This is a genomic window from Agromyces sp. S2-1-8 (assembly GCF_021129215.1).
In the GTDB taxonomy this organism is placed as follows: domain Bacteria; phylum Actinomycetota; class Actinomycetes; order Actinomycetales; family Microbacteriaceae; genus Agromyces; species Agromyces chromiiresistens.
Genome location: NZ_JAJOLP010000001.1, coordinates 2,849,766 through 2,905,249, shown reverse-complemented (window position 1 = coordinate 2,905,249; position 55,484 = coordinate 2,849,766). Strand labels below are relative to the sequence as shown.

Here is a 55,484-nt window from a genome sequence, read left to right as displayed (position 1 = left end):
CGTCTCCGGCGACCGCTGTGAGGCGTCGACCTGCACGGCGCTGCCTCGAGATCCGCGTGACGAGGGCTGGTCGACCGCTGACATGAGGATGCCTCGGCGGGATCGACATCCCACCGAGGCATCCGCTCGTCTCGCGCCGCTCAGAAGCGGCGGTCGCGCCGATCTTCGCGGCGGTCCTGTCGTCGGTCCTGTCGCCGGTCGATGCCGTTCGAGACGACCTTCGCCGTGCCGACCACTGCCGCGGTGCGCGCGACGGGGCGACCGATCATGCCGACGCGTCCGACGCGTCCGATTCCGATGGGCATCTTCTACTCTCCTTCTTTCGCCATCGAGGCGATCAGCGCCTGCGTGGGGATGCGGCCCGACGCGATGAGCTGGCCGCCAGTCTTGCGCAGGGCCACCGCGAACGGGGCGGCCCACGTGTTCTCCCAGACGAGCACGGCCGCGGCGCTGCCGGGCTCCATCGCCGCCGAGATGTCGATGAGGTCGGCCTCGGCGAGCACGTCGGCGAGCGACGCCTCGATGACGCCGAGCGGGCCGAGGTCCTCGAAGTCCTCGAATTCGTCGACGTCGATCGATCCGTCCTCGCGCTTGTGCACGACGACGAGGTCGAGCACCCGGATCGTCTCGGACGCGACGAGCGCTGCGAGCTCGGCGGCGGCCTCGCCCGTCAATCGGGTCGCCCCCGCCGGGAACTCGACGACGATGTAGTCGATCGGCCCCAGTTCTTCCTCGGTGAGGTCGAGGTCCTCAGTGGTCTGTTCCGACACGTGCCGGCTCCCTTCGTCGGTCGCACCGCCTCGTCGAGGGGTGCGAGTCCATCAAAGGGCGCGCGCTCGCCGTGCGGCATCACGTGAACTGCGTGAATCGCGGGCGCAGGTCTCGGCGGCCTCGGCGATGTGCGCCGATGTCGGCACGGGTGCGCGGCGGATGCATCGGGAGCGGGTGGCGTCGGTGCGATACTCGCCGAGGGCCGCAGGCCCGGGCCTCGCCGGCATGCGAATGGCGGGACCCCGTCCCGCCACGTCCAGTCTATCCGGGGGAGGGGGGCTTGCGGCAAGGGCCCCCGTCGGGGTCATGATGGACGCTTTCCGCCGATCTGGAGCGCGCATTTGACCCTCTCGTCCACCGACGTCTTCGCCCTGCCCGACCGCCTCGCCGCCAAGGCGGCGCCCGAATCGATCGCCGTCGACGTGCGGCACTTCGCGCGCATCGCCGAGCGCCTCGACGCGCAGGTCGCAGAGGCCGAGTCCCGGCTCGCCGAACTGCGCGCCGCACCCGCCCGGGGCGGGCAGGCCGGACTCGATCGGGACCTCGAGATCCATCGCCTGAGCGGCCGGCTGCGACTGCTGCGGCGCTTCGGTCTCGACCTGTGCCTCGGCCGAATGGTCGGAACAGACGGCCGCGAGCCCGTCTACGTCGGACGAGCGGGGCTGAGCGCCGACGACGGCGAACCGCTGCTCATCGACTGGCGGGCCCCCGCCGCCGAACCGTTCTTCGGGGCGACGCACGGCGACCCGATGGGGCTCTCGAGCCGACGGCGATACCGCTGGACCCGAGGCCGCATCACCGACTACTGGGACGAGGTGTTCACGCCCGGCGAGCACGCGGGCGGGCTCGCGCCCGACGACCAGTCCGCGTTCATCGCGAGCCTCGGAGCGAGCCGTTCGCCCCGCATGCGCGACGTCCTCGGCACCATCCAGGCCGACCAGGACGCGATCATCCGCGCGGGGTCGCGCGGTGCGCTCGTCGTCGACGGGGGGCCCGGGACCGGCAAGACCGTCGTCGCGCTGCACCGTGCCGCCTACCTTCTCTACTCCGACCCGCGGCTCGACGCCCGGCGCGGCGGGGTGCTGTTCGTCGGCCCGAGTCACGCATACATGTCGTACGTCGACGATGTGCTGCCGAGCCTCGGCGAGGAGGGCGTGCAGATGGCGACGCTGCGGGACCTCGTCGACGAGGGCGCGGGCGCGGTACCCGAGAGCGACCCCGAGACGGCGCGCCTGAAGGCGACGGGTGAACTCGTCGGTGCGATCGAGTCGGCCGTCAGGGCCTACGAGCGACCGCCCGCCGACGAGCTCGTCGTCGAGACCCCGTGGGCGGAACCGATCCTGACCGCCGCCGACTGGTCGGAGGCGTTCCACGCTCCCGAGGCCGGCACGCCGCACAACGACGGCCGGGCCGAGGTGTGGGAGGCGCTCGTCGAGATCCTCGTCGACCAGGTCGGCGACGACGAGGTGCCGGCGGCCCTCGTCCGGCGGGCGGTCGAGCAGGACGAGGAGCTCGTGCGCGTGTTCAACCGCGCCTGGCCGCTGCTCGACCCGGCCGGCGTCGTCGCCGACCTCTGGGCGGTGCCCGCCTATCTCGAGCGCTGCGCACCGTGGCTCACGCCGACGCAGGTGGCGCGCCTGCAGCGTGACGAGCCCCGGGCATGGACCGCGGCCGACCTGCCGCTGCTCGATGCTGCCCGCCGTCGCATCGGCGATCCCGAGGCGACCCGTCGCCGGAGAAGGCAGCGGCTCGCGGCGGCCGCCGAGCTCGAGCAGCGCGAACGGGTGCGCGACGAGCTCATCGCGGCCGACGACTCCGAGATGCTGATCATGTCGATGCTGCGCGGCCAGGACGTCGCGAACACGCTCGCCGACGATGTCGACAGCCGGCCGCGCACCGATCCCGAACTGCTCGCGGGGCCGTTCGCGCACATCGTCGTCGACGAGGCGCAGGAGCTCACCGACGCCGAATGGCAGATGGTGCTCGCCCGTTGTCCGTCGCGCAGCCTCACGATCGTGGGTGACAGGGCGCAGGCCCGGCACGGGTTCACCGAGACCTGGAGCGATCGGCTCGCCCGCCTCGGTCTCACGAACACGCGGCTCGCCTCGCTCGGCATCAACTACCGCACGCCGGAGGAGGTGATGGCGGTTGCGGAGCCGGTCATCCGAGCCGCATTGCCGGATGCGAACGTGCCGACGTCGATCCGGCGCAGCGGCGTGCCGGTCGCGTACGGCTCGATCGGCGAACTCGGCGCGGTGCTCGAACGCGGGCTCGCCGGGCAGCCCGAGGGCACGGCGTGCGTGATCGGGGCGCCCGATTTCGTCGGAACTTCGCGTGTGCGCTCACTCACGCCCGAGCTTTCGAAGGGACTCGAGTTCGACCTCGTCGTCCTCGTCGACCCCGATCGCTTCGGCGACGGTGACGGCGTCGAGGGCGCGGTCGACCGCTACGTCGCGATGACGAGGACGACCAGGCAGCTCGTCGTCCTCACGAGCGGCTGACCGTCAACCGCGTTCGGCGAGGGCCGCACGGATCCGTTCGAACGTCCCGGGATCGCGGGTGACGAGCCGAGCCTCGTCGACGCGGGTCTCCGCCGCCTCGATCGTCTCGACCGCGACCGCGATCGCATCGTCGAGCGGCCAGCCGTAGACGCCGGCGCTGACCAGCGGGAACGCGATCGAGCGGACGCCGAGCTCGTCGGCGACGGAGAGCGAGCGCCGGTAGCACGACTCGAGGAGCGAACGATCGCGCTCGCCGGAGCGGTGGTCGGGGCCGACGGTGTGCACGACCCAGGTCGCCGGGAGCACCCCGGCGGTCGTCCACCCCGCGTCGCCGGTCGCAAGGCCGTACGGGAAACGTGCGATGCAGTCGTCGAGGATCGCCGGGCCGCCGGCGCGGTGGATCGCGCCGTCGACGCCGCCGCCACCGCGCATCGCGTTGTTCGCCGCGTTGACGATCGCGTCGACGTGCTGTTCCGTGATGTCGCCGAGTACGGCGGTGACGACGGCCATGCACCCAGTCTGCACCGGGCGGCCCGTTCGTGCGAGGCCGCCCGGTGCGGGATCAGGCCGGGACGGCGGCCGGGTTCTGCGCCCACAGGTCGGGGCCGAACACCTCGTACTGGATCTGCTCGCTCGGGATGCCGCGGGCCATGAGCGTCTCGCGCATCGCGCGCATGAACGGAAGCGGCCCGCACATGAACACGGTCGATCCGTCGGGCAGCTCGACGTCGCCGAGGTCCATCAGGCCCGGCAGGGCCGGGTGCAGCGTCGGGGCGTCGGCGGCGTCGCGCTCGTACCAGTTCTGAGCGCGGGCGTCGTCCATGGCGAGCACCTGTCGGCGGAGGGACGGATACAGCGCATGCGTGTCGTGCGCGCGATCGGCGTGGAACAGGCGCACCGTGCGGTGCGGCTGCGTGCGCGACAGGTTCTCGAGGATCGCCGCGATCGGCGTGATGCCGATGCCCGCCGAGACGAGCACGAGCGGGGCGTCCGAGTCGTCGAGCACCACATCGCCCGCCGGGTGCGAGACATCGAGGATCGTGCCGGGTCGTGCGTGCTCGTGCAGCCAGCCCGAGACCTGTCCGTCGGGCGCGCCGTCGACCCCGAGCACGCGCTTGATGGTGACCCGCAGCGAGTCCCCGCGAGGGCCGGACGAGATCGTGTACTGCCGCGGCTGTCGCGAGCCGTCGGGCAGGTCGACGGCGATCGCGACGTACTGCCCGGTGCGATGACCGGGCACGACGCCCTCGACGGGTGCCAGTACGAGCGAGAAGACCTCGTCGGACTCCTCGAAGCGCTCGACCACTCGGTAGCTCCGCCACGGGTGTTCGGGGTCGGTTCCCCCGAGCGCGTACAGCTTCGCCTCCTCCGCGATCAGTGAGCAGCCGAACAGCCAGTACACCTCGTCCCATGCCGCGCGCACATCGGGGGTGACCGCGTCGCCGAGCACGGCACCGACCGCATCGAGCAGGTGCTTGCCCACGATCGTGTACTGACGGGCCGTAATGCCCAGCGAGACGTGCTTGTGCGCGATGCGCCGCATCACCGGGGTGAAATCGGGAGCGTCAGGATCGATGAGCTGCACGGCGAACGCGACGACCGAGGCGGCGAGCGCCTTGGGCTGCTCGCCGATCGCCTGGTTCGCGCGATTGAAGACGCGCAGGAGTTCGGGGTGCGCGGCGAACATGGCCGGGTAGAACACCCTGGTGATCTCCTCGGCGTGCTCGGCGACCACGCCGGCGGTCGCGCGGACGATGGCTTCGGACTCGGCAGAGAGCTGCATGACGTACCTTCCAGATTCGACAGAACGCGTCCCTCCGAGTCTCGAACCGTGCCGCGGCGTGCGCTCGCCGTTCCACCGGTTTAATTCGACACGACGTAGAATTGCTGGGTGCCACGTCGAGTCGGAGACTTCCGCGGTCTCACGCAGCCGAGCCGCATCCGCCTGCTCCGAGCCATCCAGCGCGAACCCGGCCGCCGTGCGAGCGAGCTCGCCGAGGAAAGCGGGATCCCGACGAACACGGTGCGCGATCACCTGCAGGTCCTCGAGCGCGAGGGCCTCATCCGCGGCGTGGCCGTGCCGACGCAGTCGCGCGGGCGACCGCCGATCGGCTTCCATCCGGTGCAGGATGCCGCGACGAGCGCGGTCGCGGGGGAGCGCATCGCGGGGGCGCGGCGGCGAGGTGCCCTCCTGCGCGCCACGACGGGCGTGATCGACGGCGACCTCGACGAGGACGCCCGCATGCAACTCGACGTGCTCTACGAGCACCTCGACGACGCGGGGCTCGAGCCCGCGGTCGACGAGGCCGAGCTCTCCTTCGAACTCGCGCCGTGCCGCTACCACGATCTCATCGACGACGACATGGCGCTCGTCTGCTCGGTGCACGCTCGCCTCGTCGGCGACGTGCTCCGCCAGACCGGTGGTCCGCTCGCCCTCAAGGGTCTCCAGCCGTTCGTCACCGATCATCGCTGCAAGGTCGCGCTCGCGCGCCGCGAGGCGGACTGACACCGCCGACCCTGCGCGAGTCCTCGTCGTGTCGAGACCGGAGCGGCCGGAGTCCCCACCGCGGCGGTGTGGAATCGTGGGGGCATGCCGACGACGACCCTGTACCTGATCCGCCACGCCGAGGCCGCCGTCGATGACGAGCGTGCGGATCCGGGCCTGTCGCCCCGCGGCGAGCTTCAGGCCGCCGCACTCGCCCGTCGGCTCTCGGCGATGCGAGTCGATGTCCACGACGACGTCCTGCTCCACAGCTCGCGCCGTCGTGCCGCCGCCGCGGCCGCGATCGTCGCGACGGCGCACGCCGGCTGGGCGAGCCGAGCGAGCGACGACGTCGAGGATCGCACCGCCGTTCCCGAGGACCTCTCGGCGGTGCCCGAGCGGTACCACCGTCTCCTGCGCGACGTGCCCGCCGACGAGCACGACCCCGACGGGCGTCGTCTCGACGCCGCCGTCCGGTCATTGAGCGCGATCGGCGACCAGGATCGCACCGTGGTCGCGATCACCCACGCCTTCGTCGTGGGCTGGTTCGTGCGGTCCGTGCTCGATGCCCCGGCCTGGCGATGGATCAGCCTCCCCGTCTCGAACGCCTCGCTGACCGTGCTGCAGTGGCAGTCCGACCGCGAGCCTCGCGTGCTCTCCTTCAACGACACGGGGCACCTCGCCTGACGCGCGGGACGATGATCGGGAGGCGATACCGACGGCGCATCCCACGAGGCATCCAGCGTTCGCCCGACCGGGCCGCGTACCCTTGAGAGGTGACGAACTCGACCGACCAGACCGCCGCCGCTGCGGTGCGCCCCACGAAACCTCGCCAGGTGCGCCCGGCCACCGAAGGCTGGGAGCAGAAGAAGGGCCCCGACGGGCGGCCGATGCTGCAGTTCGCCTCGCCCAAGCGCGGCAAGCCGCCCGTGCACCTCGCCGACATCGCGCCGGCCGACCGCAAGGCGCACGTCGCCGAGCTCGGCTTCCCGGGCTATCGCGCCGCGCAGCTCGCCACGCACTACTTCGTGCACCACACGAACGACCCGGCCGAGATGAGCGACCTGCCCGCGGCCTCGCGCGACGAGCTCGTCACGACGGTGCTGCCGAAGCTCCTCACCGAGGTCCGCCGGTTCACGACCGACAACGGCGACACGATCAAGTTCCTGTGGAAGCTGCACGACGGCGCCCTCGTGGAGTCCGTGCTCATGCGCTACCCGGGCCGAATCACGCTGTGCGTCTCGAGCCAGGCCGGTTGCGGCATGAACTGCCCGTTCTGCGCGACCGGGCAGGCCGGCCTGACGCGCAACATGTCGGCGGCCGAGATCGTCGAGCAGGTCGTGCTGGCGAACGCCGCCCTCGCACGCGGAGAGCTCGGCGGTCGCAAGAAGGGCGACCACACGCCCGATCGCGTCTCGAACATCGTGTTCATGGGCATGGGGGAGCCGCTCGCGAACTACGCCCGGCTCATGTCGGCGGTGCGCACGATGCTCGCGCCCGCGCCCGAGGGGCTCGGCATGTCGGCACGAGGCGTGACGGTCTCGACCGTCGGTCTCGTGCCGGCCATCAGGAAGCTCGCCGACGAAGACCTCCCCGTGACGTTCGCGCTCAGCCTGCACGCCCCCGACGACCAGTTGCGCGACGAGCTCATCCCCGTGAACTCGCGCTGGAAGGTCGACGAGGCGCTCGACGCCGCCCGTGCCTACTTCGACAAGACCGGTCGTCGCGTCTCGATCGAGTACGCCCTCATCAAGGACATGAACGACCACGGCTGGCGCGCCGATCTGCTCGCGGAGAAGCTCAACGAGCGCGGTCGCGGCTGGGTGCACGTCAACCCGATTCCGCTGAACCCGACGCCGGGCTCCATCTGGACGGCCTCCGACACGGACGTGCAGCAGGAGTTCGTGCGCCGGCTCGAGGCGGCCGGCATCCCGACGACCATCCGCGACACCCGCGGCAAGGAGATCGACGGCGCCTGCGGGCAGCTTGCGGCGGCCGACGCCTAGGCGGCGTGGTTCCGGCGGTGCGGATGCCGCGGACGATCCGGCTGGGTCGGCGGACAGCCGAGGCATCCGACGTAGTATTTCAACTTTAGATGACCTAAAGTTGAAATACTGATCGATCGTCGACGGATGGAGGGCGCCATGAGCCGATTCGTCGAACGCACCTGGCACCCGAGCGACGCCGGGCACCTCAGCCGGCGGGACCGCGAGCCGGGCCGATTCCTCGCCTACGTGCCCGACGAGCTCGGTGAGGGCCTGCCCGAGCCGGGCGGCGCCGCCCGCCGGGCCGCCGAAGACGCGCTCGCCGTGCTCGCGCGCGCCGACGAACGGATCGGCGCGCGGGGCAGGTACCTCAACCACCTGCTCATCCGTTCCGAGAGCATCTCGTCGTCGTGGATCGAGGGCAACCGCATCACGCCGAAGCGGCTCGCGATCGCCGAGCTGCTCGAGGCAGGGCCGAAGGTCGCGCTCGACGTCGTGGCGAACGTGCGCGCGACCGAGCGCGCGATCGACGAGCTCGCCGATCGCGAGCGGGCCGTCACCGCCGCCGACCTCGAACGGCTGCAGCACCTGATCGAGCCGACGCTCGCGCCCGGCCTTCGCACCGAGCAGAACTGGGTGGGCGGCACAGGGTGGAGCCCGCTCCGCGCCGACTTCGTGCCGCCGCCCGAGTCCGAGGTGCCCCGCCTCGTCGACGATCTCGCCCGGTTCGTCACGGCGACCGACGGGAACCCGGTCGTGCGTGCGGCGATCGCCCACGCGCAGTTCGAGACGATCCACCCGTTCATCGACGGCAACGGCCGCACCGGTCGCGCCATCATCCACACGGTGCTGCGGCGGGCCGACGCGGTGCGCAACGTGCTCGTGCCGATCAGCACCGTGTTCGCCGGCGACACGAACGCCTATCTCGCGGGGCTCACCGCCTTCCGCGCCGACCCGCCCGCGCTCGACGACTGGATCATCGGCTTCGCGCACGCGGCCGAGCTCGCCGCCGGCAACGCCGTCCGCCTCGCCGACGAGCTCGACCGCCTCGACGAGGAACTGACCCGGCAGCTCGTCGAGAGCCGCCGAGCGCGCGGCGCCTCGCCGGCCGTCCCGCGCAGCGACGCGGTCGTGCTGAAGGTGCTCGGCGATCTCGCCGCCGAGCCGGTGCAGACGATCGACCACGTCGCGACCCGTCACGGCGTCTCGAAGGCCGCCGCCCAGCGCGCCCTGGCGGAACTCGCCGATGCCGGGGTGCTCGGACGCAACAAGGACCAGAAGGGCCGCCTCATCTGCTGGACGGCAGACCGCCACCTCGCGCTCGTCTCGCTCACCGAGCGCAGCAACCGGGTCGGCGGCGGCGACACCCGCGACCGCGCGCCGCGGCTCGGGCCGCCACGGCCGGCCTGAGCCGCGGTCGGCCGCGACGGTCACCGAGGTCGGGCGTCAGCGGCCCTGCAGTGCGGCGATCAGGGTGCCGATCGCGACGAGCACGATGATGCCGACGAGCCCCCACCGGCGCAGCTGCACGGCGAGCAGCGCCGCCGAGAGGCGCCGGCGTCGCCGGCGCCTCGGCGGACGCGGTGCGGGCGTGCTCAGGCGGCACCCGGCACGATCAGGCCGCTCGTCGCCGAGCGTGCGCGGTCGAAGCGGGCCGCGACGTCGGCCCAGTTCACGATCTCCCAGAAGGCCTTCACGTAGTCGGCGCGGACGTTCTTGTAGTCGAGGTAATAGGCGTGCTCCCACACGTCGAGCTGCAGCAGCGGGGTGACGCCGAGCGGGGCGTTGCCCTGCTGGTCGAAGAGCTGGAACACGACGGGGCGCGCGCCGACCGAGTCCCAGGCGAGCACCGACCAGCCCGAGCCCTGCACGCCGAGCGCCGTCGCCGTGAAGTGCGCGCGGAACGCGTCGAACGAGCCGAACGCGTCGTCGATCGCCGCCGACAGTTCGCCCTCGGGGGAGCCGCCGCCGTCGGGCGACATGTTCTGCCAGAACACGCTGTGGTTGATGTGGCCGCCGAGGTTGAACGCGAGGTCCTTCTCGAGCTTGTTGACGTTCGCGAGCTCCCCCTTCGCGCGCGCCTCCGCGAGCTGCTCGAGGGCGGTGTTGGCGCCCGTCACGTAGGCCTGGTGGTGCTTCGAGTGGTGCAGCTCCATGATCGTCGCCGAGATGTGGGGCGCGAGGGCCGCGTAGTCGTACGGCAGGTCGGGCAGGGTGTACGTCGACATTGCGTGTCTCCTTCTTCGGTGTCGCCGCCTGCGGTCGCCGGCGGCCTGGTTCAGAGTTCGGATGCCTCGTGGTCGAGGCGGTGGAACCGTCGATCGTGGTACACGAGCGGGGGAGCGTCGGAGCCCCCGTGCACCTCGAGCACCTCGGCGAGCACCAGGGTCGAGCTTCCCACGGGCACGAGCTGCAGCGCTCGGCAGCGCAGCGCCGCTCGCGCCTCGGGCAGGACGGGCTCGCCGGTCGGGAGCCGGCTCCAACCCTGCTCCGGCGTGAATCGGGGCGCCCCCGATCTGGCGAAGGCCCGCGCGAGGTCGACCTGGTGGTCGGCGAGCAGGTGCACGACGAAGGAGTCGGCGCCGAGCAGTGCTCCCGCCGAACCGGTCGCCCGGGTCACCGAGAACGACAGCACGGGCGGATCGGCGGCCACGGAGGCGACGCTCGACGCGGTGAGTCCGACCGGGCCGGTCGCGGTCGCCGCCGAGACGAGCGCGACGCCGGCGGGGTGCACGCGGAACGCCGCCTTGAAGGCCTCGGCAGTGACCTCGGAGGGCGTCGGTTCGTCGGTGAGGGCGGTGTGGCGCGCCGCGTTCACTCGTGGCCGCCCTGCGGCGCCAGCGCGGCGACGACCGGGTGGTCGTACGGCAGGACGCCGGTCTTGGCGGCGCCGCCCGGCGATCCGAGCGCGGAGGCGCCGTCGGGGGCGATCTCGAAGAACTCGACGTTGGCCTTGTAGTAGTCGGACCACTCGTCGGGCAGGTCGTCTTCGTAGTAGATCGCCTCGACCGGGCAGACGGGCTCGCAGGCGCCGCAGTCGACGCACTCGTCGGGGTGGATGTAGAGGGATCGTTCGCCCTCGTAGATGCAGTCGACGGGGCACTCGTCGATGCACGCCTTGTCCTTGACGTCGACGCAGGGAAGGGCGATCACGTAGGTCACGCGATCACCCCGCAGATGGAACGCATGGGTCAAGCCTAAAACTTCAAGTACCCTTGAAGTCCAATCGGAGGAGAATCCCATGGCGAAGCACGCGCCCGATGAGCTGCTCACCGTCGGGGAGATGAGCCGCCGAACGGGCGTCGCCCCGTCGGCGCTGCGGTTCTACGAGGAGCTCGGCCTCATCGCATCGCACCGTACCGGCGGCAACCAGCGCAGGTATGCCCGGCACATGCTGCGCCGAGTCTCGCTCATCGTCGTCGCCAAGCGCCTCGGGATCCCGCTCGGCGACGTGCAGACGGCCTTCGAGCACGTGCCGCTCGACACCACGCCGAGTCACGACGACTGGCAGCGTGCCTCGCGCCGCTGGAAGCGGCAGCTCGAGGTGCGTCGACTCGGCATCGAACGGCTCGAGCGCGAGCTCACCGGATGCATCGGCTGCGGGTGCCTCTCGATGAAGGCGTGCGGCCTGCTCAATCCCGACGATGCGCTCGGTGACGACGGTGCGGGCCCGCGCCGACTCGGCCCCGAATCGGGCGAGGAGGAGCTCGACGGAGTCGACTGAGCGCTTCAGGCGCCGACGGTCCGGCGCGAGCGTGATCTCCGTCGGGGATCGAATCGGCACGGTGATGAGGCATCCCATAAATACTGAGTTCGACTCGGTTTCGGATGACTTTCACAGGAAGAAGTGAGGTTCCGTCCAGAACCCCTCGGCAGACTGGCCACTTCGCCCGGGCGCCCCCGCGTCCGAGGAACGTCGATCGAAGGCCGGGCCCGCGCTCTCGCGCGAGCAGGCCGCCCACGTGAAAGTCATGCAGAACCAGCCTTCCTCCCTGAACACCCCTGACAATTCCCCCGAGAACGAACCCGGTCTGAGCCGCCGAGCGCGGCGTGCCCGCCCCGGCTGGCGCCGTGGTCCGGTCATCGCCGCCGGCGCCGTCGTCGCCGTCGGCGCCCTCGTCGGTTCGGGATTCATGCTGCAGTCGGCCGTCGCCGCCCAGAACGAGCGCGTCGCCGCGACGGCCGAGCTCAGCGCGGCCACCGACCTCAAGGTCGAGCAGCTCGGCTCGCACTCGAACATCCTCGAGGCGCGCGCCGTCAAGACGGCGACGGACACCCTGAGCGGGGCGAAGGACACCATCTCCGCCGCGAAGGGCAAGGCCGACGCCGCCGAGCTCGCCTCGTCGGTCGCGGCACTCGACGACTACCGCCTGCTCGCGCCCGAGCGCGTGTTCGAACTCGCCGACGCGACCGCGGCCCACGCGGCCGAGGTCAAGCAGGCCATCGCGAAGGCCGACAAGATCGCGGCCGAGAAGAAGGCCGCAGCCGAGGCCGCTGCCCGTGCCGCTGCCGAAAAGGCCGCCGCGGAAGAGGCCGCCGCGGCCGAGGCGGAGTCGTCGGGCGGTTCGCGGCCCTCCGGCCCGGCGAACCCGAGCGGCGCCCAGGCGATCGCGCGCGACATGCTCGCGGCCCGCGGCTGGGGCGACGACCAGTTCGGATGCCTCGTGGCCCTCTGGGACCGCGAGTCGGGCTGGAACGTCTACGCCTCGAACCCCTCGGGGGCCTACGGCATCCCGCAGGCGCTGCCCGGCTCGAAGATGGGCTCGGCCGGTGCCGACTGGGAGACGAACCCCGCGACCCAGATCGCCTGGGGCCTCGGCTACATCGCCGACCGGTACGGCACCCCGTGCGGCGCCTGGGATCAGTCGGAGTCGGCCGGCTGGTACTGAGCCGACCCCCACTCGAACGCGGAAGGACCGTGGCGGACGTTCGTCCGCCACGGTCCTTGCGTCATTCGGCCGCGCGCGACCCGCTGCTACGCGATCGATCCGGCGCGGGGTGCCTCGGCGTCGCGCTTCGGCAGCTTCCAGCCCGGGCGCACGAAGTGGCACGTGTAGCCGTTCGGGTAGCGCTCGAGGTAGTCCTGGTGCTCGGGCTCAGCCTCCCAGAACGGCCCGGCGGGGGAGACCTCGGTGGTCGCGGGTCCAGGCCACAGCCCCGAGGCGTCCACGTCGGCGATCGTGTCGCGAGCGACACGCTCCTGCTCGGGCGTCGTCGGGAAGATCGCCGAGCGGTAGCTCGTACCGATGTCATTGCCCTGGCGGTTCTTCGTCGACGGATCGTGGATCTGGAAGAAGAACTCGAGCAGGTCGCGGTAAGCCAGCTGCTCGGGATCGAAGACGATCTCGATCGCCTCGGCGTGGCTGCCGTGATTGCGATACGTCGCGTTCGGCACGTCGCCGCCCGTGTAGCCGACCCGGGTCGCGAGCACCCCGGGACGCTTGCGGATGAGATCCTGCACGCCCCAGAAGCAGCCGCCGGCGAGGATCGCGGTCTCGGTTCGTGTGCTCATGGTGTGTCTCTCCTGGTCTCTCGATGGGCGAGGCGTCATACCCGCCCGAATGCCTCAACAACAAGGGGGTGGTTCGTGTTCCGCCGCACTCGATAGCCTGACACGGTGGAGGCACGGCAGGGGGACTCGTTCTGGCAGGCGCTGGTCCGCCGGGGTCAACGCGTGTGGGAGTGGGCGCTCCGGTTCACACTCGTGCAGGCGATCGTCCACTACTTCTCCCGCCACGGCCCGATGCTCGCCGACAGCGTGACGTATCGTGCGCTGTTCTCCGTGTTCGCGGGCGCCTTCCTCGGCTTCGCCGTCGCCGGGGTGTGGCTGGCCGGAAGGCCCGAGGCGATCGACGCCTTGATGAGGGCGATCGACGCCGTGATCCCCGGGCTCGTCGGCGAGGACGGCGTGATCACGCCCGAGCAGCTCGTCCAGCCCGTGACGCTGAGCGTCGCGGGAGTGCTGGCGCTCGTCGGACTCGTCGGCGCGGCGATCGGGGCGATCGGCTCGCTGCGCGTCGCCTTCCGTGATCTCGCCGAGCAGCCCGACGATCCGCGGTTCTTCGGCTGGCTGATGTTCCGCGACTTCGTGTTCGCGATCGGATTCGGTGCCGCGTTCGTCGTCGCGGCGGTCATCATGGTGGCCAGCACCGCAGCCCTGGGCACGGTGTTCGACTGGCTGGGGGTCTCGACGCGGTCGGGATGGTTCGACGGACTCACGCGCACCGTCTCGGTGCTGCTGGCCTTCGCGATCGACACCGCGGCGATCGCCGCCCTCTTCCGATTGCTCTCCGGCATCCGGGTCCGAGCCCGCTCGCTCTGGCGTGGTGCGCTCCTGGGCGGACTGGGCCTGACCGGGCTCCAAGTGCTCTCTGGGCTCTTCGTGGGGGGAGCGATGGTGAACCCCCTGCTCGCGTCGTTCACCGCCCTCATCGCCCTGCTGATCTGGCTGAATCTCTCGAGCCAGGTCATCCTGATCGCGGGCGCCTACATCGTCGCCGACCAAAAGGTCGTCGAGTCCCGCCCGCGGAGCTGAAGCTGCTTCGGGCGGGCGAGCCGGCTCGGTCGCGGCTCAGATCGGGAACTCGCGCCCGGGCGGGACGATGGCGTCGGGTGCGACGATCTCGACGTCGTCGCTCTCCTCGTCGATCTCGACATCGCCCTCGTGCTCATCGGCGTCGATCTCGATCGCCTCGGTGTCGTGCTCGGCGCTCACGGCCTCCGCGTCGTGGTCCCGCAGCGGAGCCGCGCGTGTGGCGTCCTCCGGCAGTTCGGAGTCGGTGTACTCGCCCTCGGCGGGTTCGCGGGGGCGCATCGGGTCGGTCATGACTGCTCCGATCTCTCGTCTCTTCCACGCTAGGTCGTGAGCTGCCCGCAGCAAGGGGGTTGACCTCTGCCGCCCAGCGGGCTCCGCCATCCGGACCGTCTCGACGCCGCAGGAGCCGTCCCCCGTCCTCGACGAGCCGATCGCGGGCCATGCAGAATGGGGCGCATGCCCACCGTCGTCCATCTCATCCGCTCCGTCGTCTCTCCGCTCACGCGCACTCGGTTGTTCCGCTGGGCGGCCCCGCGGGTCCTCCCGCCGATCGAGCGCCTGATCGGCTGGGTGAGCGGCGGGCGAGTGCAGTTGAGCGCACTCCTCGTGCCGTCGCTCGTCCTGCACACCACGGGCGCCCGATCGGGCGAACCGCGCGACACGGCGCTCATGTACACGCCCGACGGCCATGGCCGGGCGATCGTGGCGGGCACGAGCTTCGCGCGCGATCGCCACCCGGCGTGGACCTACAACCTCGTCGCGCACCCGGAGGCGTCGATCACCGTCCGGGGGCGACGGATGCCGGTGCGCGCGAGCCGCATCGACGACGAGGGGCGCGACGCGGCATGGGCGCGCATCGAGGCGCAGTGGCCGGGCTACCGGGCGTACGAGCGCGAATCGGGCCGAGTCGTACGTCTCTTTCTGCTGCAGCCGGTCGCGTACGAGGTGAACCCGAGCGTTCCTCGGCGTTGAGGCGTAGGCTGCACCGCATGTGCAGGAACATCCATCCCCTCCACAACTTCGAGCCGGTCGCCACCGACGACGAGGTGCATGCCGCCGCGCTGCAATTCGTGCGGAAGGTCAGCGGGTCGACGAAGCCGTCGAAGGCGAATGCCGAGGCGTTCGACCGCGCCGTGGCCGAGATCGCGCACATCACGAGGCACCTGCTCGACGAGCTCGTCACCAACGCCCCGCCGAAGAATCGCGACGTCGAGGCGGCGAAGGCGAGGGCGCGCGCTGCACGCAGGTACGAGTCGATTCCCGCCTGATGCCCGCACCGGGGCTGCGCTCCGTCGGTGCGAACCGGTAGCGTCGCAGCCATGGCCCGCGATGCGATCGAGCTCACTGTTCCCGGGCCCCACGGCGAACGCTCCGTGCGGGTCTCCAGTCCCACGCGGCTGATCTGGCCCGAGGCCGGCATCACGAAACGCGAGCTCGCCGAATACCTTGTGGCGGTCGGCGACGCGTTCATCGCGGCGAACGGCGACCGTCCGGTCTCGCTCCAGCGGTTCCCGGGCGGTGTCGACGGCGAGCAGTTCTTCTCGAAGAACCCGCCGAAGGGCGCCCCCGACTGGGTGCGCGCCGTGACGGTCACCTACCCGAGCGGCCGCAAGCACCCGCAGCTCGTGCTCGACGAGCCCGCCGCCGCCGTCTGGGCGGCACAGATGAACACCGTCGTCTTCCACCCGTGGGCGTCTCGCGCTGAGCGCAGCGACTTCCCCGACCAGTTGCGCATCGATCTCGATCCGCAACCCGGCACCGGCTTCGCCGAAGCGGTGCCGGTCGCCGTGGCGCTCCGAGACCTGCTCGGCGAGGTCGGACTGACGGCGTTCGTGAAGAGCTCGGGCAGCCGAGGCATCCACGTCTTCGCACCCATCGAACCCGAGCACGAGTTCCTCGACGTGCGGCACGCGGTGATCGCACTCGGCCGAGAGCTCGAACGGCGCCTGCCCGAACGGGTCACGACGAACTGGTGGAAGGAGGAGCGCGGCGACCGCATCTTCATCGACTACAACCAGGCCAACCGCGACCGCACGATGGCGGGCGCGTACAGCCCGCGCCCGCTGCCGCATGCCCCGGTGTCGTGCCCCCTCGAGTGGACCGAGCTCGAGCGCACGGACCCCGCCGAGCACACGATCCGCACGGTGCCGCGGCGTCTCGCGGAGCGGGGCGATCCCTGGGCGGGCATGCACGATGGGCCGGGTCGCATCGACACGCTGCTCGAATGGTGGCGGCGCGACCTCGACGACGGGCTCGGCGAGCTGCCCTTCCCGCCCGACTTCCCCAAGATGCCGGGCGAGCCGACTCGCGTGCAGCCGAGCCGGGCGAAGAAGGTCGACGACGAGTCATCCGGGTGACGGCCGGCGTACGCCCAGTGCGACCGCGGCCGAGTAGTCGGGGATCGACCGCGCGGTCGTTCCGGGTGGAGCGCCGAGGCGGACGTCGTCGAGCACTGCCGTGATCGCGGCGAGCGATGCTCGGAACAGCAGTGATCCGGTGCTGATGCGGGCGACCCCGAGGGCGGCGAGGTCGCCGATCGCGCGCCCGGGTTGTGCGAGCACGTTGAGGGGCGCGGTGATCCCGGATGCGAGTGTCGCGATCGTGCCGTCGTCGAGGGTTCCCGGCACGAAGACGCCGGTCGCTCCCGCGTCGAGGTAGCGACGGGCCCGTTCGAGCGATGCCGACGTCCGCGCTCCGATGCCGTCGAGCGCGCCGACCCAGAACGCGTCGGTCCGCGCGTTCAAGTACAGCTCGGGCGCCGCAGCGGCGACGGCGGCCAGTTTGCGTGCGAACGCCACGGGCTCGGTCAGTCCCTGGGCCGTCGAGTCCTCGAGGTTGACGCCCACGACGCCCGCCCGGGCGAGTTCCGCGACGACGTCGCCGACGGCGACGGGATCGTCGGAGAACCCCGCTTCGAGGTCGACGGTGACGGCGATGCCGGCGGCCGTGATGCGGTGCGCGAGTTCGATCGTGGGTGCAAGGGTCGCACCCGCGCCATCGGGCTCGCCGGCGGCGACCGCCACGCCGAGGCTCGTCGTCCCGACCACCTCGGCGCCGTGCGCGCTGAGCGTGAGGGCCGACGCGAGGTCCCACGCGTTCGGCAGCAGCAACGGATCACCCGGGCGGTGCAGCTCGCGGAATCGTGCGGGGCTCAGCACTCCTGCTCCCGGAGAACGTCGACGACCGCCGCGGCCACGGCCACGGCGTGATCCCGCGCGGGGCAGCGCCGCGGACCGGCGCCGAAGGCCAGCGTTCGCGGCGGTGCACCCGCGGTGGCCTCGCGATCGGGGCCGCCGAGCCGGAGCTCGACGAGATGCTCGGCCGAGCCATGGCCCGCCGGCGCGAGGCGGCGGGTGGCGGGGACGGGCGGCTCGTCGCGGAGCACCGCTGCGACGACGTGCCCGGTCGGAACGGCCGGCACCGCATCGGCGCGGCGCAGTGCCGCGGCGATGAGCCCGCCGGTCGCGGCGTGCGCCTGCACGAGCAACTGGGCGTCGAGCACCCGATGCCGTCCCGGCGCTGCTGCGCCGAGCAGTCGCTCGGCCGCGGCGCCCACGGCGGCCGCATCGTCGACGACCCCGGTCGCGTAGGGCCCCGCGACGATCGCCGCCGCGTCGGGCAGCGAAGCTGGGTCGGTGTGCCCGAGCGCCGCGGCGAGCGTCTCGACCGGGGCGCGACGGGCGACCTCGGCGCGGTCGACGCCGGCCGCGCGCGCGGCACGGGCGGACGCCGCGGCGGCTCGGGCGAGTCGCTCGGGATCGATCGCCGCCAGGCGGGCGTCGATCAGGGCGCGTCGTTCGTCGTGCGTGCGGCCGTTCGCGAAACGGGACGCCTCGACGCGCAGCCGGGCGAAGGCGGAGTCGCCCGGCCCCGGCTCCGGCACGAGCCAGGCGGGGTCGTCGAGGATGCGGGCGACGTCGGATCGGTCATGGATGACTGGCATGCTCCGACGCTACGACGGCGATCGTTCGTCGTCGGGCGAAGCATCCTCGTCGTATCGTGGGGACATGGATGGCGACGCCGACCTCGCGAGCCCGGCCCGGTTGATGGGCGAACCGGCCCGGGCCGCCATGCTCGTCGCCCTGCTCGACGGGCGCGCGCTGCCCGCAGGCGAGCTCGCGGCGATCGCACGCGTGTCGGCGCCCACGGCGAGCGCGCATCTCGCCCGGCTCGTCGAGGGCGGCCTCGTGCGGGCGCGCGCGCTCGGTCGGCATCGCTACTTCGAGCTCGCTGGGGCCGATGTCGCCGACGCCATCGAGTCGTTGCAGCGGCTGGCGCCGCGGCGACCGGTCACCTCGTACGGCCAGTCCGCGACCGCACGACGGCTCGCCGAGGCCCGGACGTGCTACGACCACCTGGCCGGCCGGATCGCCCTCGGCATCGCGGACGCGCTCGTCGCCGAGGAGGCGATCACGCCGCTCGAGGCCGGGGGATCGGGCATGATCCTCGCGACCGACGGCCCCGTCGCGCGCCGGCTGCGGCTCGAGGCGGCGCCCGCCCCCGGCCGTCGGCCGCCGGTGCGGGGCTGCCTCGACTGGACCGAGCGACGACCGCACCTCGCCGGCGCCCTCGGGGCGCACGTGCTCGAGGTCCTGCTCTCGGCGGGCTGGGTCGCGCGGGTGCCGGGCGACCGTTCGTTGCGCGTGAGCGACGAGCTCCGGGTGGCGTTCGAGTCCTGAGCGGCGGGGCTCGGCGGATCAGACCGCGATGTCGCGGGGCACGTGCGGCAACCGCGGCGCCCCGTGCACCTCGCGGTGCAGGCGCTCCATGCGAGCGTCGAGCTCGGAAGCGGTGTGGGCCGCGTCGGTCAGCCCGTCGAGCAGCTCCTGCGGGACCTGGCGGTCGTACTTGTAGTAGATCTTGTGCTCGAGGCTCGCCCAGAAGTCCATCGCGATCGTGCGGATCTGCACCTCGACCGCGACGGGGTGCGGTCCCGTCGAGAGGAACACGGGCACCTCGACGATGACGTGCAGGCTCTGATAGCCGTTCGGCTTCGGCTCCTTGATGTAGTCCTTCACCTTGATCACCCGGATGTCGCGCTGCGCGGTGAGCAGCTCGAAGATGCGGTACGCGTCGGACACGAAGCTGCAGGTGACGCGGACGCCCGCGATGTCGGTGATCGTCTCGCGGATCGTGTCGAAGTTCGGCTCGATGCCCTTGCGCGCCATCTTCTCGATGACGCTGTCGAGGCTCTTCAACCGGCTCGAGATGTGCTCGATGGGGTTGTAGTCGTGCGTCTGGTTGAACTCCTCGCGCAGGATCGAGAGCTTCGTGATGACCTCGTCCATGCCGAACTTGTAGCGCAGCATGAACCGCTCGGTCTCGTCGCGGAGCGCCCGCATCTCGTCGAGGGTCTGGCCGTCGATGGTCTCGAGCGTGCGCTGGGCACGGGGCGTGAGCATGGCGGGGGCGTCTGGATGCCTCGTGGGACGAGTGCCGTCGAGCGGAGTCACGAGCACCACGCTAGGTGGCGAAGCTCTGGATTCGCTTTGATTCCCGGCCGCGTTCGCCCGCAGCGGAGCGCCGCCCGCCGCCGCGCCGTCGGCTGCCGCCCGGCTGCGGTCGACGCTCAGACGACCGAGTCGAGGTAGGTCCAGCGGCCGTCGAGGCGGGCGAAACGGCTCGTCTCGTGCTGGCTGCCGCGCTCACCGTGGTGGCGGTAGTGGGCGGTGAACTCGACGAGTCCTTCCCGGTCGAACGGGCCGCCGTGCTCGGCGCGCTCGATCTCGAGTCGGAGCCACCGGATCGACGGGTCGAGCTCGAGCGCTGCCGGTCGAGTCGTGGGATGCCAGGTCTCGAGCAGGTAGGACGCGGCGCCGATCACGAAGGCCGTGTAGCGCGAGCGCATGAGCTGTTCGGCGGTCGGCGCATGAGCCTCGCCGTCGATGAGACGTCCGCAGCACTCGCCGAACGGGAGTCCGCTGAGGCAGGGGCAGCGATCCTCCGCGGCGGGGGTGGGGAACTCGGCGTCGTCGGCTGGGAGCATCCTCCGAGTATCGCGCGTTTCGCGGGTGCACCCATGAAGCGCACAGGCAGAACTGAGGATCCGTCCAGAATCGGCAGGCAGGGTGTCTGACTTGTGCCCGTGCTCGGGGCCGCCCCCACGAACGAAAGCCGAATCCGAGCAGCTCAGATACTTATGCGCAACCAGACTTCCCCCAGCCCCGAAACCGAATCCGCAGACCCCACCCTCGACCGCCCGCGCCGTGCCGCCCGTCGTCACCGCGGCTCCCGCCGTCGCCTCATGGCCGTCGGCGCGGTGTTCGGCGTCGCGCTCGTCGTCGGCACCGGCTTCACCGTGCAGGCCGCCGTGAGCGCCCAGGAGCGGATCGATGCGACGACCGCCCTGACCGAGGCGACCGGCGTGCACCGCGACCAGCTCGGCGCCTACAGCGCCATCGCCGCCGCCCGCACCCGCGCGACCGCCGAGGACACCCTCTCGACGGCGAGCGCGACGCTCGCCGCCGTCGACGGCAAGACCGACACGTCGGAGCTCGCCGCCTCGGTCGCCTCGCTCGGCGACTACGAACTGCTGCCGGTGGACGAGCTCGCCGACCTCACCGCCGAAACGCGTGACGAGGTCGCGAAGGCGACCGCGGCCGCAGCCGAGTACGACCGCGTGCAGGCCGAGAAGGCGAAGGCCGCCGCCGAGGCGCTCGCCCGTGCGAACACGCCGGACGGCGCCCGCGCGACGGCCCGCTCGATGGCGTCGAGCACGTACGGCTGGGGCGACGGCGAGTTCCAGTGCCTCGACCAGTTGTGGCAGAAGGAGTCGGGCTGGTCGTACACGGCCATGAACGGCTCGAGCGGTGCCACCGGCATCCCGCAGGCGCTGCCGGGCAGCAAGATGGCCACGATGGGCGCCGACTGGCAGACGAACGCGGCGACGCAGATCGCCTGGGGCCTCGACTACATCTCGCGGTCGTACGGCTCGCCGTGCAGCGCCTGGTCGCACTCGCAGGCCGTCAACTGGTACTGAGTCCGCAGTCGCGCGTGCCGTGACCCGGCTCAGCCGCGCTCGACGAGCGGGGTGAAGGCCGCGAGTTCGGGACCGAGCCCGAGGTCGACGACGTGCAGCTCGCCGGCGAGGTCGGCGCCGGGCTCGATGAGCAGCCCCGCCTTCGCCGCGCCGAACGTGACCGTGACGGTCGCCGGCAGCACGGTCGGGTCGGGCACGCTGCCGTCGTCGGGGTCGATGCCGCTCGGCAGGTCGACGGCGACGACCTCGGGGCCGGGCACCCGGGCGAGCACGGGCAGGATGGCGGCGACGAGCTCGCGGGCCCGCCCGCGCAGCGCGGGGTCGGCGCTCGTCCCGGTCCCCAGTACCCCGTCGACGATCAGGGATGCCTCGCCGGCACGTGCGGCGACGATCGACGCGTCGGCGCCGTCGAGCACCCGGGCGCCCGCCGTGACGGCTGCGGATCGTGCCGCGTCGTGCATGCGCGACCCGGTGGGGACGATCTCGACCGCGACTCCCTCTGCGGCGAGCTCGGCGGCCGCGTAGACGGCATCGCCGCCGTTGTCGCCCGATCCCGCGAGCACGAGCACGAGCGGCGAGCGCTCGGCCCGGCCGGCGAGTCGAGCGCGCAGGACCCCGGCGAGCGCCGCGGCCGCGCGGAGCATGAGCGGCTCGCCTCGTGCGAGGTGCGGCGCCTCTGCGGCGCGGACCTGTGCGGCGCTGTAGCCCGCGACCATCAGCCGAGCCGCGGATCGAGCAGGCCGCGCCGGTCGGGATGCCGGTCGAACCACTCCGAGACGTACCAGCAGCTGGGCACGATGTGCCGGTTCGAGCCCGCCTCGACGTCGTCGACCGCGAACGCGACGACCTCGGAGGCCAGGCCCGAGCCGCGGTACGCCGGATTCGTGAACGTCCGCGTGAAGGCCACGGCGTCGCCGAGCACCCGGTAGTCGAGCACGCTCGCGATCGTGCCGTCGACCCGCAGGACATAGCGACGCGCGTCGGGTTCGTGGGTGAGTTCCTTGTGCACGAGCGACAGGCTACGCCCGGACCCGCGCTCGTGCGGCAGCGGCACCGGCCGTTCGCGCTCCGCGGCGTCGGCGGCCGGTCATCGCCCGCGCAGTCGATCGAGGTCGCGCCGCTCGCGTTTGGTCGGTCGGCCCGCGCCGCGGTCGCGCACGATCGTCGCCGGGAGCTCCGCCCGCGGGGGAGGCGGCGGGGTGCGGTCCTCGGCCGCCTCGGCGGCGAGCGGTGCGGAGACGCGCTTCGCGATCGTGCGGCGCACGATCAGCTGCCGGTCGAATCCCGCGATGCGCACCCGCACCTCGTCGCCGGCGCGTACGGCTTGGGCGGCCTTCACCCGCTCGCCGTTGACGCGCACATGCCCGGCACGGCATGCGGCCGTCGCCGCCGAGCGGGTCTTGTACTGGCGCACCGCCCACAACCATGCGTCGATGCGCACCGGTCGCTGGTCGTCCATCGCTCCAGCCTACGGCCGCCGCGCCTCGCAGACCCGCCGGCATGCGTCATGCTGGAGGGGTGACGGGTTCGAGCGGAGACGCGTGGGTCGAGGGGCCGGGTGGCGTCCGCTACTGGGGGCGATACGGCGCGGCCGGACTGCTCGCCGTGAGTCCCGCGGGCGAGGTGCTGCTCCAGCACCGGGCGGAGTGGAGCCACTTCGGCGGAACCTGGGGCATCCCCGGCGGCGCGCTGCACGCGGACGAGGCAGCCGTCGACGCCGCGATCCGCGAGGCCGGCGAGGAGGCCGGCGTACCGCCCGAGGCGCTCTCGGTGCGCTTCACGAGCATCCTCGACCTCGGATTCTGGTCGTACACGACCGTCGTCGCCGACGCGCTCGTGCGCTTCGAACCGGTCGTGAGCGACCCCGAGAGCATCGAGCTCCGGTGGGTGCCCATCGACGCGGTCGCGAGCCGGCCGCTCCACCCTCGATTCGCCGAAGCGTGGCCCGACCTCGCCGCGCGGCTCTGAAGCGGGACATCCGGCGCCCGATAGGATCGGTGCGTGGCTGGGGAGCGCGGGGGAGCCGTCGGTTCGGAGATCTGGACGATCCCGAACATCCTGAGCATGCTCAGGCTGGCCCTCGTGCCCGTCTTCCTGGTGTGCCTGGTCATCGGCGACAACGTCCTCGCGCTCGTGGTGCTCGTCGTCGCGAGCCTCACCGATCTGGCCGACGGGTATCTCGCCCGGCGCCTCGACCAGGTGACCCGGCTCGGACAGCTGCTCGATCCGGCCGCCGACCGCCTCTACATCTTCGCCGCGCTCATCGGGCTCGCAGCCCAGCAGCTCGTGCCCTGGTGGATCGTCGTGGTGATCGTGGCCCGTGACGTCTTCCTGCTGGTGCTCGGGGTGGTGCTCGCGAACCACGGCTTCGGACCGCTGCCGGTGCACCAGCTCGGCAAGGTCGCGACGTTCGCCCTGTTCTTCGGCCTGCCGGTGATCATGCTCGGGGCGGCATTCCCCGCCGTCGCCCCGGTCAGCGAACCCGTCGGCTGGGCGATCACCCTGTGGGGCGCGTTCCTCTACTGGTGGGCGGGTGTCATCTACGCGATCGAGACCGCACGGGTCATCCGTATTCCACGGGTGGCAGGCGACTCGCGATCCGATACGCTGGAAGAGGGAGGTTAGCCGTGGCGGATACCGACAACACACAGGCCGACGGGGCGGGCGAGGCCGAGTTCGAGCATGCGCACACCTCGTCGCAGCCGGTGGCCGACAACGCCGTCGACTCGACGATGGGGTTCAGCCGTGAAGCGGCGGCCCAGCTCGGCGCGGTCGACGCCGACATCTCGGCTGAGGAGCACGAGGCCATTGCGGCGCTGCCGTCGGGCTCGGCGCTGCTCGTCGTGCGGCGCGGCCCGAACACGGGTGCGAGGTTCCTGCTCGACACCGATGTCACGGTCGTGGGGCGTCATCCCGACGCCGACATCTTCCTCGACGACGTCACGGTGTCGCGCAAGCACGCCGAGTTCGTGCGGCATCGCACCGCGTTCGAAGTCAAGGACCTGAGTTCGCTGAACGGCACCTACTTCGACGGCGTGCGCATCGAGACGGCGCTGCTGTCCGACGGCGCCGAGGTGCAGATCGGCAAGTTCCGCCTCACCTTCTACGCCTCCCGGCGCGACCTGGCTCCGGTCGCGAGCGAGTAGTGGCCGGCACCGCGGCGTCGAGGCACGCGAGCGACCAGGCGCCACTGCTCGGCATCGGCCAGGTGCTCGCGCGACTCCAGCCCGAGTTCCCCGAGCTGACGCCGTCGAAGCTGCGGTTCCTCGAAGAGCAGCGCCTCGTGTCACCGGCGCGAACGGCGGCCGGGTACCGCAAGTTCTCGTCCGCCGACGTCGAGCGCATCACCGTCGTGCTGTCCATGCAGCGCGACCACTATCTCCCGCTCAAGGTCATTCGCGCGCACCTCGAGGCGATCGACGCCGGTGAGACGCCGGCACTCCCCGGTGCCGCGAGCGCTTCCGGATTCCTCGCCGCGAAGCGCATGAACCGGGCCGAGCTGATCACCGCGGCCGGTGCGAGTGCGGCGCTCCTCGACGACGCGGTCTCGGCGTCGGTGCTTCCGGCGGCAGAGCACTACGCCGAGGATTCGCTCGGTGTGCTGCGCGCCCTCGTCGCGCTGCGCGAGGTCGGAATCGAGCCCCGTCACCTGCGCGGCGTGCGTGCCGCGGCCGAGCGCGAGGCGGCGCTCGTCGAGCGTGCGCTCGCGCCGTCCCGCCGGGCCGACGCCGCGGGCAAGGCCCGCGCCGGCGAGCGGGGGCGCGAACTCGCGACCGCGCTCGAGACGGTTCATTCGAGCATCCTGCGGGCGTCGCTCGAACGCCTGTCCAGATGATCGCGCGACACGCCGTGACGATCGGCCCGATATGTTTGGCGCGGACCCCTCGCCTCGGTAGCGTGGAACTCGCGTCGCCGAGGTGGCGGAGCAGAAGTGAGGGGCGAATCGATGAGTGAGACCGTGCGCTCGCGTTACGACCTCGGCCTGCTGTTCACCGACGGGATGCCCGAGTACGAGGACGGCACCGGTTATCGCGGTGCGATCGCCGCCCGGGCCGCCGGAATCAGCTACCGCCAGCTCGACTACTGGGCGCGCACGCAGCTCGTCGAGCCGACCGTACGAGGGGCGGCGGGTTCCGGCTCGCAGCGGCTCTACGGCTTCCGCGACATCCTCGTCCTGAAGCTCGTGAAGCGCCTGCTCGACACGGGCATCTCGCTGCAGCAGATCCGAACCGCGGTCACGCAGTTGCGCGAGGCCGGCGTCGAAGACCTCGCGCAGACGACGCTCATGAGCGACGGCGCGAGCGTCTACCTCTGCACCTCCGACGACGAGGTCATCGATCTCGTGAACCGCGGACAGGGCGTCTTCGGCATCGCCGTCGGCAAGGTGCTCCGCGAGGTCGAGTCGACGCTCGTCGAGCTCGACACGCAGCCGTCCGATCCGATGGACGAGCTCGCGGCGCGCCGCGGCGCGAAGTCGCGCAAGATCTCCTGAGGCCATCGCCCGGCCGGGCGATGTCACACGGCGTCATACTCGGGGCCCGCTCGGCGGGTGCCGCGACAAGTCGTCGAGCGGTCAGATCGCGTGCGACTCGACGGCGAGCTGATCGTCGGCGTCGTCGGCGATCCGGGCCGTGCGCAGCACTCGGTCGAGCAGCTGGTCGAAGTTCGCCGACATCTCCTCCGCGCTTTCGCCCGGCCACATGTGCAGCGGCTTCGCGGCGCCCTGCGCCTGCTGCAGCGAGGTGCGCTCGGGCAGCTGCGGGCTCAGCACGAGCGGGCCGAACATGTCCCGCAGCTCCTTGATGCGGAACTGGTGCTCGAGCGACTGCACGCGAGCGCGGTTGACGATGATGCCGAGCGGCTGCAGCCGGGGGGAGAGACCGCGGCGGATCTCCTCGATGGCGCGCAGCGCACGGTCGGCGGCCGCGACCGAGAAGAGGCCGGGCTCGGTGACGACGGCGACGCGGTCGCTCGCGGCCCAGGCGGTGCGGGTGAGGGCGTTGAGCGAGGGGGCGCAGTCGATGAGCACGAGCTCGTAGTCGGCCTCGACGTTGGCGAGCGCCTCCTCGAGCTTCCAGATGTCGCGGATCGACGGGTGCGGCCCGTCGAAGTTGATCGCAGACGGGCTGCCGATCATGACGTCGATGGTCGATTGGGGGTTCTGACGCGCCCAGCCGCTCGGCGCGATCGCCGAGCGGACGATCTTCTCCTTCGGAGACGCGAGCACGTCGGCGACGTTCAGGTGACCGGCGACTTGGATGTCCATGCCGGTCGAAACATCGGACTGGGGATCGAGGTCGACGACGAGGGTACGGACGCCGCGAGCGAAGGCCGCCGACGCCAGTCCGAGCGTGACAGTGGTCTTGCCGACGCCGCCTTTCAGGGAGCTGACGGAGAGAACGTGCACGAACAGATACGTTACCTTTAGTGCTCGGGCGATACCTAAACGTTCGCTGTGCGGATTCCGTTCGGAAAGGCTTGCATGTTCACGAAGATCCTGGTTGCCAATCGCGGTGAGATCGCCATCCGTGCGTTCCGCGCCGCCGTCGAACTCGGTGCGAAGACGGTCGCGGTGTATCCGTTCGAAGACCGCAACTCGCTGCACCGGCTGAAGGCCGACGAGGCGTACCAGATCGGCGAACCCGGGCACCCGGTTCGCGCCTACCTCGACGTGTCGGAGATCATCCGCGTCGCGAGGGAGTCGGGCGCCGACGCGATCTACCCGGGCTACGGCTTCCTGTCCGAGAACCCCGAGCTCGCCCAGGCCGCGGCCGAGGCCGGCATCGCCTTCATCGGCCCGCCGAAGCACGTGCTCGAGATGGCCGGCAACAAGGTCACGGCGAAGGAGCACGCGATCGCCGCCGGCGTCCCGGTGTTGAAGTCGACGCCGCCCTCGCGCGACATCGAGACGCTCGTCGGCCAGGCCGACGAGATCGGCTTCCCCATCTTCGCGAAGGCCGTCGCGGGCGGTGGCGGTCGCGGTATGCGCCGGGTCGACTCGAAAGACGACCTGCGCGCCGCGCTCGAAGAGGCGATGCGCGAGGCCGACAGCGCCTTCGGCGACCCCACCATGTTCCTCGAGCAGGCCGTGCTTCGTCCCCGTCACATCGAGGTGCAGGTGCTCGCAGACTCGACGGGCGAGACGGTGCACCTCTTCGAGCGCGACTGCTCGGTGCAGCGCCGCCACCAGAAGGTCATCGAGATCGCCCCCGCGCCGAATCTCTCCGACGACGTCCGCCAGTCGCTCTACCGCGACGCGATCGCGTTCGCGAGGTCGATCGGCTATGTCAACGCCGGCACCGTCGAGTTCCTGCTCGACACCGCGGGCGAGCGGGCCGGGCAGCACGTCTTCATCGAGATGAACCCGCGCATCCAGGTCGAGCACACCGTGACCGAGGAGGTCACCGATGTCGACCTCGTCGTCTCGCAGATGCGCATCGCGGCGGGGGAGACCCTCGCCGAGCTGGGCCTCGAGCAGGGAGCGATCAGGCTCCGCGGCGCCGCGCTCCAGTGCCGCATCACCACGGAAGACCCGACGGCCGGCTTCCGCCCCGACACGGGGAAGATCACCACCTACCGCTCGCCCGGCGGCGCCGGCATCCGCCTCGACGGCGGCACCATCAACCCGGGCGCACAGATCAGCCCGCACTTCGACTCGATGCTCGCCAAGCTCACCTGCCGAGGCCGCGACTACACCGCCGCCGTCGCGCGTGCGAAGCGTGCACTGGCCGAGTTCCGCATCCGCGGCGTCTCCACGAACATCCCGTTCCTCCAGGCGGTGCTCGAAGACCCGGCGTTCGTGGCCGGCGACCTCAGCACGTCGTTCATCGACGAGCGCCCCCAGCTGCTGCGCGGGCGCGTCTCGAAGGACCGCGGCACGAAGATCCTCAACTGGCTCGCCGACGTCACGGTCAACCAGCCGAACGGCCCCGCGCCGATCAGCGTGAGCCCGGTCGAGAAGCTCCCCGAGATCGACCTCTCGCAGCCCGCACCCGACGGCTCGCGCCAGCGGCTGCTCGAGCTGGGGCCGGCGGGCTTCGCGGCCGCGCTCCGCGCGCAGACGCCGCTCGCGGTCACCGAGACCACCTTCCGCGACGCCCACCAGTCGCTGCTCGCGACGCGGGTTCGCACGAAGGACCTCGTCGCGGTCGCGCCGTACGTCGCCCGGCTCACCCCCGAGCTGCTGTCGGTCGAGGCCTGGGGCGGCGCGACCTACGACGTCGCCCTCCGCTTCCTCGGCGAGGACCCGTGGGAGCGCCTCGCCGCCCTGCGGGAGGCGCTGCCGAACATCAACATCCAGATGCTGCTCCGCGGTCGCAACACGGTCGGCTACACCCCGTACCCGACCGAGGTCACCGACGCGTTCGTGCGCGAGGCCGCCGCGACCGGTGTCGACATCTTCCGCATCTTCGATGCGCTGAACGACGTCTCGCAGATGCGGCCGGCGATCGACGCCGTCCTCGAGACGGGTCACAGCCTCGCCGAGGTCGCGCTCTGCTACACGGGCGACCTGCTCGACCCGAGCGAAGACCTCTACACGCTCGACTACTACCTCCGGCTCGCCGACGACATCGTCGGCGCGGGTGCGCACGTGCTCGCGATCAAGGACATGGCGGGACTGCTCCGTCCGTCGGCCGCGGCGAAGCTCGTCAGCGCCCTGCGCGAGCGCTTCGACGTCCCCGTGCACCTGCACACGCACGACACCGCCGGCGGCCAGCTCGCGACGCTCCTCGCCGCAAGCGCTGCCGGCGTCGACGCGGTCGACGTGGCCAGCGCGCCGATGGCGGGCACCACGAGCCAGCCCTCCGCCTCGTCGCTCGTCGCGGCACTCGCGCACACCGAGCGCGACACGGGCATCTCGCTCGACGCCGTGAGCGACCTCGAGCCGTACTGGGAGGCGGTCCGCCGCCTGTACAAGCCGTTCGAGTCGGGCCTGCCCGGCCCCACCGGCCGCGTCTACCACCACGAGATCCCGGGCGGCCAGCTGTCGAACCTCCGCCAGCAGGCGATCGCCCTCGGCCTCGCCGATGACTTCGAGCTCATCGAGGACATGTACGCGGCCGCCGACAAGATCCTCGGCCGGGTGCCGAAGGTCACTCCCTCGTCGAAGGTGGTCGGCGATCTCGCGCTGCACCTCGCCGCGGTCAAGGCCGACCCCGCCGACTTCGCCGTGAATCCCGACAAGTACGACGTGCCCGACTCGGTCATCGGCTTCATGGCGGGCGAACTCGGCGACCTGCCCGGCGGCTGGCCCGAGCCGTTCCGCACGAAGGTGCTCGCCGGGCGCGACATCCGCATCGGCGTGACCGAGCTCACGGCCGACCAGCGCGCCGCGCTCGAAGCCGACAGCACCACGCGTCGCGCGACCCTGAACGCCCTGCTCTTCCCGGCGCCGACCCGCCAGTTCGAGCAGATCCGCGAGCTCTTCGGCGACCTCTCGGTCGTCGACACCGCCGACTACCTGTACGGCCTGCGTGCCGGCTCCGAGCACGTGGTCGAGATCGCGAAGGGCGTCCGGCTCTACGCGGGGCTCGAAGCGATCGGCGAGGCCGACGACAAGGGCATGCGCACCGTCATGACGATCCTCAACGGCCAGCTCCGCCCCGTGTTCGTCCGCGACCGCAGCATCACCGTCGAGACGCGAACGGCCGAGAAGGCGGATGCCTCGCAGCCGGGCCAGATCGCCGCGCCGTTCTCCGGCGTGGTGACGCTTCAGGTGGAGCCGGGCGCCGAGATCGCCGCGGGTCAGAGCGTCGCGTCGATCGAGGCCATGAAGATGGAGGCGGCCATCACCTCGCCGATCGCGGGCGTCGTGGAGCGCGTCGCCGTGCCCAAGACCCAGCAGGTGGAGGCGGGTGATCTGCTCGTCGTCGTGCGCGCACGCTAGGCTTGGCGTGGATTGGCACTGATGAGGAGGGGTATCGGTGGCTGACGAGACGCATGATCCGGGTCCGGTTGGCCGACGTGGCGTCGGTGTACGCACCGGCCCCGTCGACCGCATCCCGGTGTCGGGGTCGACCGGTGCGCACGCCGCGCGCCCCGATCTCGACCTGAGGGTCGACCTGCCGCCGGCGCCGGTGCACGAGGTGCCCGAAGACGAGGTCGCGGTGGCGATCGACGACGTGTCGGTGAATCCGGGCGCCATCGCGTCGGCCGACACCGGCACCCGGTCCGTCCCGATCCTCGCGACCGGCCTCCCGGCCGGGCGAGGCGCCGTGCACCGCGAGGCGTCGCCGTACAGCGCGCTGCTCGCCGCCGATGCGACGAAGCGCGCGCGAGACACCGAGCTCGACCACATCGCGCCCGCGAGCGGCGACGTCGCGATGGCCGAGAGTCCCGAGCCGGGCGCGCCGACCGAGGTTCCCGAGACGCCCGACTCGCTGACACCCGATCGCCTGATCGACGTGAACCGCACCACCCGGCCCGCGCCCGAAGGCGGACTCAATCGGTTCCTGTACGAGGCATCCCTGCACCTCGTGAATCTCGGCGACTCCGCCAAGGTCCGCGCGCACAAGGCGATGAACCAGCGCATCCAGAAGCGCTTCGAGGGCGGCGCGCGGTTCGTGCCCGTGCTCACCCGCAAGGGCGGTGTCGGCAAGACGACCATCACCGCGCTCCTCGGCATGGCCCTCGCCGACGCCCGTGACGACCGCGTCATCGCGATCGACGCGAACCCCGACCGCGGCACGCTCGCCGAGCGGGTCGACCGCCAGACCCGCGAGACGGTGCGCGACGTGGTCGCGAAGGCCTCGTCGATCGGTGGGTACACCGACTTCTCGAGATTCGTCTCGCGCGACGAGACCCGTCTCGACATCCTCGCATCGGACACCGATCCGACCCTCTCCGAGGCGTTCGACGACAACGACTACAACGTGGTCGCCGGGCTCGCAGCCCGGTACTACTCGATCGTCCTGACCGACTGCGGCACGGGCATCGTGCACTCGGTGATGCGGGCGACGCTGCAGCGCGCCGACTCGATCGTCATCGTCTCCGGCGGCAGCGTCGACGAGGCGCGGCTCGCCTCCGAGACGCTCACCTGGCTCGAGGCGAACGGCTACGGCGAACTCGTCCGCAACGCGGTCGTCGCGATCAACCTCGCCACGCAGGGCACCCACCTCGTCAAGGTCGACGAGATCGAGGCTCATTTCCAGTCGCGTGTGCGCGAGATCGTGCGCATTCCGTACGACCCCCAGCTCGCGGCCGGCTCGGTCGTGAACTGGCACCAGTTGCGCCCCGTCACCCGCGATGCGGCGCGCGAACTCGCCGCCCTCGTGGTGGAAGGCCTGCCCGCCGACCGCGGGCACTGATCGGAGAACATTGCCAGAGCGTCCCATCCGCCTGTTCGGCGACCCCGTCCTCAAGACCGTCTCAGCCCCCGTCGAACAGGTCGACGATCGCGTGCGCGCGCTCGTCGCCGACCTCGTCGACAGCGTGAAGCTGCCCGGGCGGGCCGGCGTCGCGGCATCCCAGATCGGCGTGAACCTGCGCGCCTTCAGCTACAACGTCGACGGCGAGGTCGGGTACATCCTGAATCCCGAGATCGTCGAGGTGTCGGGTGAGAAGGAGCTCATCGACGAGGGATGCCTCTCGGTGCCCGGACTCTGGCACAAGACGCCTCGCCACCCCTACGCGAAGGTGCGCGGCATCGACCTCGACGGCAACGAGCTCGTGCTCGAGGGCACCGGTCTCATGGCGCAGGCGCTGCAGCACGAGACCGATCACCTCGACGGACTGCTCTACCTCGACCGGCTCGAGAACGACGAGCGTCGCGCGGCGATGAAGGAGATCCGCGAGTCCGACTGGTTCTGACGATCGACGTCGCGCCGAGGCATCCGTCGTGGGGCCTCGTGCCGGTCGGCCCGAACACGACGAAGCGCCCCGCGGAGGTTCCGCGGGGCGCTTCGTCGTAGGTCGCGTCAGCTGACGATCGAGTGGCCCTCGGTCGCGGGTGCGCCCGAGTACATCGCCTCGATGTGCGGGGCGAAGTCCTCGAGGATGATGTTGCGCTTGATGCTGAGCTTCGGCGTCAGGTGCCCGCTCTCCTCGGTCAGCTCGGTGGTGAGGATCGTGAACTTGCGGATCGACTCGGCGCGCGAGACGTTCTCGTTCGCGGCGTCGATCGCGCGCTGCACCTCGGCGAGCACGGCCGGGTTCGTCGAGGCCTCCTCGAGCGACATGCCGGCGTCCTCGCCGTTGTTGTTGAGCCAGACGGGCAGCATCTCGGGGTCGAGCGTGACGAGGGCGGCGATGAACGGCTTCTTGTCGCCGACGACGACGACCTGGCCCACGAGCGGGTTCGCACGGATCGGATCCTCGAGGCCGGCCGGGGCCACGTTCTTGCCGCCTGCGGTGACGATGATCTCCTTCTTGCGGCCCGTGATGGTGAGGAATCCCTCGGTGTCGAACGCGCCGATGTCACCCGTCTTGAACCAGCCGTCCTCGAACGCCTCCGCGGTCGCCTCGGGGTTCTTCCAGTACTCCTTGAAGACGTCCACGCCCTTGACCTGGATCTCGCCGTCGTCGGCGAGGCGCACCGAGATGCCGGGCAGCGCCGGCCCGACGGTGCCGATCTTCGACTTCGTGGGGAGGTTGACGGTCGCGGGCGCCGTGGTCTCGGTGAGGCCGTAGCCCTCGAGGATCGTGATGCCGAGCGCGTGGTAGAAGTGGCCGAGTCGGGGGCCGAGCGGCGCGGAGCCCGACACGGCGTACTTGACGTTGCCGCCCATCGCCGCGCGCAGCTTGGAGAACACGAGCGCGTCGAACAGCTTGAACTTGAGCTTCAGGCCGAGCGGCACCGAGCCCTGTTCCTTCGCCGTCGAGTAGGCGACCGCGACGTCGGCGGCCGTGCGGAAGATCTTGCCCTTGCCGCCGGCCTCGGCCTTCTGCTCGGAGACGTTGTAGACCTTCTCGAACACGCGTGGCACGGCGAGGAGGAAGGTCGGCTTGAAGCTGCCGAGCGAGGGGAGGAGCTGTCGCGTGTCGGGCTGGTGGCCGACGCGCACGCCCGCGTGCACGCACAGCACCGCGATGAAGCGCGCGAACACGTGCGCGAGCGTGATGAACAGCAGCGTCGACGCGCCGTTCGGGTCGAGCACGACCTCATCGAGTGCGACGGCCGAGTTGCGCGAGAGTTCGACGAAGTTCGAGTGGGTGAGCACGCAGCCCTTGGGCTTGCCGGTCGAGCCCGACGTGTAGATGAGGGTCGCGATGTCGTCGCCGTTCGCGAGCTTGCGGCGGCGCTCGATCTCATCGTCGGGAACCTCGGTTCCGCCCGCGGCGATCTTGTCGAGGTCGCCGAGGTCGATCTGCCAGCTCTTGCGGATGAGCGGCAGGTCGGGATGCACCTCGTCGAAGCGGGCGAAGTGGTCGGGCGTCTCGAGGATGACGGCGATCGCGCCCGAGTCGCTCAGGTTCCAGCGGACCTGCGCGGGAGAGCTCGTCTCGTAGACGGGAACCAGCACCGCGCCGGCGAACCAGACGGCGAAGTCGATGAGCGTCCACTCGTAGCGCGTCTTGCACATGAGGCCGATCTTGTCGCCGGGCTCGATGCCGGCGGCGACGAAGCCCTTGGCGAGTGCGATGACCTGGTCGTAGAACTCGCGCGTCGTCACCGGGCTCCAGCCGCCGTCGGCGGTGGGCCGGGAGAACAGCACCGAATCGGGCGTCGCCGCGAGGCGGTCGACGAGCAGGTCGGTGGTGTTCGCCGTAGGGTCGGGCGCGACCACGGCGGGCGTGGAGAATTCGATCACGGTAGCTCCTTCGGTACCGAGTGGATCGCGCCCGGCTCGGGTACCTGCGCGACCTCGGCTTTGGGGTCTACTACACTCTAGTCGTTGCGCGTGCGGCCCCGTTCCGGCGCGACCCCAGCCCCGTCCCCCTCTGAAAGGCGGCGTCAGCGTGCACGCGATCGGTATCGACATCGGTGGAACGAAGATCGCCGGCGCAGTCGTCGACGAGCTCGGCGCGATCGTGCGCAGCGATCGGGTGCCGACCCCCGCCGGTGACGCGCCGGCGCTCGAACGTGCCGTCGTCGAGATGATCGCCGGCCTCCGCGGCTCCGACGACATCGAGGCCGTCGGCGTCGCCGCGGCGGGCTTCGTCGACGCGGCGCAGTCGACCCTCTACTACGCCCCGAACATCGACTGGCGCAACGAGCCGTTGCGCGAGAAGCTCGAGGCGCAGGTCGGCGGCACCGTCGTCGTCGACAACGACGCGAACGCCGCCGGGTGGGCAGAGTTCCGCTTCGGCGCCGGCCGGCTCGTGAGCGACATGGTGATGCTCACGATCGGTACCGGCGTCGGCGGCGCGATCGTCGCGAACGACCGCCTCTTCCGAGGCGGGTTCGGCGCGGGCGCCGAGCTCGGTCACCTCCGCGTCGTGCCCGACGGCCTCGCGTGCGGGTGCGGCCAGCGCGGCTGCATCGAGCAGTACGGTTCGGGGCGGGCCCTCCTGCGCATGGCGGGCGAGATCGCCGACGCGGGCGGTATCGGCCAGTCGCTGGCACGGGCGCGCGCCGAGCACGGCGCACTCGACGGCACGATCGTCGGCGGGCTCATCGAAGCGGGCGACCCGGGCGCCATCGCCGCCCTCCGCCAGCTCGGCCACTGGCTCGGAGCGGCGTCCGCGAGTCTCTCCGCGGTGCTCGATCCGCAGCGATTCGTGTTCGGCGGAGGCGTCGCGGTCGCCGGCGAGCTGCTGCTCGAGCCCATCCGCGAGGCGTATCTCGAGCACCTGCCCGCTCGCGGCTACCACCCCGAGCCCGACTTCGTCATCGCCGAGCTCGTGAACGACGCCGGCGTCGTCGGCGCTGCCGACCTCGCCCGCGTGTGGGTCGCCGAACACTCCTGAGCCACCCGGCGTTAAGCTGAGTCGATGTCTCACGGGAAGGGAGCCGCGCGGTGTTCTACTGGATCATGAAGCACCTCGTGGTCGGGCCGATCCTGCTCTCGATCTTCCGGCCGTGGGTCGTCGGGCTCGAGAACGTGCCGAAGGAGGGTGCCGTGGTGCTCGCCTCGAACCACCTCTCGTTCATCGACTCGATCTTCCTGCCGCTCGTCGTCGACCGCCCCGTCGTGTTCCTCGCGAAGAGCGAGTACTTCACCGGCAAGGGGCTCAAGGGCTGGGCGACGCGCATGTTCTTCCAGGCCGCGGGGCAGCTGCCGATCGACCGTTCGGGCGGCAAGGCGTCCGAGGCATCCCTGAACACCGGCCTCCGGGTGCTGGCAGAGGGCAGCATCCTCGGCATCTACCCCGAGGGCACTCGCAGCCCCGACGGCAAGCTCTACCGGGGGCGCACGGGCGTCGCCCGCATGGTCCTCGAGTCGGGCGCACCGGTCGTCCCGGTCGCGATGATCGGCACCGAGCACGTCATGCCGATCGGCACGCGACTGCCGCGCGTGCGCCGGATCGGCATCATCGTCGGCGAGCCGATCGACTTCTCCCGGTTCGAGGGTCTGGAGGGCGATCGCTTCGTGTTGCGTTCCGTGACGGACGAGCTCGTGTACGCCCTGCGCGGCCTGAGCGGGCAGGAGTACGTCGACGTGTACGCCTCCAGCGTGAAGGAGCAGCGGGCCTCGCAATCGCGGTAGGCTCGGAGGGCGGCGGCGCGACGTGCGTCGCCGTTCCGTTTTCCGGCGCCGTGGCGCCCGCACCCTCCAGGACAGCCCAGTGGTACAGCTCGTCGAGCCCATCGTCAACGCAGATCCCTCCGTGATCGCGGGGCTCGACTATTGGCGCGACCTGCCGATCAAGCAGCAGCCCACCTGGCCCGACGCGGAGGCCGCCCGCGCCGCCTCGGCCGAGCTCGCCACGCTGCCGCCGCTGGTCTTCGCGGGCGAGGTCGACACGATGCGCGAACGGCTCGCGGCCGCGTCGCGCGGCGAGGCGTTCCTGCTGCAGGGCGGCGACTGCGCCGAGACCTTCGCGGGCGCGACCGCCGACCAGATCCGCAACCGGGTGAAGACCGTGCTGCAGATGGCCGTGGTGCTCACCTACGGCGCCTCGATGCCCGTCGTCAAGATGGGTCGCATGGCGGGCCAGTTCGCGAAGCCCCGCTCGAGCGACACCGAGACCCGCGGCGACGTCACGCTGCCCGCCTACCGGGGTGACGTCGTCAACGGCTACGACTTCACGCCAGAGTCGCGCACGGCCGATCCGAACCGACTCATCCGCGGCTACCACACGGCGGCGTCGACGCTGAACCTCATCCGCGCGTTCACGCAGGGCGGTTTCGCCGACCTGCGCCAGGTGCACTCGTGGAACCAGGGCTTCGCGCAGAACCCGGCGAACTCGCGGTACGAATCGATGGCCCGCGAGATCGATCGCGCCGTGAAGTTCATGGACGCCTGCGGCGCCGACTTCGAGGCGCTCAAGCACACCGAGTTCTACACGGGCCACGAGGGCCTGCTCATGGACTACGAGCGCCCGATGACCCGCATCGACTCGCGCACGGGCACCCCGTACGTCACGAGCGGGCACTTCATCTGGATCGGCGAGCGCACCCGTGAGCTCGACGGCGCCCACGTCGACTTCCTCTCCCGCGTGCGCAACCCGATCGGCGTGAAGCTCGGTCCGACGACGACGCCCGAGACGATGCTCGAGCTCGTCGAGAAGCTCGACCCGAACCGCGAGCCGGGCCGGCTCACCTTCATCACGCGCATGGGCGCCGGCAAGATCCGCGAGGCACTGCCGCCGCTGCTCGAGGCGATCAAGGCGAGCGACGCGAACCCGCTGTGGGTCACCGACCCGATGCACGGCAACGGCATCACGACGCCCACCGGTTACAAGACCCGCCGTTTCGACGACGTGGTCGACGAGGTGAAGGGCTTCTTCGAGGCGCACCGTGCCGCTGGCACGCACCCCGGCGGCATCCACGTCGAGCTCACCGGCGACGATGTCACCGAGTGCCTCGGCGGTTCGGAGCACATCGACGAGGCGACCCTCGCGACCCGCTACGAGTCGCTCTGCGACCCGCGGCTCAACCACATGCAGTCGCTCGAGCTCGCGTTCCTCGTGGCCGAGGAGCTCGCGTCGCGCTGAGCGGTCGCAGCAGAACGGCGCACGCCCCACGGGGCGTGCGCCGTTCTCGTCCATCCCGGCGCGGAGGTCCGGCATCTCGCGGTCGCGGTGCGCGGGGCTACGCGCGGTCGAGGCGTCGCGGATGCCGCGGCACTTGCGCGGCCGGCGGGGCCGCCGGGCTCAGAAGCCCTGGAAGTTCACCGTGACGGTCGAGCCGCGTTTCGCGTTCTGGCCCGCTTCGGGCGTCACCTTGGAGACGACGAAGGCATCGGGAGCGATGTCGGCGAGCACGTTGTAGTCGAGCGCGAATCCGGCGTCGGTCAGCAGCTGCTTCGCCTCGGTCCAGTTCTTTCCGACGATGTCGGGCACAGCGACGAGGTCCTGGCCCTTCGAGACGGTGAGCTCGACGGTCGAACCGGGGCGCATGGGGTCGTCGAGCCAGTCGGCGGTGACGACGCTGTCCTTCGCGACCGTGTCGGAGAAGACCGGCTCCTTGTACTTCACCACGAGCCCGGCGTCCTTGAGCTTCGCCTCCGCCTCCGCGGCGGGGGTGCCCTCGACGGGCGGCACGGCGCCGACCGACACGACGAGGGTGACGTCGCCGCGCTCGGGGTACGGCGACGGAAGCGGTGCCCCTTCGGCATCCAGCGCGGCGATGACGGAGCCGTTCTCGATCTCGGCGGAGAACTGCTTCACCGGGTCGAGCAGCGTGAACGCGGCGAGCTGGGACCGCGCCTCATCGAGGGGGACACCCACCACATCGGGCACGTCGAGCATCTGCGGCCCCTCGGACACGTAGAGCGTGACCGTCGAACCTCGGCGGGCGCTCTCGCCGCCCGCGGGGTCGGTGCCGGCGACCTGCCCCTTCGGGATCTCGGGGTCGGTGCGCGTCGCCGGATCGACGATGAAGCCGGCATCCTCGAGGGCTGCCGTGGCCTCCTCGGGCGACATCTTCGCGCTCACCGTCGGCACGCTCGCGTACGCGCCGGGGCCCGCGCCGAAATACCAGCCGGTGCCGCCCGCGAGTCCGGCGAGCAGCAGCACGAGGGCGAGGATCCAGTACCCGCGGCGCTTGCGGCGCGCGGCGCTCGCGGCGAGCACCGAGGCGTCGTCGTCGGGCTCGTCGTCGGACGGGGGCACCGCCGTGACGACCGGTGCCGCGCCGAGCACGCTGGTCTCCGCGGTCGGTACCGCGGCAGCGGCCATGGCCGACGGCAGCACCATCGTCGCCTGCGTCGTGATCGGCAGGTGCGATGCGCGCAGCTCGGGTTCGGCCTCGCGCAGCCGGTCGAGCAGCTCGCGTGCGTCGCGTGGGCGCTCCTCGGGGTCGCGACGGGTCGCCCAGAGCACGAGCTCGTCGAGCGATGCCGGAACGGCGGGGTTGCGCGAGCTCGGCGCGGGCACCTCGTCATTCGCGTGCTGGTAGGCGATCTGCATCGGCGCCTCGCCGACGTACGGCTGCTCGCCGGTGAGCATCTCGTACATCATGATGCCGACCGCGTAGATGTCGCTGCGGGCGTCGGCGACGCCGCGGGTGACGAGTTCGGGGGAGAGGTAGGCGATGGTGCCGAGCAGGGCCTGACCGGTCGCCGTGTTCGCGCTCGCGGCGCGCGCGAGGCCGAAGTCGCCGAGCTTGATGCGGCCGTCGTCGGCGAGCAGCACGTTCTCGGGCTTGAGGTCGCGGTGCACGATGCCCGCCTTGTGCGCGGCGGCGAGACCCGACAGCACCGCGTCCATGATGTCGACGGTCTGCTCGGGGGTGAGCTTCTTGTAGTCCTTGAGCAGGTCGCGCAGCGTGATGCCGGGCAGGTACTCCATGACGAGGTACGCCATGTCGGCGTCCTGGCCCTGGTCGAAGACGTTCACGACGTTGGGGTGGGCGAGTCGGGCCGCCGAACGCGCCTCCTGCACGAAACGCGTTTTGAACGTGTTGTCGTCGGCCAGGTGCCCGTGCATGATCTTGATCGCGACGCGTCGCTCGAGTCGGAGATCGGTCGCGAGGTAGACGGTCGCCATGCCTCCGCGGGCGATGCGCGAGCGCACCTGATAGCGGCCGTCGATCAGACGGTCGATCATCGGGTCCGCGGGCGCTGTGCTCACCGTTCGAGTCTACGAAAGGGCATATGCCGCAGGCCGAACAAACGCCGCCGACGCGCCGATCGCAATCCCATCGTGATCCTCAGGCGCCCTGCGCAGGTGACGGCCGGCTCAGCCGAGTTCGTCCACCCAGGCGCGAGCCTGCGCCTCCCACTTCGCATAGTGATCGGGATGCGCACTGTGCTGCACCGCCTGTGCGGCCTCGGCGAGCGGCATCGATTCCCATCCGGGAATGTCGAGGAGACCGGGCGCGCGCCCCACGTTGGGCCCGGTCGGTCCGCCGTAGAAGGCGGCGGCCGCACGATGGGCGTCGAGCACCTGCTCGGAGGTGCCCCAACCCTGGCTCGGCCGCTGTTGGAAGAGCCCTTGGGAGTCGCGGTCGCCGTGGCGGACGTTCTTCAGGCCGGACTCCTGCGCCGCCGCCGCGAGGGCGATGACGATGGCGCGGTCCGGCACGCCGAGCTCGCGGCCGACGTCGACGATGAGCTGGGCGTTCGCGCGCATCTCGTCGGTGAGCACGACGCTGACCGACGCGACCGTCGTCACCGGGACGGGGCGGGGGATCACCAGGCGCTGGCCGAGGCGGATGGTCGCCCGCTCGTCGAGGCCGTTCGCCTCGACGAGCGCGTCGACGCCGACGTGCTCGCGGGCGGCGATGTCCCACACGGTGTCGCCGGCGACGACGACGTGCACGTCGGCGGACGGCGTCGCCTCGCCCTCCTCGGGTGGCACGGGCTCGGTCCCCGCCGCCGCGTCCGGATCCGGCCCGGGCGACGGCGCCGCTCCCGGCGGCAGCACGACCTGCTCACCGGGGAAGATGAGCGACTGGCGGCCGAGTCCGTTCACGCGGAGCAGCTCTTCGAGGCCGACGCCGTATCGCGAGGCGATGCCGCTCATGGTGTCGCCCGCCGCCACCGTGTGCTTGGCGATCCCCTCGCGGCTGCTCGGAGTCGTGGAGGCCCGGCCGCCGGGCAGCGCCAGTCGTTGTCCGGGGAAGATGAGGCTCGACCAGCCGAGCCCGTTGTGCGCGAGTACCTCCGCGGTCGAGAGTCCGTAGCGCTCCGCGATGCCGCTGACGGTGTCGCCGGCGGCGACCACGATCTCTCGCGGCACCTCCGCCGTCGCGACGACGGGCGCTCGTGTCGCGCCCGCAGCAGGCGCCTTCGCCTTGGGCGACCGCTTGACGGGCTGCGGCGCCGCGTCGGCGGGCTGGGCGATGCCGAGGGTGACCGCGACGGCGCTCGCGACGGCGAGCGGAACGGTGAGCAGCCCCCGGATGCCTCGTGATCGCCCGCGACCGGACGGCCGGTCGTCGCGTCCGGCGGCGTCGTCGACGTCGTACGCCATGGTTCCCCCTTCGCCGGCCTGGTGCACCCGACTCCCGTCACGGTCGCACAGGGGCAGAGGCGAGTCAAACACCTCGCCGCGCGTCCGAGAACTCGGCTCGAGGGCCGGGGCTCGTGCTGCGTTTCCGGTGGTGCGGAAGCTCGCCGCGCGTCCGCCGACTCGCGGCTGCCGCCTGCGTTCCCGGACTCGGTGCGCGGTTCCGGCTTCCGCGTTCGCCCCCCGTCATGGCAGTCTTGCTTCGTGACCGATGCCGCCGAGACCACCTGGCTGACCGTTCCCGAACTCGTCGAACTCCTCGGGCAGAGCCCGTCGCGCATCCGGCGCCTCATCGATGACCGGCACCTCTTGGCCGCCCGTCGCGACGGCGTGCTCAAGGTGCCGTCGGTCTTCCTGCGCGACGATGCACCCCTGCCCGAGATCCACGGCACGGCCGTGCTGCTCTCCGACGTCGGGTTCAGTGACGCCGAGGCGCTCGAGTGGTTGCTCGCGGAGGAGGACAGCCTGGGAACGACCCCGATCGACGCGCTGCGCGCCGGCCGGAAGGCGGAGGTGCGTCGGATCGCCCAGGCGCTCCTCTGAGGCGCGTCAGCTCGATCGCCGGGTCACCGTCCGCACGAGTGCGCCGAGCTCCGAACGCGCAGCCTGGCTGAGCGGGGCCCGTTCGAGCACGGCGACCGCTCGCGCGGCGTGATCCGAGATCATCGACTCGAGCTCGTCGACGGCCCCGCATTCCGCGATCGTCCGCTGGAGCATGCGGATCTGGTCGGCGTCGAGATCGGGGTCGCCGAGGAGTTCGTCGAGCAGCCGGCGCTGTCCGGCCGAGAGTCGCTCCCGCGCGATCGCGACGAGCATGGTCCGCTTGCCCTCGCGCAGGTCGTCGCCACTCGGCTTGCCGGTGACCTCGGGGTCGCCGTAGACGCCGAGCAGGTCGTCGCGCAACTGGTAGGCGATGCCGAGCGGCAGGCCGAACTCGCGGAGCGCGGCCGACTGGGCGCCATCGGCCCCGGCGATCGCCCCGCCGATGACGAGCGGGGCCTCGATGCTGTACTTCGCCGACTTGTACACGATGATGCGCTCGGCACGCAGCCGCTGCTCGTCGTCGGGCTGCGCCACCCAGGCGCGCTCCTCGAGGATGTCGAGGTACTGGCCGGCCGTCACCTCCGTGCGCATCCGCATGAACTCGGTGCGCGCTGCTCGGGCGGCCGCACGATCGGGCAGGGCGTCGAGCCCCGCGTCGAGGAGTTCGTCGCTCCAGCCGAGCAGCAGGTCGCCGAGCAGGATCGCGGCGTCGATGCCGAACGCGTCGGCCTCGCCCGCCCAGCCCGACTCGGCGTGCAGCGTCTCGAAGAGGCGATGCGCCGAGGGGGCGCCGCGACGGGTGTCGGACTTGTCGATGATGTCGTCGTGCACGAGCGCCGCAGCGTGGAACAGCTCGAGGGCGGCGGCCGCGGAGACCACCGGTGCGAGATCGACCTCGTCGTCGGCGTCGAACGGATCGAATCCGCGCCCGTGCACGGCCTCCCACCCCCAGTAGCAGAACAGGGCGCGGAAGCGCTTGCCACCGCTGAGAAATCGCCGTGAGAAGAGGTCGAGCGGGTCGAGGTCGGGACTGATCGAACGGAGAATTGAGGTACGTTCGGCGAGGAAGTCCTCGATGCGTTCGTGAACCAGATCGACCAGCCGGGAACTGTGAGCCACCCGCCTAGCCTACCGAGGCGACGCGGGGCTAGAATGGACTCGGATGCGTCGATCCCGAGCCTGAGGGGAATGAGATGCCGCTTTCAGAGCAGGAGCAACGTCTTCTCGAGGAGATGGAGCGGAACCTCTACCGCAACGATGCCGACTTCGTGCATGCCGTCGGCGGTGTGCGCGGTCGGCGCCCGAATTACCGTGCGATCGTGCTGGGCGTCCTCCTCGCGGTCGCCGGCGTCGGTGCACTGATCGGCGGCGTCGCGTCGCAGATCCTGATCATCGGCATCGTCGGATTCGCACTGATGTTCGCGGGCGTCCTCGTCGCGATCACGCCAGGCAAGCGCGGTGCGGCGACTGCAGCTCCGACCGAGTCTCCGTCGAGCAGTGCGAAGCCGCGCTCCGGGGCGGGCTTCATGGATCGCATGAACGATCGCTGGGACCGCCGCCAGGAGGGCCGCGACTAGTCCCTCCACTTCCGACCACCTGAACGGGCCGATCTCCTGATCGGCCCGTTTTTCGTGTCTCCGGACCGGTTCGCGCCCCCGGGAGCGGGCCCGCCGACGACGCCCACGGCCCGCGACGCGCCCGTTCGCGCCATTTCAGTGCGATTTCCTCCACTCCGCTCCACCCGGCTGTATCCCCGTGTTTCCGCGGGACTTCTGTGCGACGCGCGCGAAATTCGAGCGTTTGTCGTTGATCAGTGGATGAAGGTGGAGTAAAGTGGGGTCACCTGGATCCTGGCCGGAGGAAAGGGGGTGGCGCATGTTCCTCGGGACCTACGAGCCGAAGCTCGATGAGAAGGGGCGCGTCATTCTTCCGGCCAAGTTCCGGGAGGAGCTGTCGAACGGGCTCGTGCTCACGCGCGGGCAGGAGCGCTGCATCTACGTGTTCAGCGCCCGCGAGTTCGAGAGCATGAGCGACAAGATCCGCCAAGCCCCCGTGACGAGCAAGCAGGCACGCGACTACATGCGCGTCTTCCTCTCGGGTGCCTCCGCGGAGACCCCCGACAAGCAGAACCGGGTCACCATCCCCGCCAACCTCCGCGGCTACGCGGGGCTCGACCGAGACCTCACGGTCATCGGCGCCGGCAGTCGGGTGGAGATCTGGGACCAGGCGGCGTGGCAGAACTACCTCGCCGAGCAGGAGGCGGCCTTCGCGGAGACGGCGGAGGAGGTGATCCCCGGACTCTTCTGAATCCTCGGGTCCCGACTCCCAGCCGGCCGGGCCTGGTGCACTTCCCCGCATCAGGACGAACGGATGGGGATCAGGGCGCGAGGCCCGGAAGCAGAGGCGGAATCATGGACATCGAACGAATCCACACCCCGGTCATGCTCGAGCGCACGCTCGAGCTGCTCGCGCCGGCCCTCGAGGCCGACGGCGCGGTCATGGTCGACGCCACGCTCGGCATGGGCGGGCACACCGCCGCGTTCCTCGAGCGCTTCCCGAAGCTCACGGTGATCGGGCTCGACCGCGACACCGACGCACTCGGCATCGCCCGCGAGCGGCTTGCGAAGTACGGCGACCGGGCGCGGTTCGTGCACACCGTGTACGACGGCATCGCACGCGCGGTGCGTTCGGAGGGCTTCAGCGAGGTGCACGGCGTGCTCTTCGACCTGGGTGTCTCCTCGCTCCAGCTCGATCGTGCCGAGCGCGGGTTCGCCTACTCGAAGGACGCCCCGCTCGACATGCGTATGGACTCGACGAAGGGTCGTACGGCAGCCGATGTCATCGCCGAGTCGAGTGAGGAGGAGCTGCGACGCATCTTCCTCGACTACGGCGAGGAGAAGCTCGCCGCCCGCTACGCCCGCGCGATCGTGCGGGCGCGTGCCGAGGCGCCGATCACGCGATCGGCCGAACTCGTCGCCGTGCTCCAGGCGGCGACACCCGTCGCCGTCCAGCGGCAGGGGCACCCGGCGAAACGGGTGTTCCAGGCGCTGCGCATCGAGGTGAACGAAGAGCTCTCGGTCCTCGAGCGGGCGATGCCCGCTGCACTCGACACCGTCGCGGTCGGCGGTCGCATCGTCGTGCTCGCGTACCAGTCGCTCGAGGACCGCATCGTGAAGCGCGTGCTGCAGGCGGCGTCGAGCTCGACCGCCCCTGCCGGTCTCCCGATGGAGCTGCCTGAGCACCGGCCGCAGTTCAAGCTCCTCGTCCGTGGCGCAGAGCTCGCCTCCGAAGCCGAGCAGGCGGAGAACCCGCGTGCCAAGCCGGTGCGCCTGCGTGCCGCAGAACGAGTGAGGAGGCCGTCATGAGTGCGCTGCCGGCCAACGTCCTGCCCGCCGAATCCAAGCCGGCGCCCCGGCGTGCGCCCGAGCGAGGGCGGTGGCTTCGCCCCGCACCCGAGCCGGGCCGCCGTGCGAAGCCGACGCTCGCCTACGCGATCATCGCGGTCGCGGGTGTCGCGGCGATCGTCGTCGCCCAGTTGCTGCTGTCGATCGCGATCACCCAGGGCGCCTACGACATCGACCACGCCCAGATGCAGCAGACGAAGCTCGATCGACAGGAGCAGCAGCTCCGCGAGGACCTCGACCGGGTGGAGTCGCCGCAGTATCTCGCCGCGAACGCCGAAGCGCTCGGCATGGTGCCGAACGCGAGCCCGGTGCTCCTGAAGCTCTCCGACGGTTCGGTGAGCGGCGATCCGACGCCGGCGCGCGCCGGCGCCGAGGCATCCGGGCCGCTCGTCCCGAATGCGCTCATCGACGGCGTGCCGCTCGTCACCGAGGAGCCTGCGGGGGAGACTCCGAAGAAGCAGGCGAAGGGGGGCGGCGAGCGGGCCGCCGCGGGCGCGGCGGGGGCCGCGGGCTCTGGAGGGGCGCAGACGCCCGAGGATCCCGCAGCACCGCCCGTGAGCGACGGGCTGCCGACGCCGGCGACCCACTAGCCGCAAGCCGTACGACCGTGCACCACCAGAAGGGCCGAGGAACCACCGGATGAAGCGAACGACCCGGCACCCGATGCGGAGGATCATCGTCTCGGCCGTACTGCTGGTCGTCCTCGTCGGCGTCTTCGTCGTGAAGCTCGTCGACATCCAGGTGGTGCGGGCGTCTGCACTCAACGCGCAGTCGCAGGACGCCCGTTCGACGCCCGTGAAGGTCTGGGGTGCGCGCGGCGACATCGTCGACGCGAACGGAACGGTCCTGGCGGACAGTGTCATGCGCTACGACATCGTGGTCTCCCCGAAGCAGGCGAAGCTGGCCGTCGTCGAGCGCGTGGCGTCGGCGTCGGGCGACACGACGAAGGAGGTCGACCTCACGACGGAGGAACTGGTCGCCGGTCTCACGCCGGCTGCGGCCGAACTCGCGCCCGTGGTCGGCCTGACGACGGACCAGGTCGTGGGGATCATCACCTCCAAGCTCGCGGAGAACCCCGACTCGGATTTCGCCTTCATCGCGAAGCAGGTCGACACGGCGACGTACGACGCGGTGAAGGCGCTCGAGATCGCCTGGGTCTATCCGGAGGAGCACCCGAGCCGCACGTACCCGAACGGCGCGGTCGGCGGCAACCTGCTCGGCTTCGTGCAGGCCGACGACGGCACGCCGCTCGCCGGGCTCGAGCTCGCGCAGGACCAGTGCCTCGCGGGCACCGACGGCGAGGTGAGCTACCTGCACAGCGCATCCGACTGGGTTCCCATCCCGGGCACCGAGATCGTGCAGAAGCAGGCGAAGGACGGCGGCACCCTGAAGCTCACGATCGACGCAGACCTCCAGTTCTTCGTCCAGCGCGTGCTCGAGGAGCAGCGACGCGCGACGGGTGCCGACTGGGCGACGGCCACGGTCATGGAGGTGAAGACCGGGCGACTGCTCGCGGTCGCCGACGTGCCGACGGTCGACCCGAACGACCCGTCCGCGACCGACGCCGACGACCGGGGGTCGCGCACCTTCACGGCGCCGTTCGAGCCGGGTTCGACCTTCAAGGCGATCACCGCCGCCTCGGTGCTCGACGCGGGCAAGGCCACGCCGCTCGACCAGATCGTCGCGCCCTACAAGTACTACCCGTCGAACGGCGCCGACATCAACGACAGTGCGTTCCACGAGGACGAACGGCTGACCCTCACCGGTGTGCTCATCGAGTCGTCGAACACGGGCATGTCGAAGTTCGGAGAGCGCCTCACCGACCGTCAGCGCTACGACGACATGAAGAAGTTCCACCTGGGCGAGCAGACCGAGGTCGGCTTCCCGAACGAGGAGACGGGCGACCTGCACGGCGACCCCGACGAGTGGGACAACCAGACGAAGTACGCGACCATGTTCGGCCAGGGCCTCACGACGACGGCCGTGCAGATCGCGAGCGCCTACCAGACGATCGCGAACGGCGGGGTGCGCATGCCCGTGCAGCTCGTCGACGGCTGCACGACGCCCGACGGCGAGACGACGGCGCCGCCCTCGAAGGGCGAGCGGGTCATCTCGGAGAAGGCGGCCGACGAGACCTCGCAGATGCTCGAGCGGGTCTACGCCGAGGGATGGCTCGCCGACACCTGGAACATTCCCGGCTACCGGGTGGCGGCGAAGACCGGTACGGCCCAGTTCGCCGACGGCAACGGGGGCTACCGGTCGGGCTACCTGGTCTCGGTCTCGGGCTTCGCCCCGGCCGACGATCCCGAGTTCGTGGTTTCGGTCAGCATCAACAATCCCGTTAAGATGAACTCGTCCGCCGCATCCGCGCCCGTCTTCCAGAAGGTGATGAGCCAGGTGCTGAAGAAGTATCGGACCGTTCCATCCGGCGCTCCGGCGCCCGATCTGCCAGCCACCTGGTGAGAAAGTTGGGTTCGTGACCGGATCGCCTCCAACGGCCCTCCGGCCGCAGCACCCGAGCCCTCGATCGCTCCGCGGCCTCGCCGAGGAGTTCGGGTTCGAGGTGCGCGGCGAGCTCGGCGACCTCGAGGTCTCCGGCGTCGGCCTCGCGTCGGGCTCGGTGCGCGCCGGCGACCTCTACGTCGGCGTGCCCGGGCGCAACGCGCATGGCGCCCAGTTCGCCGGCGCCGCGCGTGAGTCCGGAGCCGTCGCGCTGCTCACCGACGAGACCGGCGCGTCCATCGCCGAGGGCGCCGGCCTGCCGGTGCTCGTGACGGCCGACGCGCGCTCGGCGCTCGGCTCGGTCGCCGCCTGGATCCACCGCACCGAGGAGAACCCCGCCTCGACGTTCGCCGTGACCGGCACCAACGGCAAGACGAGCGTCGTCTACCTGCTCTACGGCATCCTCCGACAGCTCGGTGTCACGGCCGGCCTGACCTCGACGGCCGAGCGCCGCATCGGCGACGAGGCCGTCACGAGCTCCCTGACGACGCCCGAGGCGAGCGAACTGCACGCACTCCTCGCCCGCATGCGCGAGGTCGACGTACGAGCGGTCGCGATCGAGGTGTCGGCGCAGGCGCTCAGCCGCCATCGCGTCGACGGGCTGGTCTTCGACGTGGCGGGGTTCACCAACCTCAGCCACGACCACCTCGACGACTACGCCGACCTCGACCAGTACTTCGAGGCGAAGCGCGAGCTGTTCCAGCCCGAACGCGCCCGCCGCGGCGTCGTCACCGTCGACTCGGCGTGGGGCGACCGGCTCGTGGCCGAGTCGCGCATCCCCGTCACGACGCTCACGACCACCTCCGAGCGCGCGGCCGACTGGCGCGTCACCGTGCTCGACGAGCAGGCCGCGTTCACCGTGTTCGCCCTCGAAGGGCCCGACGGTCGCCGCATCGAGACGAAGGTGCCCCTGCTCGGCTGGTACATGGCGGCCAACGCGGCACTCGCGATCGTCATGCTCACCGAGGCCGGATACGACCTCGACCGCATCGCCGCGGTGCTCGAGCGGGACGGCGGCATCGACGCCTACATCCCCGGCCGCGCTGAGCGCATCTCGGGCGACCGCGGCCCCGTCGTCTACATCGACTACGGCCACAGCCCCGATGCGTTCCTGCAGACGCTCGGCGCGATCCGTCGCGTCACCGAGGGCCGGGTCATCATGCTGTTCGGCGCCGACGGCGACCGAGACACGACGAAGCGCGCCGAGATGGGCGCGATCGCCGCCCGCGGCTCCGACGTCGTCGTGATCACCGACTTCCACCCGCGCAACGAGGATCCGGCGGCCATCAGGGCCGCGCTCATCGCCGGTGCGCGCGAGGCGGTGCCCGATCGCGAGATCCACGAGATCCCCGACCCCCGCGCGGCATTCCGCGCTGCGCTCGCGCTCGCGCAGGATGGCGACGCCATCCTGTACGCGGGTCCCGGACACGAGGACTACCACGAGGTGAAAGGCGTCAAGATCCCGTACTCCGCACGTGAAGACTCGAAGCAGGCCCTGCGCGACGCGGGGTGGCTGTCGTGATCGCCCTGACGCTGGCCGAGGTCGCCGAGGCGACCGGCGGTGTACTCCGGCTCGACGGCACTGAGGCGACCCCGCTGACGGTGGTCGCAGGCGCGGTCACCACCGACTCGCGCGAGATCGGAGCGGGCGACCTCTTCGTCGCCAAGCGAGGCGAGTTCGACGACGGGCACCGCTTCGCACCCGCTGCCGCCGAACAGGGCGCGGCGCTCCTGATCGTCGAGCACGCGCTCGACCTCGCCGTGCCGCAGGTCATCGTCGCCGACTCGGTCGACGCGCTCGGCGCACTCGCGACCGAGGTCGTGCGCCGCGTCCGTGCGCTCGGACGGCTCCGCATCGTCGGGGTCACCGGGTCGAACGGCAAGACGACGACGAAGAACCTGCTCCGGGCGGTGCTCGAGCGCATCGGACCGACCGTCGCGGCCCGGGCGTCCTACAACAACGAGGTCGGCGCACCCGTCACGATGCTCGAGCTCACCGACGAGACCGAGTTCCTCGTCGCCGAGATGGGGGCCTCCGGCGTCGGCGAGATCGCGCGCCTCGTGAGGATGGCGCGGCCCGACGTCGGCATCGTGCTCAAGGTCGGGCTCGCCCACGCCGGCGAGTTCGGCGGAATCGAGCAGACGGTGCGGGCGAAGTCCGAGATGGTCACAGACCTCCTCGAAACCGACGTGGCCGTGCTCAACGCCGACGACCCCCGCGTCGTCCCGATGGCCGGCCTGACCGCTGCACGCGTCGTCTGGTTCGGACTCGGCGACGCCGCCGACGTGCGCGCCACCGACCTGCGCGTGCACGCGCGCGGCACCGACTTCACGGTGACGGTACCGGGTGGCGACGAGGCCCGCGTCCACTTCGGCGTGCTCGGCGAGCACCACGTCATGAACGCCCTGGCGGCGGTTGCGGCATCCCTGCAGCTCGGCGTCGGCCTCGCCGACATCGTGACCGCCCTCGAGCAGGTCACCCTCGCCGAGCGCTGGCGCATGCAGCTCATGGGCGGCCGCGATGACATCACCGTCATCAACGACGCCTACAACGCGAGCCCCGACTCGATGTCGGCCGCGCTCAAGACACTCGCCCAGGTGAAGACGCCCGGTACCCGCACGATCGCGGTGCTCGGCGAGATGAGCGAACTCGGCGAGTTCTCGGGCGAGGAGCACGACCGCATCGGCCTGCTCGCCGTGAGGCTCGGCATCTCGCAGCTCGTCGTCGTCGGGCAAGGCGCGCGTCGCCTGCACATCTCGGCGATCAACGAGGGCTCGTGGGACGGTGAGTCGGCGTTCGTCGAGACCGCCGACGAGGCGTTCGAGCTCGTCACCGCGAGCACGCAGCCCGGTGACACGATATTGGTGAAATCGTCGAACTCGGCGGGTCTCCGCCTGCTCGGCGACCGACTGGGAGAATGGTTCGCGTGAGCGCAGTTCATCATCACGGCGAGGCTGGGCAGGCGAACTGCCTGCTCGGCGACCGACTGGGAGAATGGTTCGCGTGAGCGCAGTTCACTACCGCAGCGGGACTGGCCGGCCCGACGGCCTGCTCGGCGACCGACGGGGAGGTCGGGGCGCGTGAGAGCACTACTGACCGCCGGGGCGTTGTCGCTCGCCTTCACGCTGTTCCTGACGCCGCTGTTCATCCGGCTGTTCACCCGCCTCGGCTGGGGGCAGTTCATCCGCGACGACGGGCCGCAGAGCCACCACGTCAAGCGCGGCACGCCCACGATGGGCGGCATCATCTTCATTCTCGGCACGCTGTTCGGCTATTTTTCGGCGACGCTGCTCACGGGTGAGGGCGCGACCGCATCGGGCCTGCTCGTGCTGCTCATGATGGTGGGCCTCGGCGTCGTCGGATTCGTCGACGACTTCCTGAAGACGCGCAAGAAGCAGTCGCTCGGCCTCGGCGGCTGGGCGAAGGTCGGCGGCCAGGTGGTCGTCGCGACGGTCGTGGCGCTGCTCGCCCTGCAGTTCCCGAACCACATGGGCGTGACGCCCGCGAGCACGAAGATCTCGTTCATCCGCGATCTGCCGCTCGACTTCATGGTGTTCCCCACGGTGATCGGCATCCTCCTCTACGTCATCTGGAGCTGCCTCATCACCGTCGGCGCCTCGAACGGCGTCAATGTGACCGACGGTCTCGACGGCCTCGCAGGCGGCGCCTCGATCCTCGCGATCGGCTCGTTCGTCATCATCGGCTTCTGGCAGTTCAACCAGTCGTGCGCGGCCGTCGGACTGAACGAAGACGACCGGTACCGCTGCTACGACGTGCGCGATCCGCTCGACATCGCCATCGTCGCCACCGCGATCGTCGGCGGCCTCATCGGCTTCCTCTGGTGGAACACGAACCCCGCCAAGATCTACATGGGCGACACCGGCTCGCTGGCCTTGGGCGGTGCCCTCGCCGCGCTCGCGATCGTCAGCCACACCGAGCTCCTCGTCGTCATCATCGGCGGCCTCTTCGTCATCGAGACGGGCTCGGTGATCGTGCAGCGGGCGTACTTCAAGCTCACCCACGGCAAGCGCATCTTCCTGATGAGTCCGATCCATCACCACTTCGAGCTCAAGGGCTGGGCCGAGGTCACGATCGTCGTGCGCTTCTGGATCATCGCCGGACTCTTCGTGGCCGCCGGCGTGGGCGCGTTCTACTTCGAGTGGCTGCAGCGTTGACGGCGGATGACCCGGGCCGCGCCGCGAACCGCCTCGACACGCTGACGAGCTGGAACGCCGACTGGCGTGGTCTCCGTGTCGCCGTGCTCGGCGTCGGCGTGACGGGTTTCGCCGTCGCCGACACACTGACGGAGCTCGGCGCCGAGGTGCTCGTCCTCGCCCCCGACGTCGACGACGACCGCGCGCGGATCCTCGACGTCATCGGCGCGCGGCTCGTGCGGCACCCGCTCGACGCGGTGCCCGACGAGCTCGTCGCGTTCGCCCCCGACGTCGTGGTCGCCTCACCGGGATTCCATCCCGACCATGCCGTCCTCGGATGGGCGGGGAGCGAGGGCGTGGCGGTATGGGGCGACATCGAGCTGGCCTGGCGGGTGCGCGACAAGGTGAACGCGGCCGAGTGGATCCTCGTGACCGGCACCAACGGCAAGACCACGACCGTCCAGATGACTGCGACGTTCCTCGCGGCGAACGGCCTGCGCGCGGCGCCGTGCGGCAACATCGGCGTGCCCGTGCTCGACGCCGTGCGCGACCCGGCGGGCTTCGACGTGCTCGTCGTCGAGCTGTCGAGCTACCAGCTGCACACGTTGCCGACCACGGGTCCCGGCGCCGTGCACCCGTGGGCGAGCGTCGTGCTCAACCTCGCCGACGACCACCTCGACTGGCACGGCTCGTTCGAGGCCTACCGCGCTGCGAAGGCGAAGGTCTACGAGAACACGAAGGTCGCGTGCGTCTACAACCGCGCCGACGAGGCGACCCTGCGCATGGTCGAGGACGCCGAGGTCGAGGAGGGCGCCCGCGCCATCGGCTTCGGGCTCGACGTGCCCGGACCGAGCGACTTCGGCGTCGTCGACGGGATCCTGTGCGATCGGGCGTTCCTCGATGACCGGCGTACGGCCGCCCTCGAGCTCACGACCCTCGACGAGCTCGAGCCGCGCGGGCTGGCCGCGCCGCACGTCGTCGCCAACATCCTCGCCGCCTCCGCGCTCGCGCGTTCCCACGGGGTCCCGGTCGGTGTGATCCACGACGCACTCGCCGAGTTCCGGCTCGACGCCCACCGCATCGAGACCGTCGCCGTCGCCGGTGGCATCCGCTGGATCGACGACTCGAAGGCGACGAATCCGCATGCCGCCGAGGCATCCCTGAAGGCCTTCGGCCGGGTCGTCTGGATCGTGGGCGGCCTGCTCAAGGGCGTCGACGCCGACTCGCTCGTCGCAGCGCACGTCGGCCGGCTGCGCGCCGCGGTCGTCATCGGTCGCGATCGCGCCGAGCTCGTCGATGCGTTCCGGCGACACGCGCCGCAACTGCCGCTCTTCGAGGTCGTCGCCGACGACACTGAGCAGGTGATGCCCGATGCGGTCGCACTGGCTGCGGCGGTCGCCGAGGACGGGGACACCGTGCTCCTCGCGCCCGCGGCGGCGTCCATGGACCAGTTCGCCGACTACGGCGATCGCGGCCGGCGGTTCCACGAAGCGGTCAGAGCGATGCTGGGAGGTGAGGCGGATGGCGACTCCGCCCCGCACGAGCCGCCCGCAGAAGGCTGAGCCCGCCCAGCAGGGCGTCTCGGCGGCGCGGATCCGCCTGGGGCGGTTGTTCCGCGCCGAGTCGGCCGACTACTTCCTGCTGCTCGGCACGACCCTCTTCCTGGTCGTGCTCGGCCTCGTCATGGTGCTCTCCTCCTCGCTCGTCGAGTCGTACCTCGAAGACGGCGGCCTCCTCGACCAGGCGGTGCGACAGGGCGTGTTCGCCGTCATCGGCATCCCAGCCATGCTCATCGCGAGCCGGCTGCCAGAGCGATTCTGGATGCGCGTCGCCTGGCCGGCGCTCATCGTCACCTGCATCCCGCAGCTGCTCGTCGTGGCGACCCCGATGGGCATCGAGGTCGGCGGCAACACGAACTGGCTCGCGATCGGCCCCGTGCAGTTCCAGCCGTCGGAGTTCATCAAGGTCGCCCTGGTCATCTGGCTCGGGCTCATGGTCACGAAGAAGCAGGACCGGCTCGACGACTTCACGCACGGCATCCTGCCGATCCTGCTCGTCGGCGGCGGTGCGATCGGGCTCGTGCTCCTCGGCGGCGACCTCGGCACCGTCATGATCATGGGCGCGATGCTGCTCGGCGCGCTCTTCCTCATCGGGGTGCGGCTCCGGTTGCTCCTGCCGCCGATCATCATCGCCGTCGTCGGGTTCGTGATCGTCGCGTTCTCGAGCGAGAGCCGCATGCGCCGCATCACCTCGTTCCTCGACGCGAACTGCGAGGCCGGCGGCACGGGCGACGCGGTCAACGACTGCTGGCAGATCCAGCACGGTACCTTCGCCCTCGCGAACGGCGGCATCTTCGGCGTCGGCCTCGGGAACTCTGCGGCGAAGTGGTCGTGGCTGCCGGCAGCCGACAACGACTTCATCTTCGCGATCATCGGCGAGGAGCTCGGCCTCATCGGCGCGATCGTCGTGATCGGCCTGTTCGTACTGCTCGCGATCGCCTTCGCGCGGGTGTTCCGCGGCGCGGGCACGCCGTTCGGCCGGGCGGCCACGGCGGCGGTCATGGTGTGGGTGATCGGCCAAGCCTGTGTCAATATCGGTGTCGTGCTCGGAGTCTTCCCCGTCCTCGGTGTCCCGCTGCCGCTCGTCTCCGCGGGAGGCACCGCCCTGCTCACGACCCTCGTCGCGATCGGCGTCGTCCTGTCGGTCGCGCGGACGCCCGAGGCATCCGCCCGCCTCGCCGCCCGTTCGGCGGCGCGAAGGGCCCGTGCGGCGGAGCGAGCCGCGCGATGACCGTCTACCTGCTCGCCGGCGGCGGAACCGCCGGCCACGTGAACCCCCTGCTCGCCGTCGCCGATCGCCTGCGCGAGCGCGATCCCGACGCCGAGGTGCTCGTGCTCGGCACGGCCGAGGGGCTCGAGGCGAGGCTCGTGCCGGCTCGCGGCTACGAGTTGCTCACGATCGCGAAGGTCCCCTTCCCGCGGCGGCCGAACCGTGCCGCCGCCGCGTTCCCGGCGCGGTTCCGTCGTTCGATCTCGGATGTCTCGGGCATCATCGCCGGTCGTGGTGTCGACGTCGTCGTCGGCTTCGGCGGGTACGTCTCGACTCCCGCCTACATCGCTGCGCGACGTGCCGGCGTCCCGGTCGCGGTGCACGAGGCGAACGCGAAGCCGGGCCTCGCGAACCGGCTCGGCGCCCGCCGCGCGGATGCCGTCGGCGTCGCGTTCGAGGGCACGCCGCTGCCCGGCGCCGAGGTCGTCGGCATGCCGCTCCGCCGCGAGATCGAGACGCTCGATCGCGCTGCGCTCCGAGGCGAGGCCGCGGGGTTCTTCGGACTCGACGCGTCGAAGCCCGTGCTCCTCGCGACCGGTGGTTCGCTCGGCGCACGTCGCATCAATCGCACGATGGTCGACAGTGCCGAGGCGATCACCGGTGCCGGCTGGCAGGTGCTGCACATCACGGGCGCGACTTCCGAGGTCGACGATCCCGGTGTCGCCGGCTACCGGATGGTCGAGTACGCCGACCGCATGGACCTCGCCCTCGCCCTCGCCGACCTCGCGGTATCCCGAGCGGGCGCGGCGACCGTGAGCGAGCTCTCGGCCCTCGGCATCCCCGCCGTGTACGTGCCGTACCCCGTCGGCAACGGCGAGCAGCGGTTCAACGCCGCGGGCGTCGTCGCGGCCGGTGGCGGAATCCTCGTCGACGACGCCCGGTTCCTTCCCGAGTGGGTGGCCGCCGAGCTCGTGCCGCTGCTCGCCGACCGCGAACGCGTCGCCGCGATGGCATCGGCCGCGGCGACGGCGGGCGTCGCCGACGGCACCGACCGCATGGTCGCCCTCGTCGACCGCGCGCTCGGCGGGGGAGCCGCGGGCCGCGCCTGAGACGCGTAACGTGGAAGCAGCGGAACCACCCGCCCCGAACGCGCCCGCCGGCGCACCGACGACCCCGACCGCACCGAGGAAGAGCGCCCGAACGTGACCATCAAGCCCGATCTCTCGATCCAGATCCCCGCCGAGCTCGGCGCCGTGCACTTCGTCGGCATCGGGGGGTCCGGCATGAGCGGCATCGCGCGCCTGTTCATCGGTGCCGGCCATCGGGTGACCGGCTCCGACGTGCGCGACTCGGCGAACATC

58 protein-coding genes (1 of these 58 only partly in view) are annotated in these 55,484 nt (G+C 71.1%); 37 read left to right on the top strand and 21 right to left on the bottom strand.

Annotation, left to right across the window (positions count from 1 at the left end; genetic code table 11):
- Positions 1–140 precede the first annotated feature (140 nt).
- Together LR269_RS13315 and LR269_RS13310 are read right to left on the bottom strand one after the other, a co-directional pair.
- Positions 141–305, bottom strand: a complete 165-nt coding sequence (locus tag LR269_RS13315) for a hypothetical protein (RefSeq protein ID WP_231431249.1) — start codon at positions 303–305, stop codon at positions 141–143.
- A 3-nt stretch (positions 306–308) separates the two neighbouring features.
- Positions 309–770: a DUF6325 family protein gene (locus tag LR269_RS13310; protein ID WP_231431248.1), complete on the bottom strand. Its 462-nt coding sequence runs from the start codon at positions 768–770 to the stop codon at positions 309–311.
- A gap of 342 nt (positions 771–1,112) precedes the next feature.
- On the opposite strand from LR269_RS13310, the gene helR reads away from it, so the two are divergent.
- Complete coding sequence (helR, locus tag LR269_RS13305; RefSeq protein WP_231431247.1) at positions 1,113–3,272, top strand: RNA polymerase recycling motor ATPase HelR; 2,160 nt, start codon at positions 1,113–1,115, stop codon at positions 3,270–3,272.
- Between the two features lie 3 nt (positions 3,273–3,275).
- Here helR and LR269_RS13300 read toward each other — a convergent pair whose 3' ends face one another.
- Positions 3,276–3,782: an O-acetyl-ADP-ribose deacetylase gene (locus tag LR269_RS13300; RefSeq protein ID WP_231431246.1), complete on the bottom strand. Its 507-nt coding sequence runs from the start codon at positions 3,780–3,782 to the stop codon at positions 3,276–3,278.
- A 52-nt stretch (positions 3,783–3,834) separates the two neighbouring features.
- Positions 3,835–5,055, bottom strand: coding sequence for a globin domain-containing protein (locus tag LR269_RS13295; protein WP_231431245.1), 1,221 nt, complete (start codon positions 5,053–5,055; stop codon positions 3,835–3,837).
- Between the two features lie 108 nt (positions 5,056–5,163).
- On the opposite strand from LR269_RS13295, the gene LR269_RS13290 reads away from it, so the two are divergent.
- The 4 genes from LR269_RS13290 to LR269_RS13275 all read left to right on the top strand — a co-directional run bounded on the left by LR269_RS13290 (position 5,164) and on the right by LR269_RS13275 (position 9,149).
- On the top strand, positions 5,164–5,778 hold the full coding sequence (locus LR269_RS13290) for a helix-turn-helix domain-containing protein (protein ID WP_231431244.1): 615 nt from the start codon (positions 5,164–5,166) through the stop codon (positions 5,776–5,778).
- An 84-nt stretch (positions 5,779–5,862) separates the two neighbouring features.
- Positions 5,863–6,441 (top strand): histidine phosphatase family protein, encoded by a 579-nt coding sequence (locus LR269_RS13285; protein WP_231431243.1) that lies wholly within the window; start codon positions 5,863–5,865, stop codon positions 6,439–6,441.
- Between the two features lie 89 nt (positions 6,442–6,530).
- Positions 6,531–7,760, top strand: a complete 1,230-nt coding sequence (gene rlmN / locus LR269_RS13280; RefSeq protein ID WP_231431242.1) for a 23S rRNA (adenine(2503)-C(2))-methyltransferase RlmN — start codon at positions 6,531–6,533, stop codon at positions 7,758–7,760.
- 138 nt (positions 7,761–7,898) lie between these two features.
- Entirely contained in the window at positions 7,899–9,149 is a 1,251-nt protein-coding gene (locus tag LR269_RS13275) for a Fic family protein (RefSeq protein ID WP_231431241.1), read from the top strand.
- 185 nt (positions 9,150–9,334) lie between these two features.
- Here LR269_RS13275 and LR269_RS13270 read toward each other — a convergent pair whose 3' ends face one another.
- The 3 genes from LR269_RS13270 to fdxA are packed head-to-tail and all read right to left on the bottom strand — an operon-like array spanning position 9,335 to position 10,901.
- Positions 9,335–9,967 (bottom strand): superoxide dismutase, encoded by a 633-nt coding sequence (locus tag LR269_RS13270; protein WP_231431240.1) that lies wholly within the window; start codon positions 9,965–9,967, stop codon positions 9,335–9,337.
- A 50-nt stretch (positions 9,968–10,017) separates the two neighbouring features.
- Positions 10,018–10,557 carry a flavin reductase family protein gene (locus tag LR269_RS13265; RefSeq protein WP_231431239.1) on the bottom strand — a complete coding sequence of 180 codons (540 nt, stop codon included), beginning with the start codon at positions 10,555–10,557 and terminating at the stop codon, positions 10,018–10,020.
- Positions 10,554–10,901: a ferredoxin gene (gene fdxA, locus LR269_RS13260; protein ID WP_231431238.1), complete on the bottom strand. Its 348-nt coding sequence runs from the start codon at positions 10,899–10,901 to the stop codon at positions 10,554–10,556. Before fdxA ends, LR269_RS13265 begins: the two co-directional genes overlap by 4 nt.
- 79 nt (positions 10,902–10,980) lie before the next feature.
- On the opposite strand from fdxA, the gene soxR reads away from it, so the two are divergent.
- Positions 10,981–11,463 (top strand): redox-sensitive transcriptional activator SoxR, encoded by a 483-nt coding sequence (gene soxR / locus LR269_RS13255; RefSeq protein ID WP_231431237.1) that lies wholly within the window; start codon positions 10,981–10,983, stop codon positions 11,461–11,463.
- A gap of 247 nt (positions 11,464–11,710) precedes the next feature.
- On the top strand, positions 11,711–12,628 hold the full coding sequence (locus tag LR269_RS13250; RefSeq protein WP_231431236.1) for a lytic transglycosylase domain-containing protein: 918 nt from the start codon (positions 11,711–11,713) through the stop codon (positions 12,626–12,628).
- 86 nt (positions 12,629–12,714) lie between these two features.
- Here LR269_RS13250 and msrA read toward each other — a convergent pair whose 3' ends face one another.
- Positions 12,715–13,290: a peptide-methionine (S)-S-oxide reductase MsrA gene (gene msrA / locus LR269_RS13245; protein WP_374201125.1), complete on the bottom strand. Its 576-nt coding sequence runs from the start codon at positions 13,288–13,290 to the stop codon at positions 12,715–12,717.
- 66 nt (positions 13,291–13,356) lie between these two features.
- Between msrA and LR269_RS13240 the strand changes: the two genes are divergently transcribed.
- Positions 13,357–14,274, top strand: a complete 918-nt coding sequence (locus tag LR269_RS13240) for a YihY/virulence factor BrkB family protein (protein ID WP_231431234.1) — start codon at positions 13,357–13,359, stop codon at positions 14,272–14,274.
- Positions 14,275–14,310: 36 nt separating this feature from the next.
- On the opposite strand, the gene LR269_RS13235 is transcribed toward LR269_RS13240, so the two are convergent.
- Positions 14,311–14,565 carry a hypothetical protein gene (locus LR269_RS13235; RefSeq protein WP_231431233.1) on the bottom strand — a complete coding sequence of 85 codons (255 nt, stop codon included), beginning with the start codon at positions 14,563–14,565 and terminating at the stop codon, positions 14,311–14,313.
- Between the two features lie 165 nt (positions 14,566–14,730).
- Between LR269_RS13235 and LR269_RS13230 the strand changes: the two genes are divergently transcribed.
- The 3 genes from LR269_RS13230 to ligD are packed head-to-tail and all read left to right on the top strand — an operon-like array spanning position 14,731 to position 16,631.
- Positions 14,731–15,246: a nitroreductase family deazaflavin-dependent oxidoreductase gene (locus tag LR269_RS13230; RefSeq protein WP_231431232.1), complete on the top strand. Its 516-nt coding sequence runs from the start codon at positions 14,731–14,733 to the stop codon at positions 15,244–15,246.
- Positions 15,247–15,263: 17 nt separating this feature from the next.
- Positions 15,264–15,542: a DUF2277 domain-containing protein gene (locus LR269_RS13225; RefSeq protein WP_231431231.1), complete on the top strand. Its 279-nt coding sequence runs from the start codon at positions 15,264–15,266 to the stop codon at positions 15,540–15,542.
- A 51-nt stretch (positions 15,543–15,593) separates the two neighbouring features.
- The gene (gene ligD / locus LR269_RS13220; RefSeq protein WP_231431230.1) at positions 15,594–16,631 is read left to right on the top strand and encodes a non-homologous end-joining DNA ligase; all 1,038 of its coding nucleotides are present in this window, start codon (positions 15,594–15,596) and stop codon (positions 16,629–16,631) included.
- Here ligD and LR269_RS13215 read toward each other — a convergent pair.
- Positions 16,620–17,432, bottom strand: coding sequence for an isocitrate lyase/phosphoenolpyruvate mutase family protein (locus tag LR269_RS13215; RefSeq protein ID WP_231431229.1), 813 nt, complete (start codon positions 17,430–17,432; stop codon positions 16,620–16,622). The two genes, ligD and LR269_RS13215, sit on opposite strands and share 12 nt — an antisense overlap.
- Complete coding sequence (locus LR269_RS13210; protein WP_231431228.1) at positions 17,426–18,217, bottom strand: hypothetical protein; 792 nt, start codon at positions 18,215–18,217, stop codon at positions 17,426–17,428. The genes LR269_RS13215 and LR269_RS13210 overlap by 7 nt, the downstream gene beginning before the upstream one ends.
- Positions 18,218–18,281: 64 nt before the next feature.
- Here LR269_RS13210 and LR269_RS13205 point away from each other — a divergent pair, with 64 nt between their 5' ends.
- Positions 18,282–18,953 (top strand): helix-turn-helix transcriptional regulator, encoded by a 672-nt coding sequence (locus tag LR269_RS13205; protein ID WP_231431227.1) that lies wholly within the window; start codon positions 18,282–18,284, stop codon positions 18,951–18,953.
- An 18-nt stretch (positions 18,954–18,971) separates the two neighbouring features.
- On the opposite strand, the gene LR269_RS13200 is transcribed toward LR269_RS13205, so the two are convergent.
- Together LR269_RS13200 and LR269_RS13195 are read right to left on the bottom strand one after the other, a co-directional pair.
- Entirely contained in the window at positions 18,972–19,616 is a 645-nt protein-coding gene (locus LR269_RS13200) for a GTP pyrophosphokinase family protein (protein WP_374201165.1), read from the bottom strand.
- 227 nt (positions 19,617–19,843) lie between these two features.
- Entirely contained in the window at positions 19,844–20,260 is a 417-nt protein-coding gene (locus LR269_RS13195) for a YchJ family protein (RefSeq protein WP_231431226.1), read from the bottom strand.
- Positions 20,261–20,518: 258 nt separating this feature from the next.
- On the opposite strand from LR269_RS13195, the gene LR269_RS13190 reads away from it, so the two are divergent.
- Entirely contained in the window at positions 20,519–21,253 is a 735-nt protein-coding gene (locus tag LR269_RS13190; protein WP_231431225.1) for a hypothetical protein, read from the top strand.
- Positions 21,254–21,282: 29 nt separating this feature from the next.
- Here the strand turns inward: LR269_RS13190 and LR269_RS13185 are convergent, their stop codons facing one another.
- The 3 genes from LR269_RS13185 to LR269_RS13175 form a co-directional block, all read right to left on the bottom strand.
- The gene (locus LR269_RS13185; protein ID WP_231431224.1) at positions 21,283–21,969 is read right to left on the bottom strand and encodes an NAD(P)H-hydrate epimerase; all 687 of its coding nucleotides are present in this window, start codon (positions 21,967–21,969) and stop codon (positions 21,283–21,285) included.
- The gene (locus tag LR269_RS13180) at positions 21,969–22,262 is read right to left on the bottom strand and encodes a GNAT family N-acetyltransferase (protein WP_231431223.1); all 294 of its coding nucleotides are present in this window, start codon (positions 22,260–22,262) and stop codon (positions 21,969–21,971) included. The genes LR269_RS13185 and LR269_RS13180 overlap by 1 nt, the downstream gene beginning before the upstream one ends.
- Before the next feature lie 78 nt (positions 22,263–22,340).
- Positions 22,341–22,712, bottom strand: coding sequence for an RNA-binding S4 domain-containing protein (locus tag LR269_RS13175; RefSeq protein WP_231431222.1), 372 nt, complete (start codon positions 22,710–22,712; stop codon positions 22,341–22,343).
- Positions 22,713–22,771: 59 nt separating this feature from the next.
- Between LR269_RS13175 and LR269_RS13170 the strand changes: the two genes are divergently transcribed.
- From LR269_RS13170 to LR269_RS13150, 5 genes are all read left to right on the top strand, one after another.
- The gene (locus LR269_RS13170) at positions 22,772–23,221 is read left to right on the top strand and encodes an NUDIX domain-containing protein (RefSeq protein ID WP_231431221.1); all 450 of its coding nucleotides are present in this window, start codon (positions 22,772–22,774) and stop codon (positions 23,219–23,221) included.
- Between the two features lie 33 nt (positions 23,222–23,254).
- Positions 23,255–23,878 carry a CDP-alcohol phosphatidyltransferase family protein gene (locus LR269_RS13165; RefSeq protein ID WP_275505894.1) on the top strand — a complete coding sequence of 208 codons (624 nt, stop codon included), beginning with the start codon at positions 23,255–23,257 and terminating at the stop codon, positions 23,876–23,878.
- Positions 23,879–23,985: 107 nt separating this feature from the next.
- The gene (locus LR269_RS13160; RefSeq protein ID WP_231432343.1) at positions 23,986–24,399 is read left to right on the top strand and encodes an FHA domain-containing protein; all 414 of its coding nucleotides are present in this window, start codon (positions 23,986–23,988) and stop codon (positions 24,397–24,399) included.
- Complete coding sequence (locus tag LR269_RS13155) at positions 24,399–25,088, top strand: MerR family transcriptional regulator (RefSeq protein WP_231431220.1); 690 nt, start codon at positions 24,399–24,401, stop codon at positions 25,086–25,088. Before LR269_RS13160 ends, LR269_RS13155 begins: the two co-directional genes overlap by 1 nt.
- 111 nt (positions 25,089–25,199) lie before the next feature.
- Complete coding sequence (locus LR269_RS13150; protein WP_304504451.1) at positions 25,200–25,745, top strand: MerR family transcriptional regulator; 546 nt, start codon at positions 25,200–25,202, stop codon at positions 25,743–25,745.
- An 81-nt stretch (positions 25,746–25,826) separates the two neighbouring features.
- Here the strand turns inward: LR269_RS13150 and LR269_RS13145 are convergent, their stop codons facing one another.
- The gene (locus LR269_RS13145; RefSeq protein ID WP_231431219.1) at positions 25,827–26,660 is read right to left on the bottom strand and encodes a ParA family protein; all 834 of its coding nucleotides are present in this window, start codon (positions 26,658–26,660) and stop codon (positions 25,827–25,829) included.
- A gap of 75 nt (positions 26,661–26,735) precedes the next feature.
- On the opposite strand from LR269_RS13145, the gene LR269_RS13140 reads away from it, so the two are divergent.
- The 3 genes from LR269_RS13140 to def are packed head-to-tail and all read left to right on the top strand — an operon-like array spanning position 26,736 to position 32,062.
- Entirely contained in the window at positions 26,736–30,140 is a 3,405-nt protein-coding gene (locus tag LR269_RS13140) for a pyruvate carboxylase (RefSeq protein WP_231431218.1), read from the top strand.
- 37 nt (positions 30,141–30,177) lie between these two features.
- Positions 30,178–31,560, top strand: a complete 1,383-nt coding sequence (locus LR269_RS13135; protein ID WP_374201124.1) for a MinD/ParA family protein — start codon at positions 30,178–30,180, stop codon at positions 31,558–31,560.
- Positions 31,561–31,570: 10 nt separating this feature from the next.
- Positions 31,571–32,062, top strand: coding sequence for a peptide deformylase (gene def, locus LR269_RS13130; protein WP_231431217.1), 492 nt, complete (start codon positions 31,571–31,573; stop codon positions 32,060–32,062).
- A 107-nt stretch (positions 32,063–32,169) separates the two neighbouring features.
- On the opposite strand, the gene LR269_RS13125 is transcribed toward def, so the two are convergent.
- Positions 32,170–34,002, bottom strand: a complete 1,833-nt coding sequence (locus tag LR269_RS13125) for a long-chain fatty acid--CoA ligase (RefSeq protein WP_231431216.1) — start codon at positions 34,000–34,002, stop codon at positions 32,170–32,172.
- 148 nt (positions 34,003–34,150) lie between these two features.
- On the opposite strand from LR269_RS13125, the gene LR269_RS13120 reads away from it, so the two are divergent.
- The 3 genes from LR269_RS13120 to LR269_RS13110 all read left to right on the top strand — a co-directional run bounded on the left by LR269_RS13120 (position 34,151) and on the right by LR269_RS13110 (position 37,291).
- Positions 34,151–35,101: an ROK family glucokinase gene (locus LR269_RS13120; RefSeq protein ID WP_231431215.1), complete on the top strand. Its 951-nt coding sequence runs from the start codon at positions 34,151–34,153 to the stop codon at positions 35,099–35,101.
- Between the two features lie 50 nt (positions 35,102–35,151).
- On the top strand, positions 35,152–35,841 hold the full coding sequence (locus LR269_RS13115; RefSeq protein ID WP_231431214.1) for a 1-acyl-sn-glycerol-3-phosphate acyltransferase: 690 nt from the start codon (positions 35,152–35,154) through the stop codon (positions 35,839–35,841).
- A gap of 79 nt (positions 35,842–35,920) precedes the next feature.
- Positions 35,921–37,291, top strand: coding sequence for a class II 3-deoxy-7-phosphoheptulonate synthase (locus tag LR269_RS13110; protein WP_374201123.1), 1,371 nt, complete (start codon positions 35,921–35,923; stop codon positions 37,289–37,291).
- A gap of 159 nt (positions 37,292–37,450) precedes the next feature.
- On the opposite strand, the gene pknB is transcribed toward LR269_RS13110, so the two are convergent.
- Positions 37,451–39,370 carry a Stk1 family PASTA domain-containing Ser/Thr kinase gene (gene pknB, locus LR269_RS13105; protein ID WP_231431213.1) on the bottom strand — a complete coding sequence of 640 codons (1,920 nt, stop codon included), beginning with the start codon at positions 39,368–39,370 and terminating at the stop codon, positions 37,451–37,453.
- A 108-nt stretch (positions 39,371–39,478) separates the two neighbouring features.
- On the bottom strand, positions 39,479–40,714 hold the full coding sequence (locus LR269_RS13100; RefSeq protein ID WP_231431212.1) for a LysM peptidoglycan-binding domain-containing protein: 1,236 nt from the start codon (positions 40,712–40,714) through the stop codon (positions 39,479–39,481).
- Positions 40,715–40,954: 240 nt separating this feature from the next.
- Between LR269_RS13100 and LR269_RS13095 the strand changes: the two genes are divergently transcribed.
- On the top strand, positions 40,955–41,293 hold the full coding sequence (locus LR269_RS13095) for an Rv2175c family DNA-binding protein (RefSeq protein WP_231431211.1): 339 nt from the start codon (positions 40,955–40,957) through the stop codon (positions 41,291–41,293).
- A 6-nt stretch (positions 41,294–41,299) separates the two neighbouring features.
- On the opposite strand, the gene LR269_RS13090 is transcribed toward LR269_RS13095, so the two are convergent.
- The gene (locus LR269_RS13090) at positions 41,300–42,412 is read right to left on the bottom strand and encodes a polyprenyl synthetase family protein (protein WP_231431210.1); all 1,113 of its coding nucleotides are present in this window, start codon (positions 42,410–42,412) and stop codon (positions 41,300–41,302) included.
- A 74-nt stretch (positions 42,413–42,486) separates the two neighbouring features.
- Between LR269_RS13090 and LR269_RS13085 the strand changes: the two genes are divergently transcribed.
- The 12 genes from LR269_RS13085 to murC form a co-directional block, all read left to right on the top strand.
- Positions 42,487–42,870: a DUF3040 domain-containing protein gene (locus LR269_RS13085; protein WP_231431209.1), complete on the top strand. Its 384-nt coding sequence runs from the start codon at positions 42,487–42,489 to the stop codon at positions 42,868–42,870.
- 298 nt (positions 42,871–43,168) lie between these two features.
- A complete protein-coding gene (mraZ, locus tag LR269_RS13080) occupies positions 43,169–43,600 on the top strand; it encodes a division/cell wall cluster transcriptional repressor MraZ (RefSeq protein WP_231431208.1) in 432 nt (143 codons plus the stop codon).
- A 104-nt stretch (positions 43,601–43,704) separates the two neighbouring features.
- Positions 43,705–44,658: a 16S rRNA (cytosine(1402)-N(4))-methyltransferase RsmH gene (gene rsmH, locus LR269_RS13075; protein ID WP_231431207.1), complete on the top strand. Its 954-nt coding sequence runs from the start codon at positions 43,705–43,707 to the stop codon at positions 44,656–44,658.
- Complete coding sequence (locus tag LR269_RS13070) at positions 44,655–45,287, top strand: hypothetical protein (protein ID WP_231431206.1); 633 nt, start codon at positions 44,655–44,657, stop codon at positions 45,285–45,287. Before rsmH ends, LR269_RS13070 begins: the two co-directional genes overlap by 4 nt.
- Positions 45,288–45,336: 49 nt before the next feature.
- A complete protein-coding gene (locus tag LR269_RS13065) occupies positions 45,337–47,160 on the top strand; it encodes a penicillin-binding protein 2 (protein WP_231431205.1) in 1,824 nt (607 codons plus the stop codon).
- 13 nt (positions 47,161–47,173) lie between these two features.
- A complete protein-coding gene (locus LR269_RS13060; RefSeq protein WP_231431204.1) occupies positions 47,174–48,721 on the top strand; it encodes a Mur ligase family protein in 1,548 nt (515 codons plus the stop codon).
- Positions 48,718–50,130, top strand: a complete 1,413-nt coding sequence (gene murF / locus LR269_RS13055) for a UDP-N-acetylmuramoyl-tripeptide--D-alanyl-D-alanine ligase (protein WP_231431203.1) — start codon at positions 48,718–48,720, stop codon at positions 50,128–50,130. The genes LR269_RS13060 and murF overlap by 4 nt, the downstream gene beginning before the upstream one ends.
- A gap of 150 nt (positions 50,131–50,280) precedes the next feature.
- Entirely contained in the window at positions 50,281–51,375 is a 1,095-nt protein-coding gene (mraY, locus tag LR269_RS13050; RefSeq protein ID WP_231431202.1) for a phospho-N-acetylmuramoyl-pentapeptide-transferase, read from the top strand.
- Entirely contained in the window at positions 51,372–52,916 is a 1,545-nt protein-coding gene (gene murD, locus LR269_RS13045) for a UDP-N-acetylmuramoyl-L-alanine--D-glutamate ligase (RefSeq protein WP_231431201.1), read from the top strand. The genes mraY and murD overlap by 4 nt, the downstream gene beginning before the upstream one ends.
- On the top strand, positions 52,876–54,144 hold the full coding sequence (gene ftsW, locus LR269_RS13040; RefSeq protein ID WP_231431200.1) for a putative lipid II flippase FtsW: 1,269 nt from the start codon (positions 52,876–52,878) through the stop codon (positions 54,142–54,144). Before murD ends, ftsW begins: the two co-directional genes overlap by 41 nt.
- On the top strand, positions 54,141–55,232 hold the full coding sequence (murG, locus tag LR269_RS13035; protein ID WP_231431199.1) for an undecaprenyldiphospho-muramoylpentapeptide beta-N-acetylglucosaminyltransferase: 1,092 nt from the start codon (positions 54,141–54,143) through the stop codon (positions 55,230–55,232). Before ftsW ends, murG begins: the two co-directional genes overlap by 4 nt.
- 93 nt (positions 55,233–55,325) lie before the next feature.
- Positions 55,326–55,484: the 5' portion of a UDP-N-acetylmuramate--L-alanine ligase gene (murC, locus tag LR269_RS13030; RefSeq protein WP_231431198.1), read on the top strand. It continues 1,242 nt past the right edge of the window; only the first 159 of its 1,401 coding nucleotides appear in the window; it begins with the start codon at positions 55,326–55,328; the stop codon falls past the right edge of the window.

Excerpts from the sequence above, each read along its gene's own strand:
- LR269_RS13315 (WP_231431249.1), bottom strand. The coding sequence starts at position 305 with ATGCCCATCGGAATCGGACGCGTCGGACGCGTCGGCATGATCGGTCGC.
- LR269_RS13185 (WP_231431224.1), bottom strand. The coding sequence starts at position 21,969 with ATGGTCGCGGGCTACAGCGCCGCACAGGTCCGCGCCGCAGAGGCGCCG.
- LR269_RS13235 (WP_231431233.1), bottom strand. The coding sequence starts at position 14,565 with ATGACCGACCCGATGCGCCCCCGCGAACCCGCCGAGGGCGAGTACACC.
- ftsW (WP_231431200.1), top strand. The coding sequence starts at position 52,876 with ATGGCGACTCCGCCCCGCACGAGCCGCCCGCAGAAGGCTGAGCCCGCC.
- LR269_RS13200 (WP_374201165.1), bottom strand. The coding sequence starts at position 19,616 with ATGCGGGCGCTCCGCGACGAGACCGAGCGGTTCATGCTGCGCTACAAG.
- LR269_RS13100 (WP_231431212.1), bottom strand. The coding sequence starts at position 40,714 with ATGGCGTACGACGTCGACGACGCCGCCGGACGCGACGACCGGCCGTCC.
- LR269_RS13150 (WP_304504451.1), top strand. The coding sequence starts at position 25,200 with ATGAGTGAGACCGTGCGCTCGCGTTACGACCTCGGCCTGCTGTTCACC.
- soxR (WP_231431237.1), top strand. The coding sequence starts at position 10,981 with ATGGCGAAGCACGCGCCCGATGAGCTGCTCACCGTCGGGGAGATGAGC.
- LR269_RS13140 (WP_231431218.1), top strand. The coding sequence starts at position 26,736 with ATGTTCACGAAGATCCTGGTTGCCAATCGCGGTGAGATCGCCATCCGT.
- LR269_RS13175 (WP_231431222.1), bottom strand. The coding sequence starts at position 22,712 with ATGGACGACCAGCGACCGGTGCGCATCGACGCATGGTTGTGGGCGGTG.
- mraZ (WP_231431208.1), top strand. The coding sequence starts at position 43,169 with ATGTTCCTCGGGACCTACGAGCCGAAGCTCGATGAGAAGGGGCGCGTC.
- ligD (WP_231431230.1), top strand. The coding sequence starts at position 15,594 with ATGGCCCGCGATGCGATCGAGCTCACTGTTCCCGGGCCCCACGGCGAA.
- LR269_RS13195 (WP_231431226.1), bottom strand. The coding sequence starts at position 20,260 with ATGCTCCCAGCCGACGACGCCGAGTTCCCCACCCCCGCCGCGGAGGAT.
- LR269_RS13160 (WP_231432343.1), top strand. The coding sequence starts at position 23,986 with ATGGGGTTCAGCCGTGAAGCGGCGGCCCAGCTCGGCGCGGTCGACGCC.
- LR269_RS13190 (WP_231431225.1), top strand. The coding sequence starts at position 20,519 with ATGGCCGTCGGCGCGGTGTTCGGCGTCGCGCTCGTCGTCGGCACCGGC.
- LR269_RS13295 (WP_231431245.1), bottom strand. The coding sequence starts at position 5,055 with ATGCAGCTCTCTGCCGAGTCCGAAGCCATCGTCCGCGCGACCGCCGGC.
- LR269_RS13300 (WP_231431246.1), bottom strand. The coding sequence starts at position 3,782 with ATGGCCGTCGTCACCGCCGTACTCGGCGACATCACGGAACAGCACGTC.
- murG (WP_231431199.1), top strand. The coding sequence starts at position 54,141 with ATGACCGTCTACCTGCTCGCCGGCGGCGGAACCGCCGGCCACGTGAAC.
- LR269_RS13210 (WP_231431228.1), bottom strand. The coding sequence starts at position 18,217 with ATGCCAGTCATCCATGACCGATCCGACGTCGCCCGCATCCTCGACGAC.
- LR269_RS13250 (WP_231431236.1), top strand. The coding sequence starts at position 11,711 with ATGCAGAACCAGCCTTCCTCCCTGAACACCCCTGACAATTCCCCCGAG.
- LR269_RS13205 (WP_231431227.1), top strand. The coding sequence starts at position 18,282 with ATGGATGGCGACGCCGACCTCGCGAGCCCGGCCCGGTTGATGGGCGAA.
- LR269_RS13285 (WP_231431243.1), top strand. The coding sequence starts at position 5,863 with ATGCCGACGACGACCCTGTACCTGATCCGCCACGCCGAGGCCGCCGTC.
- rsmH (WP_231431207.1), top strand. The coding sequence starts at position 43,705 with ATGGACATCGAACGAATCCACACCCCGGTCATGCTCGAGCGCACGCTC.
- LR269_RS13270 (WP_231431240.1), bottom strand. The coding sequence starts at position 9,967 with ATGTCGACGTACACCCTGCCCGACCTGCCGTACGACTACGCGGCCCTC.
- LR269_RS13225 (WP_231431231.1), top strand. The coding sequence starts at position 15,264 with ATGTGCAGGAACATCCATCCCCTCCACAACTTCGAGCCGGTCGCCACC.
- LR269_RS13275 (WP_231431241.1), top strand. The coding sequence starts at position 7,899 with ATGAGCCGATTCGTCGAACGCACCTGGCACCCGAGCGACGCCGGGCAC.
- LR269_RS13230 (WP_231431232.1), top strand. The coding sequence starts at position 14,731 with ATGCCCACCGTCGTCCATCTCATCCGCTCCGTCGTCTCTCCGCTCACG.
- LR269_RS13085 (WP_231431209.1), top strand. The coding sequence starts at position 42,487 with ATGCCGCTTTCAGAGCAGGAGCAACGTCTTCTCGAGGAGATGGAGCGG.
- LR269_RS13070 (WP_231431206.1), top strand. The coding sequence starts at position 44,655 with ATGAGTGCGCTGCCGGCCAACGTCCTGCCCGCCGAATCCAAGCCGGCG.
- msrA (WP_374201125.1), bottom strand. The coding sequence starts at position 13,290 with ATGACGCCTCGCCCATCGAGAGACCAGGAGAGACACACCATGAGCACA.
- LR269_RS13065 (WP_231431205.1), top strand. The coding sequence starts at position 45,337 with ATGAAGCGAACGACCCGGCACCCGATGCGGAGGATCATCGTCTCGGCC.